The organism is Pirellulales bacterium (genome assembly GCA_035546535.1).
GTDB lineage: Bacteria > Planctomycetota > Planctomycetia > Pirellulales > JACPPG01 > JACPPG01.
In genome coordinates this window covers 1-53,815 of the sequence record DASZWQ010000010.1, presented here as the reverse complement: position 1 = coordinate 53,815, position 53,815 = coordinate 1, and the positions used below count along the sequence as shown (strand labels likewise).

The following is a 53,815-nucleotide window of genomic DNA, read 5'->3' as shown; positions in this document are numbered from 1 at the left end:
CACACCTTGTTCTGGCCGGTGATGCTCGAGGCGTCGGGCTTCAACCTGCCGCGGATGATCCACATTCACGGCTTCTTGACCGTCAACGGCGAGAAGATGTCGAAGCGGCGCGGGACGTTTGTCCGTGCGGCGACGTATCTGGAATATCTCGATCCGGCGTACTTGCGCTATTACTACGCCTCGAAGCTGACGCCGAAGCTCGATGACCTGGACATGAACCTCGACGAGTTCGTGACCAAGATCAACAGCGACCTGGTCGGCAAGGTGGTGAACCTCGCCAGTCGCACCGCGCGCTTCGTCGAAGCGACGGGCCTGGCCGCCAAATACCCGGACGATGGTGGCCGCTTTGCCGCGGCCGCGGCGGCCGGCGAAGAAATTGCCGCAGCCTACGACGCGTGCGATTACAACCGGGCGATGCGCGCGATCATGGCCCTGGCCGATCAGGCCAACAAATACGTCGAAGAGCGCGAGCCGTGGAACCTGCGCAAAGACCCCGCGCGCGCGGCCGAATTGCAAGAAGTCTGCACGGTGGCGCTGAATTTGTTCCGCCAACTGGTCGTGTACCTGGCGCCGGTGCTACCGAGCCTGGCGCGTCAGACCGGTGCGCTACTGAACAAGCCCATCGAGCGCTGGGAAGAAACACAAACGCCGCTGGTCGGCGCGAAAGTCAGCCGTTTTGAACATTTGATGAAACGAGTCGAGCCCGCACAGGTGGAAGCCATGATTAATGCAAGTCGTGAGGAAGCGCCCGGTGGAAAAGATGCAGCGAGTGCGGCGGAAGCAGCCGGCACGCCCGCCGCAACAGAGAACACTTTGCCCGTCGACGGGCCCGAGCCGTTGGCCGCCGAACCGTTAGCGCCGACGATCACGTTCGACGAATTCAGCAAGGTCGACCTGCGCGTTGCGCGTGTCGTCGCCGCGCAGGAAGTGACCAAGAGCAAGAAGCTCTTGCAGCTCACCGTGAGCCTGGGGGGCGAGGAACGTCGCAATATCTTCGCCGGCATCAAAGAGGCGTACACGCCCGAGCAATTGGTCGGCCGGCTGGTGATCATCGCGGCGAACCTGGAACCGCGCAAGATGACCTTTGGCGTCAGCGAAGGCATGGTCGTCGCCTCGGGCCCCGGGGGCAGGGAGGTGTTTGTGTTGAGCCCGGATGCGGGGGCGTTGCCGGGGCAGAGGATACATTGAGCAGTAGTCGGTAGTCAGTAACCAGTAGTCAGTAGGGGGACATTGATGGCTGGGCGGGATTTTCGTGACCTGACTGCTTGGCAGCGCGCGATGGATCTGGCCGAAGCCATTTACGTGCAGACGTCTGGATTCCCGCATCACGAGACGTTTGGGCTACGAAGTCAACTACGTCGTGCGGCGACGTCGCTACCCTCGAACATCGCTGAGGGGCAAGGACGTCGTTCGCGCCGCGAGTTTCGTCGATTCTTGGCAATCGCGTGCGGCTCCCTGAGTGAAGTCGAGACGCAAATCCTGCTGGCCGAAAGATTAAAATACTTGACGCCGGAGGCGACGGCGGACCTGACTGACAAGTGCGCGGAAGTCGGCAGGCTATTGAATGGCCTCTTGCGCTCCCTCGAAACGCCTGAATAACCCGTCTCTACTGTTTTTACTGACTACTGTCTACCGACTACTGACTACTTCTCTCCCCATGCCCTCCACGCCGCACACCGAACGCCACTTCACCGCCACCGAGACGGTGCGCGATGTCGTGATCGGCATGTCGGACGGGCTGACGGTGCCGTTTGCGTTGGCGGCGGGTTTGTCAGGGGCCGTGGATTCCAACGCGATCATTGTCACTGCCGGCCTGGCCGAGATTGCCGCCGGTTCGATCGCCATGGGGCTGGGCGGATACCTGGCGGCCCGGACTGATGCCGAGCATTACCAGGCCGAACGGGCGCGGGAAGAGCGCGAGTGCGATACGGTGCCGGCCGTCGAGGAAGAAGAAGTGGCCGAGATTTTTCGCGGCTATGGACTCACTCAAGCCCAGACCGAACCGATCGTCAAAGCGCTTAGCGCCAACCGCGAGCGGTGGGTCGACTTCATGATGCGTTTCGAACTGGGGCTGGAAGAGCCTGACCCGCGCCGGGCGCGGACCAGCGCCCTGACGATCGCCGGCTCGTATATCGTCGGCGGGTTTATTCCGCTCGCACCTTACTTCTTCATTTCGTCAACGCACGCGGCGCTGTTGGCCTCTGTCGTCGTGACACTCGCGGCGTTAGCCGTCTTTGGTTTCGTCAAAGCCAGACTCACCGGCATCAGCCCCTTCCGCGGCGGGCTGCAAACCGTGGTCACCGGCGGGCTGGCTGCCGCGGCGGCCTTCGCGATCGCCCGAGCCATTGGTTAAATCACCACGGGAATAAAAAAAGACCCTCGGCGCGACTTGCGTCACGCCGAGGGCTCTTTGAAAAACCGGTGGGAGGGTCGACGGTTCTCCGTTCTCTTCCCTGTCCGCCCCGCCACTGACTTGCCGAGTCGCTCCTTCGACTCGTTTCGTTTGTCGGGCCTGCGCCTCCGCAGAGTCGCCGGCCATTCCGGTCTGGGGACCTCGCCCACGATTCGGGAGAAGGTCCCCCCTTGGTCCCAACTAATGGGCCAAGCTGCTTACCGAACCGCCTCGGCGAGCATCTTGGTGTTCGGCACGCTATGCCGGTTCAGCAGGCCGTCTTCCTCGGTCTCGATGACCGTGGCGACGGGGCCGACTTCGCGGACCGTGCCTTCCATGCCGCACACATGCACGTGGTCGCCGGCGTGCAGCCGTTGCCGGGTGTAGTAGCCGGCCAGGATGCCCCCCATCACTTCCTTGCCACCGAGGCCCAGGGCCAGGGCAAACCCGGCCGAGACGGCGCCGAAGGCGATCAGGATCATGTTCTGCAACAGCTCGAACTGGAAGCCAAGCTGATCGAAGGCCGCGATGAAGGTCATCAGGGCCAGGACGTAGTACACGCCGTTGGCCAGGTGTTCGGCATACGAGACGCCCACGCGATCCGCACTCGTGGCAACCACGCCGCGGAGGAACGTAGCAATCAACAGGCCGACCACCACGACGACCGTGGCCACCAGCAGCTTGGGAATGTAGCCGACCAGGGTTTCCATGGCCGTGGTCAACGTCGGCAGATCGAGGATGTTGAACGCGGCGGTCAGGAACACGCACATGGTGAGCCAGAACGTGATCCGGCCGATGATCCACGACACGCTGCGGTTGATACCGACCTGACGCATCGAGTCCAACAGGCCGCTGCGCTCGGCCGCGGTCTGCAGACCCAACGAATCGCTGAGGGCCGAAGCCACGCGATCCAAAACGCGAGCCGCGATATAGCCCACGACCAGCACGATCACCATGCCGACGACGTTGGGGGCCTTGTCCAGGATTTGACCAAAAGCGTGATTGAAGCTGTTCACCAGCGCGTCACGCCACGATTCGACGGTTTGCGGGAAGTCCATGATATTTCTCCTTGTTCCGAGATTTCGGTTGAGATTGAGATTCGTAAGCGAACACAAAAAAGCGCCCGACGTTTCGTTGTCTTCCCGTCGCGGAACCGCGGTATTGTGCGGCGGGTTAACGGCGAATTGTCGAGAGCGTTAAATCCTCTTTTCGATCAAATGCAACCTGCTTAGCCTTCACCAAACGCCCCTCCCTTTCAGGCAGGGGCCGGGGGAGGGTCAAACGTCTCACAACGCACGACCCCTCACCTAACCTCTCCCCTGGCGGGGGAGAGGGATTGATTCAGTTAGCGATGCTTTGTCCGGTCGCCACGGTCTTGGGGAAAAACTCCGGAAAGTGTCAAAGCTGCCAGACCGATCACGGCCTGGCCAAAGTGCAAAATCGCGTAGGGAACCACTTGGAACAAAAACTCGGTGATGTGTACGCCGAACAAGCTGTTGTTCACGCGATCGTGAACCTGCCGATCGAAGTTGCTCGGCACCGGCGGCACGTCTTTTTCCGCAAGCTGTTCGAAGATGTCGAATGTCATGGCGAAAGCGTCCGTTTTTCGTCGTTTCCCTGTGCTTCTTGTTCGACTACTAATTGTTCGACGGTGGGCCGTCATCTCACGTCGCCGACTAACGCATGGCGTCGCCGTGCTTCTGGTTGATCTTGTCGCGGGCGCGGCTGACTCGCATCTTGCACGCGCTCACCGAGAGATCGAAGATTTCGGCCAACTCCTCGTAGCTGTAACTTTCCGCGTATTTCAAAATCAAAAGTGCGCGGTCCGTTTCGTCCAGCCCTTCCAGGAGCGTCATGACGTCCATGCTCAGGTGTTCGCTCTCCGGGCGTGTGCCTGGCGTGTCCAGTTGGTTACCTACGGCCGTGGTTTCGTGCTTTTGCCGGCGCCCGCGCCCGCGGCGAATGGCCAGGCAGGTGCGGACGGCGATGGCGTGAACCCAGGTGGCGTATTTCGAGCGGCCGTCGAAGCGTGCGCGGTGGAGAAACAATCGGACGAAGACTTCCTGCGCGGCGTCGTGAGCGTCGGCCTCGTTGCCCAACAGGCGGTAGCAGATCCGCCACACACGCTGGCGAAATCGCTCGACCAAGGCAACGAACGCCGGCCCATCGGAGCCCTCGCGGGCAGCCTCTGCGGCCAAGGCCTCGTCGGTCTGCTGCAAAACGTCCAAGACTGCTTCCACACGTGCGCGCCCTGTTACTGGCTCTCGCTCGGGGTGACTCCTGTCCACACAGCGTTAGTAGCCGGCCGGGCAGGGCGCAGTCACAAGAAAGGAATCGAAGCGAACCCGCGGAAGGCAACCCTAAGCCGCCCAAGAAGATGTAGCTCACCAGGGCCTTTTCCGCCCCCAATCGAATCATAGGGGGGGTGAACGGGTCAAGGCGAGTTCCTCGAGCCCGTGCGACTCTCGTGGCCGCCAGGATCGCATGAATCGAGCGACATGGACTGTCACGCGAAGTGAAAATGCCGGATTTGACGGCAGGTTGCGAATCGCGGGCGGCAGGAAAGTTCCACGCCAGCGCTGAGCGAGCTCAGCGGCTAACTAAAATCCGCGCTGGATGCCGCATTACGTAGCCGCCGAGCTTGCTCGGCGGTCGCATGACGTTACCGCTACCACTTCAATCCAAACTGGTCGCCGCCGGAGCTTTTGCCGAGGCCCCCTTTGAGGGGCCCCTTGCGCTTGCTGACGATGGGCGGCAGTGGCGTATCGTCTGCTTCCGGCTCTTCCTTCTTCACCGGCACGGGGCGCGCGGCGAGCGCCTTCATCGATAGGCCGATGCGCTGTTGATCCTGGTCGATCGATTGCACCTTCACATCAACGACGTCCCCTTCCTTGACGACGTCGCTGACGCGCCACACGCGCTGGTGCGCGAGCTCCGAAATGTGTACCAAGCCTTCGACGCCCGGCTCCAATTCGACGAACGCGCCGAACTCCATGATCTTCGACACCGTGCCGCGCTGCGTCGTGCCGACCGGATAGTTGAGGGCGACCTTGGTCCATGGATTCTCGGAAAGATCGCGCAGCGCCAGGCTGATCTTGTGCGTGTCGGGATCGATCTTACGCACCAGCACCTTCACCGTCTGGCCGAGTTGCAGCACATCGCCAGGATGCTTCACCCGCTGCCAGGAAAGTTGGCTGACGTGCAGCAAACCGTCGACGCCGCCCAGATCGACAAAGGCACCAAAGGGTTGCAGGCTGCGGACCACGCCCTCGCGAACTTGCCCTTCGGCCAGCTCATTGAGCAACCGTTCTTTGCTGGCGGCCTTTTCGCGTTCGATCACGGCGCGCCGGCTGAGCACCAGGTTGCCGCGCTCCGGTCGCGCCTCGGTCACCACGGCCGGGAATTTCTGCCCGACGAATTGTTCCAGATCTTCGACACGGTAGACGTCGATCTGGCTGGCTGGAATGAAAGCGCGAATGTTGTTCACTTCACATTCCAGACCGCCTTTGTTGTGTCCTGTGACGCGGGCTTCGACGACCACGCCCTCGGCGATATCGCCCCAATTGGCCGCTACGATTGTGGAGTTTGGCAGCGTCAGCTGATAGAGCCCTTCCTCGCCGTCAAAGCGCGTGACGACGACCTCGACGACTTGCCCGACCTTGGGTTCGTCGGGAAACTGCCGCAGCGACAACACGCCTTGATTGCGCCCGCCTAATTCGACGAACACGTCGTCATTGTGAATCGCGAGAATCTTCGCCTGGTGGCGCGACTCGGGCTCGAGGTCTGCTTGCGCGGCCTGCTTCTGTCCTGGATCGAGCACCTCATCGAGTGAGAAGTCACCAAGCGCCTCGTCGACTTCCTTTTGCAACTCAGGCGGCAGCTCGCCGCGAATGCTGGGCACCGGCGTTTTCGTCACCCAACCGCTCGATGGAGATGCCGACGGTCGCGGCGCGGAGGGCGGTGCAGGTGTCGGGGCGGTGACCGTCGCGGGCGCGCTGTCGATCGCCGCCGGGGGCGCGGCCTGCGCGGAAGCCGTCGACGCTTTGGCAACCTGTGCCTCGGCAACCGGCGATTGCGGTGCCGCTTGCGTGGCGGCCACGTCCGAGGCTGTCGCGGTGTTCGGCGCTACTTCTGGGGACGCCACTTCGGGTTTCACGACAGGCTTCGGCTTCGGCCGGGGCGCGAGCGCGGGCGGAATGCGCGGGCGCTGGATGCGGCTGCCGGCACGTTGGGAACCGATGGCGATGCGCTGCGGCGGCGAAGCAGGGGTTTCAGCCGGAGCGGGAGCCGGTCGCGTCGAAGCTGCTTGTGCTTCGGTCGGAGGTGCGGATGCGGCGGGGGTGTCTTGGGGCGCGGGTGCGGATTGATCGCTACTCATCACTCTGTCATCTTGGCAAAAGAATCGACCCTAGGCCACCATCGAATAGGGGCCTACGACGGCCGGTTGCGAGGCGACATTCTACCAACCCTAAACAGCCCAAGGTAGCCAATTGCAGCGAGATCCGCGGTGCTCGTAAGGGTGCGTCTGGGTATCCCCACGGTGCGTCCCGGGGTTGGCCAAACCGGCCCTTTCGACGCGGCTCTCGCCCCCCTTCACCGAACTGCTTTCCCCCCTGCCGAAAAAGCAATACCGAGGCATTTCGCCGATGACTCCCTTCAGCGCACCAGTGTACAACGCCGCGATCGCATCGTTGATCGCTTCCGCAGACTTAAATGAGCTGGGGCCTGGCAAGCCGGATCAATCGCGGCGCGCGGCGCTCGCGGCCCTTTCGCCGGAGCAGATCCTCGCGCCGCACGCGGTACGCGACGAGTCGATGGCCGAGGGCTGCCTGGCGGGACTGTGGCTCTTGTACGACTTTCTCGACGAGTCGCACACGATCAGCCAATCGCTCGACACGCTCGAAGGGAGCTACTGGCACGGCATCATGCACCGTCGCGAGCCCGACTACGAGAATGCCAAGTATTGGTTTCGCCGCGTGCCGGCCCATGCGATCCATGGTGAGCTAATGGCCGGAGCGCGCGAGCTGGCCGTTGCGGCGGATCTCGATCATGCGGCGCAGTTCTTAAGCACCGGGGAGAACTGGGACGCGTTCCGGTTCGTCGACTTGTGCCGGGCCGCGGCGGCGGGTCGATCGTCGAGCGCGTCCTTGTGCAGGCAAGTGCAGCGCCTGGAGTGGCAGTTGCTTTTCGCTTATTGCTGGCGGCAGGCGGGGGGCGCAAGCGCGTGAAATCGACGCCGACGGGGCCCGACAGATGTGGTCGTTCTGGTCGCAAAACCCCACTTGTTGGCTGTCCGGCACGATTTGCTTGTATGACAATTTCGCACCGCTTAAACTAATGATCTCCAGGAAGAGGCACTTCTTACCCCACCGCAGGAACGGCCAATGCTCGATTACGACTTCGAAACTAGTGTTGGATATTGGGTGTTTGCCACGGCGCACGCGCTGAGCTGTGCCATGAACGAGGAACTGGCGGCCCACGGCATCACTTCGCGGCAATGGGAAGTACTGGCCTGCATTTCGCACGATGGCGAGCTGTCGCAATCGGAACTTGCCGAGCGGATGCACATCGAAGCGCCGACTTTGGTGGGCGTGCTCGATCGCATGGAGCGCGACGGTTGGATCGTCCGAGTGACCGACGATAACGATCGCCGCCGCAAGTTGATTCGTCCCACCCCGCGCGCCGAGGAAGAGTGGGCTCGCATGGTGGCCTGTGGCCTGGCCGTGCGTGCTCGTGCCACTCACGGCTTGAGCGAAGACGAATTGCGCGTGCTGCGCGAAACCCTGAAGACGATGTGCGAGAACATGCACGCCTTGGTGAGTGGTCGCGTCGCTCCGCTGCACGCTCAGCCTCAGCCCGTGAACGGCGCGTCGAACTGAGGCCGACGGTATCTCGGGTAATTGATCGAGTGACACGGTGGCGGTGTATCCCTGCGCGCAGGTACCGCACGGCGAGCATGTCGGACTGCCCGTCCGCCGGTGCTTGCCGGGATGCCCCATCGGCCGCCACACGGGGCCCTCATGGTGGATGCATCGGAAGGCGGCTCGCGGCGACTCTCCGGCAAAGCGCTGGGACGTACCTGCGTCGTTCTGGCGGCGCTTCTGTGGAGCACCAACGGCCTGTTCGTGAAGTCGCACGTCTTCGACGATTGGCCGCAGGACGTTCGTGGCACGCTGTTGGCCTTCTGGCGGGCCCTGTTCGCGGGCGTACTCGTACTGCCGGCCGTGCGAAAGCCGCGCTGGGAATGGCGGCTGGTGCCGATGGCGCTGGCCTTCACGGCCATGAACGTCACCTTCCTGCAGTCGATGACACTGACCACGGCCGCCAATGCCATCTGGCTGCAAAGCACCGCGCCTTTATGGGTGTTTCTGTTCGGGCTGACCTTGTACCGCGACGTACACGATCCGCGTGACCTGGTGCCACTGGTTTGTGGCTTGGCCGGCGCGGCCGTGATCCTGTCGTTCGAGCTGCGCACCAACAGCCTGGAATCGCGGGCCGGTGTGGGCGTGCTCTTGGGCCTGCTGTCGGGCATTTCCTACGCGACCGTCGTCGTGTCGATGCGCCGGCTGCGCGGCCATTCGGGCGCGTTTATCGTGGCGCTTAATCATCTGGCGGCCGCCGCGTTGATCGCGCCTTATCTGCTGTACCGCGGCGAAGCGGTGAGCGGCTATCAACTGCTGGTGCTGGCGGCGTTCGGCTTCTTTCAAATGGGCTTGCCGTATCTGCTCTTTGCGCGCGGGCTGCGGGAGATATCGGGTCAGGAAGGAGCGGCGCTGGCTCTGCTGGAACCGGTACTGGTGCCGATCTGGGTCATGCTCACGCCCGCCGGCGAACGCCCGGCCTGGTGGACCGTGGCGGGCGGAGCGTTGATTCTCGCGGGACTGGTAATCCGCTACGTGCAGGCCGAGCGGGCCGCGGAGAATCACGAATGACGAAAATCAAACGTCGAAAGAAATCAATGGCCGAAAATCAGAGGGCCGAGCACCTCATGACCATTCGGCATTGGTCACTTAGTTTTCTTTCGACGTTCGCTCTTCGTCAGTTCCCGATCGCGCTGATCGGATTCGGCGCCAGACACAGCACCGGGATGGCGAGCGAGGCCAGCCCAAGCAGGCGCCGGCCCCACCCCAATTCGACCCTGTCGTTGGCCGTGGGCGGATGTTGCACGCCGATCATCGTGACCAAAAGCAGCATCACCATCCAGCCATAGACACCGCTAATGAGCATGAATGCCACGGCGGCTACCACCACGGCGCGTGCCAGCCAGAATGAGCCTTTGCCGAACAGGGCATAAGATACGTGTCCGCCATCGAGCTGGCTGATCGGCAGCATATTCAGACCGGTGATCAACATTCCAACCCAGCCGGCCATCAACAGCGGGTTCATGGTCAATTCCTGGCCGGGCAGCAGCTCAGGGTGCAGTTTCTGCATCAGAACTCGGAAGAGCAGCGGATCTTGAAAATGGATGCCGGAGGGCGCATTCATCGGGAAGGGTTGCGCCTGTTGAATGCCGATCCAGGCAATCGGCAGCGCCACGACCAGCCCGGCGAGCGGCCCAGACAGCCCGATATCGAACAGCTCCTTGCGGTCGGCTTCGGAGCCTTGCATACCGATCACCGCGCCCATGGTTCCCAAAGGGGTAAAGGGCATGGGAATGAAGAAGGGCAAGCTGGCGGGCACGCCGTAGCGCACGGCCTGAATGAAGTGCCCCATCTCGTGCGCGAGCAAGATACCCATCACGGCCATCATGTAGACCAGCCCATCGTGCCAGCGGCCGATGAGCATGATGCCATCGGCGCCACCCCCAAATCCCGGGAACACCTGGTTCACGAAGTCGTGCCGCATGATCTGGATGCTGGGATTGCTACCGGCCCAGAATGTGGCCACGCATGTCGCCACAAATAGCAGTGCGGGCAAAAGCACGCGCCGCGGCCGCGTGCGATAGCGGCGCGGGGGCAACGGCGGAATCTGGCTCTCGGGGACCGGGCCCGAGGCTACGGTAATCGTGCTGGAAGCCGGATAAGGCGGTTGGTCCGAGAACGGCTCGTACGGCGTGCTCATGAGGCGAGGCAGTTGGGTGGGACAAGGTTCGCCTCGCAGGGTGCGAAGCGCGCGTAGCTTACCAGTAATCTTACGTCGCGCCGACCGCCCTGGGTCGTTCGGAACCCGGCCGATCTACGAGAAACCCGCGGAAAACCGTTAAAAGCTCGGAAGCGTGATCAACGGACTTACCGCCGCGCCGTCATGACACTTCGTGCTGTCATTCCCGCGCGACGGCTACCGCATGCCGTCGACGGCCAGTTTTTTGTACTGGCCGGAGCACCAGCGGGGGATGTCGTTCTTGTACCAGCGCGAGAACCAACTCTCGCTGGGGCCGCCCGGAAGGTTCGTCCAGGCCTCGGGTCGGCTCGCATCGGCGACGAAATGATACGACGGAGCGAACGTCGTCTCGCGCGTGGCCGAGCGCAGCAAATGCCCTTGAAAGGGAGTCGCATGGCAGCCTGGCATGGGCAACTCGGAGGTGTGCAAGCCGAGCGTGCGTCCGACGAGCTGCCCTTCGAAGAACCGGTTCGTAAAGCTGAAGGCGTTCGTCCGGCTCCAGGGCTGGTCGGGCTCGCTGGCTAGCGCGGCGGCCGCTTTGCGAATCAACTGTCCCTTGTCGCGGCCAGCCCACCACAAACTGTCTTGTTTCTTGAGCAGCCGATCGAGACTCGTCACGACCGGCATGGCGAATCCCACGCGCGAGCAGAGATACAGCATGCGCCGCCAGCCGAGGCCGCCATGCTCTGCATCCTGTCCGAAGATTTCCAAAAGAACGTTGCGATAGAGGCGAGAAAAGAGCGTTGCCTCGACGCTCGCCGGATCGTAGCTGCAATTCCAGGCCGACAGCCGATCCTTGATCGCGCCCTCTGGCAGCTCGGGCAGGAATACCTCCAAGAGATCGCGCGCTTGCAAGCTGATGACGTCGTACTGCAAGGCTTGCATGTCTTCGAGGGTGGCGTGATCGAGTGCGGCCAGCCGCTCGTCGATGCGGCGCTTGCGATAACTAGGGACCGGCAAGGTCACAAGTGCCGAGCCATCGTCCCCCAGGATGCTTTCGTTCGCGCTCGACACGTACCCTTCGGGCGGATCGTAGACGCGCGGCAGGAGGTCGGTCGACATCCAGCCCTGCCAGTGATTGCTTTCATCCCAGGCAGGAATGGGCAACAGCCCGCTGTGGCCGTTACCGCGAATGGGGAACTGGCCGTTTGCCTGCCGGCCGATGTGCCCCTCGCTATCGGCAAAGATCCAGCACAAAGTTGGCTGCGGGCATTCGCGCACCAGGTCCATGGCATCAAGCGTGCTGGTGCAACCGACCAGTTCGAGCCAGGTTTGCATACTGCGCTCGCCGCCGCCGGTGTCGCCGGTCCAGGCCGTGAGCAGTTGATAGCCGTCGCCGAGTTGATTGGGGTCGCCGTCGAGCGTGCCTTGCGGGTTGTAATAGACGTTCAGCCGTTCGGGCTCGGCCCCCTTGCGCAAGATTTTTTCTTCGCGCACCTGAAAGTCGACCCATGTCTCGCCGCGACGATACTGCCAGCGCCCCTGGGGGCCCTTGCGGCAGTCTTCGATGAAATAGTCGCTCGTATCCCCCTTGAGATACGTGACGCCCCAGGCGAGCCGGCTCGTGCGAGCCACGGCAAAGAAGGGGCAGCCCGGCAGCGTGGCCCCCATCAGCCAGTCTTCATCCCATTCCAGCGCCGCCTCGTACCACAGGGCCGGCAGCCGGTTCACTTCCAAGTGGGGATCCGAAGCCAAGAGCGCCCCGCCCGAGGCGCTGCGCGCCGGCGCGACCGCCCAGGCGTTGCTGCCGGCCAGGCGCGGCAGATCGGTCAGTAGTTCGAGCGCTTCGTTCGACAGCCGGTTCGAGATTTTGATCTTTTCCAGCAGGTCGAAATCGGCGTTGTCCAAGAGCGGCTCGAACAGCTCGCGCAGCATGTCGCGATCGACGCCGGTTTGAATCAGTTCCAGCAAGATGCGCTCGTTCTGCTGTTGCCCGACGGCCAGCCCGCCGAAATTCAGCAGGTTGCCGATCAACAGCACCGACTGTTGATTCCAGGGGTGCATTTGAAACCCTGTGGCCCACATCGGCAGCGAGCGGCCGTATTGCTTCATGCCGTCGTTGACTCCTTCGCAATACGCCGTGACATTGCTGAAGGTGACGTCGTCGAGCTGCTGTACACCGGTTTCGAGGGTGAGGAACAATCCGGCGCGGCGGAAGAAGCGGTCGGCCTCCAAGAGCTCGGGCTTGTCGGCGATCAGTTCGGTCGAACGACCGCTGGCCACGGCGTGGCCGAAGAGCATTTGCGTCGGCCGATCGACGGCGTGCAGGAAGCCCAGCCCGTACAGGGCGCTGGGAAAAGATCCGGCGTGAATATGAGGTACGCCGTTTTCATCACGAGCCGCGGAGAACCGCCGTCGAGGATTCTTGATCCGTAGGGGCTTCATGGTTGCGGACAATAGCGGGTGCGGTCCGGGACCATCAAGTCTAGCACGCGCCTCCGCGCGAGCAACGCGGCGCGTCGTCGTTCGATGCCCCAAGCGGATGCCTGCGCGTGGTCTCACCGCGTCATGGCGTCGCTACGAAGCAAGACCGCGCAGCCACGAGCGTACGGCTGCCGCGCGTTCACACTCGAGAGCGCGAAGAGGCGTCGAGAACTCGAAGAACTCGGGTTCAGTCTAACCCTTGCGGTGGCGGATTCGCGACCGCATGCGGCGCTTCTTCCGACCCACCTTGCGTCGCCCTTTTCCCGTTTTCTTCGTTCCCACGCGCGTCTCCGCTTTTAGAAGTGATCAACTGGCCTTATTAGCGGGCCACTACACGCTCTCCCGCCGTTGTTTCTGGGAAGGAATCATAACCTATCGGCGCGGGCGCTCTCAAGGGCGATACGACGCGGGGCACAGGCCGTCCGGGCAGTGACGGGAAGTGACTGTTTCACCAGCTTACAGGGGGGCGCTCCATCGCCGCGATTCTTCCAGCGAATGATGAATCAGCACCAACAGCGCACCCGGGTCGTAGGGCTTGCGGACGAAGTACTGGCAGCCCACGGCGCGCGAGCGGCGAATGATATCCGGGCGCACCATGGCGCTGAGCAGGATCACCGGCGTGCCGCAGGTGTTCGGATCGTCGGCCAGTTCCTGGCAGAGCGTGAATCCGTCGATGTCGGGCAGCCGCAGATCGAGGATGATCAGCTGGGGCCGCTCCCGATGCGCCGCCGCACGACCTTGGCTGCCGGTGGCTGCCAGGCTGACAACGAAGCCCTGCTGCTGCAATTGCGCCGACAGGGCCGAGACGATCGAAGGCTCGTCGTCGATAATCAGGATCCGATCGCCCTCGCCCGTGGTCACCGGGCCGGTTTGGGGCTGCAACAGAACGGGGGGAGACTGCTGCTCGACTGGCATGGTCCGATTTGCTCGTGGGGTGCGGTCCGCGGCGGGGTCGGGGGCGAACCAAGGTGGGCTTCGAACGTTTCGTACGCTCGCTCTCTGGCAGCGACCGCTACCAACGCCGCGCTGCAAGAGACGGATTGGGCCAACGTCCGGCGAAGCCGTGCAAACGTAGGTTGCACGCACTGCGCGTCAAATGCGGTAAGAAGCGGCCGAGAAACGGCACGGGGTACCCGGCAAGGGCGCCGGGTTTAACGATTGTAGGGGCCCGCGAACTTAGCGCTTCTTCCAATCGATGCCTGACATCGAGGCGAGCGCCAGCTCGAGGGCGTGCGTGCCGTCGCGCGAGTGCCCTTGCGCCGCGAGCGCCACGTATAACTGGTGCGCCAGAGCCAGGCCCGGCATGCACAAGTTCATCCGTTTCGACTCGGCCAGGGCGATACCCATGTCCTTGATGAAATGTTCGACGAAGAAACCGGGGTCGAAATTGTTGGCGATGATCCGCGGACCGAGGTTCGATAGCGACCAACTGCCGGCAGCGCCCGGGGCGACCGACTGCATGACGGTTTCCAGGTTCAGTCCGGCGCGATATCCGTACAACAGCGCCTCGCAGACGCCGATCATGTTCGTGGCGATCAGCGTCTGGTTGACCATTTTGGTGTGCTGCCCGGCGCCGGCTCCGCCTTGATGAATGATCGTCTTGCCCATCGCCTCCCAGCAGGGGCGCAAGGCTTCGACCACCTGGGCGTTGCCGCCGATCATGATCGACAGCCGGGCCTCGCGGGCGCCGATGTCGCCGCCGGAAACGGGGGCATCGATGCTATGCACGCCGCGCTTCTGAGCGGCCGCGGCGATCTCCTCGGCCAGCGACGGCTCGCTCGTGGTCATATCGACGAGAATGTTGCCCGCTTTGCTGCCGGCGAGCGCCCCTTGCGCGCCGAGCATGACTTCGCGCACATCTTTCGGATAGCCGACGATCGCGAAGATCACATCCGAGTTTTCCGCCACGGCCTGCGGCGAGTCGCCCCACTTGGCCCCCTTGGCCAAGAGCGGCTCGGCGCGCTTGCGCGTGCGGTTGTAAACCGTCATGGCAAAGCCGCGGTCGAGCAGATGGCCGCACATGCTTGCGCCCATGACACCGGTGCCGATCCAGCCCAGGCGGGTCTTTCCGGGTGCGATTTCAGGAATAGCCATCGTGAACCATCCTCGCGGGGGGCCGATAATTGCTGGAATAAAGCTCGTGCTGGCCGCGAGTATAGCGGTGCGGCAGGGTCGTGTCATCGAGCCGCGGGCCGAAAGGCGGCTCGCGGCGCATGGAAAAACGAGCGGTCGGCGGCACCCGCTGCGGCGACGCAGCTCTGATGCCGCACGCGTTGCTAGCATTATCGGCAACGCGGAAGATGCATCGTTTGCGAAGAGTAATCGGGACCGAGCGCTTGTGCGAGATTTTCCGCTTCGCCCGGCACGAATGATTGTGAAGGGAGACGCCGTTTCAAGGTCGGGCCCAAGGAGGTCCTCGAATGCCACGACAGCTATCCGCCGCCCTCACCCTACTGATCACGGCTGCCGTGGCCTCGCGGGTCATGGCCGAGGATCCGGCAGAGCCGGTAGAAGCAGCGCCGGCCGAGGCCGTGCCCGCTGCGCCCTCGTCGCCGACGTTCCTGCCCAGCTTCCCCTGGCCGCGATTCAATCCGCAATTGCTGGTGCCGACGCCGATCTTGCGGCGCCGCGCGTGCGCCGCGGATTACAAAGTTCCTTGCCAGCGCGGCGTTGCCATTCTTTCGCCGCTGGAGAGTCCGGATCACTGCGACTATCCGGTCGGCGGGAAGTGCGTCCTCACGCCGTACTACCCTGATTACTGCGCGCATCGCAAGAAAGGCCCGCGCATCTTCATCCCCGGCAATGGCGTCGGATATTTCTCGCGCCGTGGAAAGCGTGTCGCCGGCTACGGTGAGGAATTCGTGGACGAGAATGGGCAGGCAATCACCGAGACCGGCTACGGCGCGTATCAAGGCGCCCGCCAGGACGAGGAGAACCTGTTGCGCCTGGGCGGATTCTCGGGTGAAGACGCCGAGCAAATCGATGCCGACGGCGCGGCATGCGACGTCGACGCTATCGAGATGGTGCCGGCCGCGCCGTAGGCGGAATTCCCCAGTCGAGCCAAGCGCCGACGGTCGACGGGCGGTTTACGACTCGCCTTGCAGCGGATGCGGCTTTTGGTCCTCCCGACTCGACGATACCTCGAAGTCTTTCGGCCGACCGACGCGGAACGCGGCATGGCAACCAGGTTGACCGGGCAAATGACAGCCGTAACGCAAAGGGCACGCGTCGCTAACGCGTCGCCGGCGGCGGCCCCACGCCCACCGGCGGCAAGTACGCCGGACGACTGGTATCGACGGGCTGAACATCTCCCGGCGGACGCAGCGCGGCAACTTCCTGCGCCGGGTACCCGAGCGCGTGGAATAGCTCGAACTCTGCGCGGTTGTATTCCGCTACCGTGCTGAAATATTGCTTGTAGCCGTCCCACAGGTGTTCAAGAGCAATCACGGCTTCTTGCGGGCGGTAGACTTGCACCAGCACGTTTCCGAAGCGCGTGGTCTGTGCCAGTCCTTCATAGTTTCCCTCGTAAGTGATCAGTGCCTCGCGCATTGCGCGTTCGGCCTGCACCACGCGCACCGCGGCCGCTTGCAGCCGTGCCTGGGCCCGCGTGACGTCACCGGCGACCGCGTCTTGAATGCGAAACTGCTCGATAATCGACCGCGATTGCTCGCCGCGCTGCTCCTTGATGCGCGCCATGTTGCCGAAGCCCAGCCCTTCGTACTGCCAGAGGGCCTGCGGGCTGAGGTCGTCGCGCAGGCTCCACAAGTTCATCTGCCGATCGAAGCCGATACCTTGCGCGCCGAATTCAATGTATTCGTTGGGCGTCTGGAAGCCGTTCAACATCAGGCTGGGCATCAGGAGCCGACCTTTCTCGCGTCGAATCATTTGCGCCACGGAGCGCACCAGCGCTTGTTGCGAAGCCAGTTCCGGACGGTTGATCAGCCCGATGGGGATCAACTCGTCGAGGCCGCGGCTCGGCTCGATCAACGTGATTTGCAGATGATCGTGTTCCATGGGGACGACCACCACGCGCGGATCGAGTCGCAACAACTGGGTTAGATCGGCGCTTGCGACGCGCCACATTTGCCGGGCCGAGGCGGCCTCTTGTTGCAGATCGGCGAGCATTCTCTTGGCACGATCGACCTCGACCTTGGGGACCAGATCCTGGCTGAGAAAGGCGATCCGCTCGACCAGTTTGTGGCCGCGCTGGACCGTATCGACGATGCCCGCATAACGACCGCGGAACTCGTGTACGCTGAAATATGCCTTGGCGGTGTCGAACAGCGCGTCGTTCTTGGCGGACTGAATGTCCCAACGTTTGGAGTTCAGGGTCTGCCGCGCGGCGAGAGGTTGAAAGATGGCGTCGGTCATGGCGACGTTTTGCGTCAGGCCGATGCCGCTGTACATGAAGTTGATGTTCTGATTCAGCGGGCGCGCATCGGTATTGAGGCCGCGATTGAAATCCGGCCCAAAGCCGTCGTGGCGGATGTAATCGGTGCCGGCGTTGAATTGGGGCACCCACAGCACCTTGGCGCGCTGCAACTGGGCCTCGGCGACCCAGGCGCTCGCCTGCGCAGCGGTGACCAGCAGCGGCCGCGCGTCGGCCAACCTCAAGGCCGTCGCCAGGTTGATCGGCAGCGCCAGGTCGGTCTCTTCCAGCTGCGCAGGTTTCAGCGTCATGATTCCCCGCAGCGCGGGATCTTCCTTGGGATCCGCGGCGGGCAAGCTCGGAATCGGACCGGGGGTTGACTCCTGATACCCCGGATTCGGCAATGACTCAGGCGGCGTGACGCGCTCGGACTCGTCGGCGCGGCGCTGTGACGAAACCTGCATCACGCGCAGCGCCGAGGCGGAGGCCGACGCCGAGCTTTGCGCCTTCGGGGGTGCGATGGCGTTCTGTTCGTCGGTGGCCGTCGCACGGCCCGTCTGTCGCGGCCCCGAATAGCCTGAGTAGTAACCAACACCTTGCCCTGGAGCGGCGTAGTCGCCCTTTTTCGAAGAGGCGGCGCCGGTCATTCGCGGCGCGTCCGCCCGACACATCTTTGGCCCCGTCAGCAGGAGGAGCAGCAGTGCCAGGAGGGCGCACTGCATCGAACGGGAGCTTCTACCTTTGCGCGTCTGCGAATTTGGCATGGCGAATGACCTTTGAATGTCATCGAGTGGCCGGCGGCGGGCCGATGCCCACCGGCGGCAAGTAATCGGGACGCACGACGTCGACGGGAAGCGCCTCGCCGGGCGGCCTGAGGAAAGCGATTTCTCGGGCCGGGTATCCCAGGGCGTGAAACAGCTCGAATTGTGCCCGGTTGTAGTCGGCCACCGTGGCGAAGTACTGATCGTAGGACACCGACAGATTCTCGAGCGAGGCGTCGGCTTCCTGGGGACGATACACCTGAACGAGGATGTTTTCGAAGCGCTTCGTTTGCTTGAGACCCTCGTAGTTTCCATCGAAGGTAATGACCGCTTCGCGGAGAGAGCGCTCCGCCTCGACGACGCGCACGGCCGCCGCTTGCAGCCTGGCCTGACTTTTCGTGATCTCGGCCACGATCTCGTCCTGCAGCTTGAAGAGATCGACGATGGCTTGCGATTCCATGCCGCGCTGTTTCTTGATTCGGGCAAGGTTGCCGAACCCTAAGGCATCGAGCTGCCAGATCGCCTGCAGGCTGACATCTTCGCGCAGGCTCCAATTGTTCATGTTGCGGCCATAGCCCAGGCCGTAGACCACGCCTTGCATGCGCATGTCGCCCGGCGTCTGAAAGCCCGTGAGCAAGAAGATTGGCAGCAGCGGCCGATTCTTCTCCTGTCGCACGCCGATTTGTGCGGCCTGGATAAGGGCCCGCTGCGAGGCAATCTCCGGCCGGCTGCCGACGCCGATGGGCATGAGCTGGTCGAGCGGCGTGTCGGGTTCGATCAACGTGATCTGCAGATGGTCGGGCTCGAGTGGCGCCACGATGACACGGGGATCGAGCCGCAACAATTGCGTCAGATTCGCGCTCGCGACGCGCCATTGCTGCCGCGCGTAAGCCGCGCGTAGCTCCATCATGGCCAGCATATTTGCGGCTCGGTCGACTTCCACGCGCGGCACGAGGTCCTTGCTCAACAGTTGAATGCGCTCCAGCAGCAAGCGACCCCGCGCGACGACATCGACGGCACCCGCATACTGGCCGCGATACTGGTGGACCGCGAAGTAGGAATTCGCCGTGGCCAGCAACGCATCGTTCTTGGCCGTCTGAATGTCATAGCGCCGCGAATTCAAGATTTGCCGGGCGGCGAGCGGCTGGAAAATCGCCTCGGTGACCGGGAAGGTCGCGAAGAAGCTGCCGCCGATCCACATGGCGTTCAGATTCTGATTGAGCGGTCCGCCACCGCCGGGGAATCCGAAAGAGGGATGGTTCACGCCGCGATTGAAGTCCGGACCAAACCCGTCGTGACGGTAATAGAGGACGCCGAAATCGAGTTCCGGGACCGCGACCAGCTTGGCGCGCTGGAGCCGCGCCTCGGCCACCCACGCGGCGGCCTGCGCTGCGGTTACGATCAAGGGCCGAGCATCAGCGAGTCGCAAGGCGCTCGCCAGGTTGATGGGAAAGGCGCGATCCGTTGCTTCGAGAGGCGCCGCTTTCAAAGTCGGTGCTATCCGCGCGGTCGATAGGGTGCGGCGGCCGTAGGCATCGGCCGGTGCCGCCTGCGGCGCCGGAGGCGCTTCCGTGACGGTTCCCGGGGGCGATGATCGCACGCCGTCCGCGGTCGACTGGCCGGAGGACAACTTCGGGCTGGCTGCGAGCGCAGCCGAAGCGGCGACGGCGAACCAAAGGTGTTGCCGTCGCAATCGAGCGAGACTTGCCAGCTTGACCAGGCACTGGAACATAGCGCTCCGCCGCCTTGATTCGAAACGAGCGAGCAGGACTGAAATCGTCCGGCAGCGGCCCGCAAAATCAGTAAAAGCGCCAAATTCAGCGCAATCGGCAAGGTTGGTGCTAGCGTCGAAAAGTCGCGATCCAAGCGGAACTTAGTGGCGTCGCTGATCGCGGCGAATGCCCACGACAAGCCGCCACGGCGTATAAGGGTGACAAATAGTCACATCTGCGATTGCAGTCCGATGGCACTTGCCCGGCAGTCGCGCGAACGGCGGCATGGCAAGCGTCAATCGGTCTTGCCCTTCGACGCGGTCGAAGTCGGGTCGTTTTTGGCAGGCTGGCCGGAGTCGGTCCGCACTTTTTCGCCGTCGATGAGTTGCGACAAATCGCCCAGAATGACACGCTCGCTTCCATCGAAGGCGACCCAGGCTGCCTGCTTCTCGCTGTCGCTATCGCTGCTGGCGGTGCGGTGCCTGAGGACCTCGATGTTGTCGCCGTCACTGATGCCGGTGGCGATTTCCGTCCGCACGGCCCGCTCCTGCTGGTACAGCCAGCAGAACGTTTGATCGCCGCTGTATTCGATAGCTTCCAGTGGCAAGCTGCGAACTCCCTGCCGCTCGAGCTTCAGCTTTCCGTAGGCGTACATGCCAGGGCGGATCTTGGCATCAGGATTGTGCAAGTCGATTTCCGCGCGCAGCGTGCGGCTCGTGGTGTTGAGGCTCCAACTGACACGCGTGACGCTGGCCGGAATCTCTTCATCACGATAGGCGCGGATGAGCACGTTGGCGGATGTCCCCTGGTCGACGTAATCCGCATCCGATTCGGGGACGTCGACGAACACGCGCACCACGTCCAGCCGATCGACGACGTAGATCGGCGCGGCCGATCCGCTGGGCGACAAGTGAGGTGACTCGCGCATGGCGGTAGGATCGCCCGTCGCCGGCAGCACGAAATCGCCGGTGTTGGCGTTGCGCGACACGATCACGCCGTCGAAGGGCGCATAGAGCTTAAGGTATCCGACCCAGGCCTCGAGCCGCTTGACCTCGCTCGTGGCGACGGCCAGATCCGCGCGGGCCACGCCGACGTCGACGTTCGCTTTGCCGAGATTGGCCTGCTCGGAAAGTAACTCCGCCTTGGCCTTGGCGATCGTTGCCTGGGCCTTGTCGCGGGCCGCGGCGCTCGACTTGAGTTGATTCCGCGATTCCAACAAGACTTGCGGATCGACCACACCGCGGTCCGTCTCGCGCTGTAGTCTTGCGACTTGCACGTTCCAGCGATCGACCTGGGCCTGGTAATCGGCCAGGATGGCCTCGGCCTCTTCGAGGCGCGCCTTGGCGGCCTCGACGTCGGCCGCGGCGACCTCGACGAGCTTCAGCGCCAAGTCCACGCGCTGTTTGTCCAATTCGACCGTGGCTTTCTTGGTACCCAGATCTTCGACCAACTCAGGCACGAAGAGGTTGGCAAGCACGTCTCCCTTCTTGACGGTGTCGCCGATGTCGACGATCCAATTCTCGATGTAAGCCGTCATCTTCGGATAGATGCTCGTGCGTTCGTAGCTTTGAACGAAGCTCGGCTGCCCGACGATGCGCGTGATGTCGCGCAGCTCAGGATGCACGACACGAACTGCCGGGGCCCCGCTGCTGGTCTTGAATTGGATTTCGGGCTCGCGGCATCCGAAGGCCACCGCGGCCAGCGCGAGCAACGGCGCAAGCCACGCCGGCACGAGCGACCGCTGGGCGATCCTGCCAAGGGACGGGCACGACATTCAATCACCTCCCGACTCCGGTGTCTTCTCGGAGAGTTGCTTGTCGAAATACTTGCTGTCCTGGTCGCCGGAAAAGATGGACGGCGAGCGCGCGGCGCTTTGGCCGATAAGGGTGGCGAAGATAGCGGGGATCACGAGCAGCGTGGCGACGGTCGACATGACGAGCCCACCGATCACGGCGATCCCCAGCGGCGCTTGCATCTCGCTGCCGCGTTCCAGCGCAAGCGCCATCGGCACCATGCCGACCGTCATCGCGCAGGCCGTCATCAAGATCGGGCGCAGCCGCTCGTCAGCTCCCACGACGGCCGCTTCGGCAGAAGATTTCCCACCCCGCCAATGCTCGGCCATGAAAGCGACCAGTAGCACGGAGTTCGAGACGGACACCCCCAGGCTCATGATCGAGCCCATGAACGATTCGATATTCAGCGTGGTATTGGTGGCGTACAAGGCGACGGCGACGCCCGCGAGAACGCTCGGCACGGCGCCGATCGAGATCAGGCCCAGGCGCGGCGATTGGAAATAGCCAGTGAGGAGGACCAGGATGACGAACACGGCGACCGCCAGGCCGATGCCCAGCGACTGAAACATTTCAATCATCTGAGGAAACTGGCCGAGCGGTTCGACGCGGACGCCTTCGGGCGGCTCGCCCGCCGCGGCGATGGCCCGCGACACCTGGCGCGAGGCCCTGCCCATGTCTTCGCCTTCGACATTCGCGGTAACGGTCAAGTATCGCTGCGACATGACCCGGTCGTACTCGCCTGGCCGCTTGCCGCGGCGCACCGTGGCCACGTCGCGAATCATCAAGTTGACGAGCGGATTGACGCCAGCCAGCGGCAGGATTTCGACGTCCTCGGGCGTGGCCATGCGTTCCGGCGGCAGCAACACTTCGACCAGGTAATCGAAGCCGGTATCGACGTCGATCCAATAGTTCAAATCCGTGAAGCGCGTCGAGGAAGTGGCCATGACCAGAGCACGCCGCAGGTCCTCGACGGTCACTTCGCTGAGGCCGGCTTTCTCGCGATCGATATCAACCTCGACGGTCGGATAATCGAGAGTCTGCTCGAACTGAATGTCGCGGAGGCCGGGAATCTGTTTCATTTTTGCCACCACCAGCTCGGCGTGCGCGCGGACGTCGTCGAGGTCGGTACCCACCAGCCGGATGGCGATGGGCGTCGTTGCACCAAAGCTCATGACTTGCGTGATGATGTCGCCGGGTTCGAAGCCGAAGGTCGCCTTGTCTGCCTCTTGTTGGGCCACCTTCTTGGACAAGCCTCCCTTTTCGAGCCGCTCGGCGAGCCAGGGCGTGACTTTCTCCGGTAAGAGCTTGCGCAGATGCTCGCGCAGAGCGGCGAGCTCGATGCCACTATCTTCGCGCAGTTTCACGCGCAATTGGCCGTCATCCGGGCCCCGCATGAACAGCACCATGTTGTCGATGCCAAAATTCGGCGCGACTTGCCCCACAAAGCCCATCGTGATGGCGACATTGTCGGGACCGACTTCGTCTTCGATCGTTTGCAGGCACTTGACGCCCATTTGTCGGGTCAGTTCGAAATTCGAGCCTGGGGGCGGCCGGAACCGCAGCACGAATTCACCCGCGTCGATTTGCGGAAACAGTTCCGTTCCCACGCGCAGCCCGATGAGCCATAGGATCAAGGCGCAAGCCACGAGGTACGCTGCCGTGATCACCCAGCAATGGCCCACGAAGCGCTCGACCATGCCACGATAGGCATCCGTGAACCGTGCGAAGAGCCCTTTCTTCCCCCCGTGGTGCTCGTGCCCCTTCACCAGGTACACCGACAGTATGGGCGCGAACGTGACCGATAGCACATAGGACGTGATCATGGCGAAACCGACTGCCAGCGTCAGCGGCATGAAGAGCGACCGCAGCGGATCCTCCATGATGAATGCCGGCACGAATACCGACAGAATACAGACCAAAGCAAGCAGAATCGGCACGGCCGTCGCTTGTGCGGCACGATAAATCGCGGTGGAAATGTTGTCCGTGTTCTGCATCTGGACGTGCAAGTTCTCGATGATCACGGTCGACATGTCGACGAGAATGCCGATCGACAGCGCCAGGCCGCCCAGCGACATGATGTTGATCGTATTTCCCGTTACCCACAGGCCGAACATCGAGCCCAGCAGGGCTAGCGGTATATTCGCCACGACGACGACGACGCTGCGCAGGTCGTGGAGAAACAACAGGATCATCAAGCCGGTCATGCAGGCGCCGATCGCTCCCTCGGTCGCGACGCTTTCGATGGCGTGTACCACGGTGGGCGATTCGTCGAATTCGAAGCTGATCTTGACCTTATCTCGATACTGTTTTGGAAGGACGCTGTGAAACAATGACATCGACTTGCGCGTATCGGCGACGACTTCCAGCGTCGACCCGGTGTCCTTCTTGATGATGGGCAGATAAACCGACTTGCTGCCGTTTACCAGGGCGTAGCCGTACGTGATGTCGGTGCTGTCCTGCACGACGGCCACGTCGCGCAAATAAACGTTCTTCCCGATCTTCAGCGGAATGTCGCCGATGCGCTGGATATCGACGACCGTCGCATTGTTGTGCACGATGGGCATCGAATCCTTGACGTAGATGTTGCCCGACGGAATGATCGTGTTGCCTTCGGCCAAGGCATCGACGACGTCTTGCGGCGACAAGTTATAGTCGCGGAGCTTTTGCGGATTCACCCGAACGATGATCGATCGCATGTTCGGTCCAAACGGCGAGATGGCCACGGTGCCGGGTACGTTCTTCTGCACCTGCGGTCGAATCAGATTCTGGGCCCAGTCGCCCAAAAGGCCGAGCGACACTTCCTTGCTTTCCAGCATCAGGTAACCGACCGGTATGCTGCCGGCGTCCATGCGCATGATCATGGGCGGCAGCGTTCCCTTGGGCATCCACGACATGGCTCGGTCGGACATGGCCACGACCTGGGCCATGGCCTGCCCCATCTCGGTGCCGGGAAAGAACGACAGCTCGCACAACGCGACCTGCTGAATGTTCCGCGACTTGATGTCTTGGATGCCGTCGACGTATTGGAAATACAGTTCCAATTGATTGACGATGAACCCTTCCATCTGGTCGGGGCTCATGCCCATGTAGTCGAGGAAGACATAAATCTTGGGCACGTTGAGCGCGGGAAAGATGTCCACGCGCATGCTGCTGTAAGCCAGCAGGCCGCCACTAATGATTGCCACGACAAGCATCAGCGTCGTGACGGGGCGGCGCAAAGCGAGCGAGGTGAGATTCATCGTTCGCTCCGAAGAATCAATCGCGAGTCGCGGTCCCCCCTGCGGCCACCTTTGGCTCAGGCCGCGCCACCCTTAGAGGGCGGCAATTGGCATGCCAAAAGGACTTATGTAATCACCCACGACAAACTGACGAACGGCCCCTAATATGCTGTAGTCGGATTCAGCGGCTGATCAGGCGATCGGTGGTCGGCCGGACATCGCTACAACCAGTCGATATGCTCCAGAAACCCCTCTCCAGAGTTGTGGTGTTCGCCGCGCTCGTGATCGGTGGCGCTGCGGCGGCGGGTGTGGCGGTGTGGGCGAATCGCGAGCGCCTGGCTGCTGAAACGACAGCGCAACAGGAGACGACGAAGCGCGCACAGGCCGAGCAGCAGTTGGCCTCTCTGAAGCACGAGCTCGCGCAGATGCGCGAAGAGCACGCGGCCGACGAAGGACGTCTCGAGCAGGGTGCGAAGCGCGAGCAGCAAGCCCACCAGTCGGCTGAGGAACTGCGGCGCGCGCTTGAGTTTTTGGAACAAAAGGTCCTCTCCGCCGGGACGCCGGCCGAATGGACGGGACCGCCGCGCAGCAAAATCACGTTGCGCGAGGCGCTCGATGCGGCCGAACCAGAGATTGCGCACCAGTGTGCCGACCAGCCGCTCGTCGAAGCATTCGTGCGCAGCACGTTCGGCCGGGCTTATTTGGATTTGCGCGAGCCGGCGAAAGCAGTCGAACAGTTGAGAAAGGCACTCGCGTTGCGCGAAAAGGCGCTCGGGCCGCATGACCCAGCGACCGTCGCCTGCCGTAATGACCTGGCGCGCGCCTACCGTTTGGCAGACCGCCCGAGCGAAGCAGCAAGTCTATTCGACCAGTGACTTGGGACCCTGCGCCGTCTCCTCTGTAAGAGGCTCGGCGGCCACCGCCTCGCCTGGCGCCGCCTGAATGATTCCGGCCGCATTGCCAAGTCTCACCGGCGCGCCGTCGGTGAGCACGGACAAGTCACCCAGGATGACTTCTTCCGATCCGTCGAACGGGACCCAGCTTTCATTCTCAGCAAGCGCTTGCGGCGGGGCATTTTGCCCGTCGGGCTCTTGCTTGAAGATCACGTTTTGAATCGTTCCTCCGTTGGCAATGGCAGGCCTCCGCAGGCGATTCGTGACTTCGATCCACTGCCCATCGCTGACCCCGGTCTGCACTTCGACGCGCATCGCCTTGCCGTTGACGTGGCTCCAATAGTAGGTCCGATCGCCGCTATAGGTCAGTGCCGAGACGGGCAAAGCGCGCACGTTCGGCCGATCGATGATGACCTTTCCGTAGGCATACATGCCGGGCAAAATCTGACTATTCGTGTTGGGCAGTTTGACGTGCCTCAGCGCTTCGCGCGTCGCCGCCGGCAGATCATCGGGAATCTTGCTGTCGGTGTTGGGCAAATCGATTTCCGCCCGTAAAGTCCGGCTCTTGACGTTCAAGGCCCAGGAGGTCCGTGTCACGGTGCCGATGACGGGTTGGTCGCGGAAAGCCTTGGCGAGGACGGTTGCCTGGGTCCCGACGTGTACGAAATTCGCGTCGTGTTCCGGAATGTCGACGAAAATGCGTACCACGTCCGTACGATCGATCACGTAAATCGGCGCGGCCTCGCCGCTGGGCGACAAGTTCGGAGAGTGCGCTTCGGCCGTCGGATCGCCCTTGGCCGGCAGCACGAAGTCTCCCGTATTGGCGTTACGGGCAACGACCACGCCATCGAAGGGAGCGTACAGCTTCAGGTAACCGACCCAGGCTTCCATCCGCTTCCAATCGCTGGTGGCCACGTCGACGTCGGCCTCGGCGACGGCGACGGCGACCTCATCCTCACGCAGACTGGCCGTCTTCGATTCCAGGTCGGCTTGGGCCTTGGCGATGTCGGCGTCCGCCGCCTCGCGCGCGGCGGTGCTCGCGCGCAGTTGATTTTCCGACTCCAGCAACACTTGCGGGTCCACCACGCCGCGACCTACTTCGCGCTTCAAGCGTTTGACCTCGGAATCCCAGCGAACGACCTGCGCATCGTACTGCGCGCGGATGGCAATTGCCGCTTTCAATCGCGCCTCGGCCGACCGGACGTCGGCATCCGCGACCAGCACGATTTTCTTCGCAAGCTCGACGCGCTGCTTGTCGAGTTCCACCTGGGCTTTCTTCGTTTCGCAGTCTTCCTTGACCTCGGGAACGAACAGGTCGCAGAGGACCTGGCCCTTGGTCACTTTATCGCCGATATCGACATACCACTTCTCGATATAACCGCTGAGTTTCGGATAGATCGACGTGCGTTCGTAGGCCTCGACAAAGCTTGGCTGGCCTACGACGCGCGTGATGTTGCGTAGTTCGGGCTTGAGGACCTGCACCGTCGGAGGATCCGAGACGTGCGTCACTTCGGTCTTGTGCTCGTGGCTGCAACCAGCGGTGACCAGCGCGATCGGCAACGACAGACAGCAAGACATTGCCAGGAGTGCTATTTTCGACGGCAAGCGAAGAACGGGTGATGGAATTCCGGGGATACGAATGCACGTCATTGATCGACCTCCTGACTATCTCCTCATCGTAGAGCATACCTCAGCTATCCTTGCCCCCCGGAGATGTTGCTGAGCGCCTGAGCATGGCGATGATCGGCAGCGACCGGCCCATTAGTGCTACGCGAGCACGGCGCCTCGGTTCGCTCGCCAGAGTGCATTATCTCGCTGCACGGCCTGCGTGCCAAATCAGGACGTAAGAAAAATGATATTCGCGTCCTGAGGAAGTGCAGTTTCCTTGCGAGACGGTGATCTTCGCGTCGCACCACGACATTGTGTCGGTTACCGAAATGCAATCTTTCCATTGCAGCCGTCGAGTTATCGCGACAGCTTCTGCATTGGCGACGTGAGTTCGTTGCCAAACGCGTGGAAGAAGTCAGGACGGCGCGCTCGCTGGCCTGTCGATCAGGGAGTCGCCGGTGGCGGTGCGGCGACCGAAAACTCCTGGCCGTCGAAGTACGAATCGGGATCGAGCGGGCGCATGGCATCCGCCGTGTCAGGCGGCGCTACGATCGGCACGGGCGTTTCGCCGCCGAACGGATTGGCGAAGGACTCGCTCGGGGTCGCTTCCATTTCCATCGCGGCCGATCGGCGCGATGAGTAAGCGCCAACAGGGCGCTCTGCCTGAGCGCGTGATTGCTCCTGATAATAGCGGTGCAGGCTTCCCTGAGGACGGCCTGCCACGAGATGCCGGTTGTTCGTTTCCACCGGTCGCTGAGCGCGCGCGTCAGAGCGAACCGTTGTTGCCAACCTCGCGCGCGAATTGGCGGTGGCAATCTTGCCGGCCGTTTGAGCCTGGCATTCGGCAATAGCGCCGCCGCCAACCGCTACGGCCACCACGAAGTAAGCGCATCGCGAAGCAAAGCGCGCGATCGTCGAGACCATTGGACACCCTCTCCAAACCCCGCTCGCCACGATTGCATTGCCTGGCGAGACGGCCACGACAAGTTTAGCACGCGCTAAGGCGCACTTTTTGACGGGTTTTCCGACCGTGCAAGTCGATGCAAGCCGTTGTGGGACCTGCTCATCGGCTAACGGCTCGCAAATCGACGCATGTCGCTCGCCGGACGAGGGAACAAATCAAGCGGCGAGAATCGTTGCGGGCTGATCCGATCCTCTTCGCCGTAAAACGAGCTCGCCTCGCTGGTAAAGCGAGGTCCGTGAGTCGACGCGGCGGCGATGAGATCGCTTGTAGGAGCGACGGTCGTAACTACTGACGATAGCGCGCGGACCGATGTCGCAGCTTGAGGGGCGACCGCCGCGAAGCGCGTGGCCCCGACGGTTGCGCTTGCTTGCGCTCCGGCGCTCATGGCGTTACCGGTCACCGCCAGCCAGTTTGACGAGATCAGGGCGATGTCCTGCGAGTTGACGATGCCGTCAAAGTTCACGTCCCCTGCCGGGCCCGCTGTCAGCCAATTAGAAGAAACCAGCGCAATGTCCTGACTGTTAACGATGCCATCACCGTTGGCATCGCCAGCCAGGCTTGCCGCCGCGAACGTGAATCGATCGGCCGAGGTGGTGGCCGACGTGCCGTAACCGAAAATCGGAGCGGTGACGTTGGCATTCGGGTTGTCGCTGATCGTGTCGGCTTCGGTCTTGCCCGACCGCACGGTGATGTTCACGGTGCCCGATCCCGCGGGCACGACCGCGCGAATTTGTGAGTCGCTGAGGACGGTCACCGACGGAGATGGCGTCGTTCCAAAGAACACGGACAAGTTTCCGGCGGCTCCGGAAAAGTTTTGACCCGTGATCGTGACGGTTGAACCCGCCGGGCCGCTCGTGGCACTGAGCCCCGCGACGCGTGGCGTCAGATCGACGACTTGAAAATCGCCGGCGGTGAGCACCTCCAGGCCGTTGCTGGCGAAGATGTCGTCGTCAGTGTTCCACACCAGGTGGATCTGGTTGTTGGCGTTGACCGACGCCGAGGTGCCGGTCACGTACATGGCGCTACCGATATCGGCCAGGATCAAACCGTATTGCTGCATCGCACGAGCAACGATCTGCGACTCGGGCGGCATGTTCGCGATCAAGGTGTCGATGGCCGGCGTGTCGGCCAGCCGCAATCGTGCTCCCAGCGGCAGCTTGTTGGCCGATTGCGATTCATCGACCATGTGCGACGCCGGATAGATGTACTGCGGGTTCACGTCGCTGCCGGGGAGTGTGAATCGCAGGGCGTGCGTGATTGCGCCTTGGCCCCCCTGCGAAATGGGCAAGCCCTCGTCGGGCCGCACCAGGCCGGCCAGGATCGACAATCCTGCTGCGTCGGCCGAGGTGGCGCCCAGTGTGCGAAACGTATTGGTGTTCATGTCCCAAACCGTCTCCTGCGCGGCATGCCACAGTTGATCGGTCTTGGCGACCTCGACATTGTTATTGTTGGGAAACAGCGTCGGGTCGTTCGGGCGCGACACGCCGTACAGCTCGTAAGCGATGTTGTTATCCTCGTCCCAGATGATCAGGTGCGAGTCGCCGCGCTGGTTCGTCTTGTAGCCGCCGCCACTTAAGTTCGGGCCGTTTTGAAAATCACCTTCCAGGACGGCGTTGGCCGGAATCGGCACCGGCACGATATCGCTTTCGTCGGGATAGTTGTCGATCGAGACGTTGACTTTCGCCGTCGAGTTCCCATGCACGACATTTACGGGAATACCGTAGAGCGGGTCGCTGCCGTTCGCCGCGCTATCGGCGCCCCAATCGGGGTGCAGGTGGATCGAGCTGCCGATATGCGAGATGATCGCGGCCGAATTTGCCGCGACCGGCGCGCCAGCGATGTTCTGGTTCCAAGCGTTATCGGCCGGAAAGAGTTGCGAGCCCAAGAGCGTCAGCAAGCGGCGATCTTCCAGGTTCTCGACAGTCAGCGTCCGGCGACCGCCTGCAGGTCGGCTTGAACGTGCTGCAGGCAAGAATCTTCGTCGTTCGGCACGTCGCGTGCTCACCCCACGCAGGCCGAACCAGCAGGACCCTCGATGCATCGTGCATTTCCTTCATCGCGAGCCCCTGCAGAAGCGTTACTCGGGTGGCCTGGCCAATGCGATTGGAACCGAATTCTGCGTTTGCGTCGATGATCTTGCGAAAACCGCCCCAGAGGCCGGGGAATGGTGGGACCATGTGCCGCTATCGCGCACGTTTCAAAGCGGTTCGTTGTTGTGCTGGCCACAAGCGCGTCACGAACGGCCAATTTTTCGCCAGCACTTGGTAGGGGTATGACGAGAAAGGGTTCGCGTCAGAGTTGAGTTTTTGAACCACATTGGGGTCTGGAAACGATTTTGCGCGGAGTTGCCCAGCGACGATCGCGAGCCTCTCCCTGGGCTGCGGCGTATGATTAATGAACGATCTGCTACCACCCGGCGCTGAAACAAGAAACGCTCGAACATGAAGTCAGAGGATCCTGCCATGACTGCTATCCCACCTTTGCGTCGCCGTGTTGCCTTCGTGCTTTATTTCAGCGTGACGATGCTTGTCGTGGCGCGTCCTGCGATGGCGGCGGATGATGCCGCGGCATCCCGCGCCAAGGCGTACGAAGCGGCCGTGCAAAAGGGCGTCGAATACCTGCGCAGCAAAGGGCAAGCCGACGACGGGTCGTTCAGCGCGGCCGCCGGGCCGGGGATCACGGCGATCGTCGCCACGGCGGTCATGGCCAACGGTCGCACGGCCGACGACCCGCTCGTGGCTAAGAGCCTGAAGTATCTCGAAGGTTACGTGCAGCCGGACGGCGGCATCTACGCCCCCAAATCGCGATTGCGAAACTACGAAACTTGCCTGGGCGTGATGTGCTTCGCCGCGGCCAATCGCGACGGCCGCTATGACAAGACGCTGAAAAACGCCGACGCTTTCTTGAAGGGCCTGCAGTTCGGCGATAAGGACGATCGCACGCCGTCGGACATTGCCTATGGGGGCGTTGGCTACGGCGGGTCCGAGCGGCCCGACCTCTCGAACACGCACTTCTTGATGGAAGCGCTGGAAGCAGCTGGCGATGGCGCCGACGACGAAGCCGTGAAGCGCGCGCTGGTGTTCGTGTCGCGCTGCCAGAATCTCGAATCGGCGAACAACACCACGCAATTTGCCGCGAAGGTTCAGGACGGCGGTTTCTATTACACGCCGATCGGCGAGGGGAGCAGCCCGGCCGGCAAAACCGCCAACGGCGGTTTGCGCAGCTACGGCTCGATGAGCTATGCGGGATTGAAGAGTATGATCTTCGCGGGCCTGGAGCCCGACGATCCGCGCGTCCGCGCGGCCGTCAAGTGGGCCCAGGATCACTACAGCGTGACCGAAAACCCGGGCCTCGGCGACGAGGGGTTGTACTACTACTATCATCTGTTCGGCAAAGCCCTGCAGGCGCTAGGGCAGGAGAAACTGGTCGACGCCCAGGGACTCGCTCACGATTGGCGCGAAGACCTGGTCATGGAGCTGGCACGCCGCCAGCGCGACGACGGCTCGTGGACGAACTCCAACACGCGCTGGCTCGAAGGTGACCCGAACCTGGTGACGGGCTACGCCCTGCTGACGCTCTCGTATTGCAAACCGTGAAAACCTTCTTCGATAACCTTCGCGGATTAAACCTGCTTCCAACGATGGCAGTGCGGTCTGGCGGAAAGACAGCGAAACGATTCGAGCTTGCCGCCACGACCGCGGCGCTGGTCGCTGTCGTCTTTTTGCTCTCGCTCACAGGATGCTCCAACCAGGACGCCCGTCGCGCGACCAACAGATCGGCGACGGCTTCCGACACCGCGTTTCTGGTCCAAGCCCTCGCCAGCGACAGCGACGCCGTCGACGAGGAATCGACCCGGGCCGCGGTTTCCTTCGTCCGGCGCTGCGAGGCGACAACAGCTGCGCGCGTCGCCGATTCGAGCGACGATCAGGCCGCCGATCGGCGCCTGACGTGGAAGCCGCAGTAAGGTTCTCACACGTTCCGGATTCGGTTGAGCGGCTCGAGGGTAGAGACTCCTCTATAATCTGCCCGACGAAGGTATTCGCTCCGTCCAAGGCAAGTTGCTCGACATGAGGAAACCACGATCGCCAGCTTCGCCCTTCAGCTTGCAAGCCGCGACCGTGGGAGACGCGAAAGAGCTTGCGGCGTTGCATACGGCCGTCGCCGAGCGTCTCACCGAAAGCTATGGCCGCGGGCCCTGGTCGACAAAAACATCAGAAAAGGGTGCCTTGCTGGCGATGCGAACGTCGCGAGTATTCGTGGTGCGGCAGAGCGGCGAAATTGTCGCCACACTGCGATTGACAACCAAGAAGCCGTGGTCGATCGACACGAGCTATTTTGCCGAGACCGAGCGGCCACTGTATTTGCTGGCGATGGCTGTTGCGCCGGCCCGGCAGCGACGCGGGCTGGGAAGAAAGTGCCTGAGCGCGGTGAAGAAGATTGCCCGCGGGTGGCCGGCCGACGCGATTCGTCTCGATGCTTACGACGCACCCGCCGGAGCCGGCAACTTCTACGCGCGTTGCGGTTACGAGGAGGTGGGCAGAGCTTCGTACCGGAAGACGCCGCTTGTCTATTACGAGTTGCGGCTCGGCTGAGGGACATGGCCTGCGAAATTTTTCGCGCAGAGAAAGCTGGCAATGCACTTCCCAGGCACGCTATAAAGGTCGCAGGAGCCAGGGTCGACACGTCGCTCCGTTGAATCATCGCACACGCGAAGGGGGGATTAACCCATGCGCCCTCATGTCGTGACATTGTTGGTCACTCTGGCGACCTTGATGCCTTGGCACCTTGTGTCGTCGCCACGCGCAAAGGAAAACGCTGCGCGGGCCGCCGAACCCGACCGCACGGTGCTGCCGATCACGGATCGCGGCTTTCAAGGCGTGGCCGACCGCACGCTGGGCGGCTCGAAGCCCGATTACCCGACACCCGTGAAGGCGCCGGAGGGCGCGCCGAACGTGGTGCTGATCTTGTTGGACGATGCCGGCTTCGGCAATCCGTCGACGTTCGGCGGGCCCGTCCAAACGCCGACGTTCGAAAAGCTTGCCTCCAATGGCTTGCGCTACAACCGCTTTCACGTCACGGGGCTTTGCTCGCCAACGCGCGCGGCGCTACTTTCCGGGCGCAATCATCACACCATGGGTTTCGGCTCCGTGGCCGAGCTGGTGGGTGGCTATCCTGGCTATTCGGGGCGCTGGCCAAAGAGCGCGGCGTCGATCGCGCGCGTGCTGCGCGACAATGGTTATGCGACCAGTGCGTTCGGCAAATGGCATCTCACGCCCGATCACAGCACCGGTCCGGCCGGTCCCTTCGATCGTTGGCCGAACGCCTTGGGCTTCGAATACTTCTGGGGCTTTCTGGGAGCGGAATCGAGCCAGTACGACACGCTGCTGACGGAGAACAACACGATCCTCGGCGTGCCGAACGACGAGGACTTTTATTTTCCGGATGCTATGGCCGAGCGGGCTGTGCATTGGCTCGAGGCGCAGCGCTCGCAATCGCCTGAGAAGCCGTTTTTTTTGTACTTCGCGCCGGGCGCCACGCACGCCCCGCATCACGTGCCGAAAGCGTGGGCCGATCGGTACGCCGGAAAATTTGATCAGGGCTGGGACAAGCTGCGCGAAGAAACCTTTGCGCGACAAAAGCAACGGGGCGTGATCCCGGCCGATGCGCGACTGACGCCGCGCGACCCGGCTTTTCCGGCCTGGGATTCTTTGCCGCCCGAGCAGCGGAAGATCTATGCTCGGCAGATGGAGGTCTTCGCCGGCTTTTTGGAGAACGCCGATTACCAGATCGGCCGCGTTATGAATGCGATCGAGGAGCTGGGGCAACTCGATAACACGCTGGTCTTGTACATCTTCGGCGATAACGGCGCCAGCATGGAAGGAACGCCGACCGGCACGTTCAACGAAATCGTTTCGTTGCTTGGTGTGCCGTTGACGCCCGAGCAACAATTGAGGCTCATCTCGCTGCACGGCGGCATCAAGGAGATGGGTGGGCCGAAGACCGATCCGCATTACGCCTCGGCCTGGGCCTGGGCCGGCAACACGCCGTTTCCGTGGGGGAAGCAACTGGCTTCGCATCTTGGCGGCATCCGCTCGCCGATGGTCGTTTCCTGGCCGAAACAGATCAAGGACAAGGGAAGCGTCCGTAGCCAGTTCACGCACGTGATCGACGTGGCGCCAACGATCCTGGAAGTCGCCGGCTTGCCTGCGGCCAGGCAAGTCGACGGCGTGCAGCAGATTCCGCTACAGGGCGTGAGCTTTGCTAATTCGTTTCTCGACGGTGACGCCAAGTCGCGGCACACGTCGCAATACTTTGCCATCCTGGGCAATCGCTCGATGTACAAGGATGGCTGGCTCTTGAGCGCGCGGCTGCCCAAGCTGCCCTGGGATATGACGCCGCCGACGATGGCGCGCTTCGCGCCCGGCGCGTGGGATCCCGACAAGGATCCGGTCGAGCTTTTCAACCTGGACGCCGATTTCTCGCAGTCCGAGGACGTCGCCGCCAAATATCCGGAGAAGGTTAAGGAGCTGCGCGAGCTCTTCTGGGAAGAAGCGGCGAAGAACAACGTGCTGCCGCTATTGGCCGAGTACTCGTACTACTACGGCATGTTGCCTCCCGAGACGGGCCAGTCGCGCTATGTTTATCGTGCCGGCATGGACAACCTGCCGCCGGGCTCCATTCCACACATGAACGGCCGCTCGTACACATTGAGCGCCAAGTTCGACATGCCCGAGTCGGGGGCCGACGGCGTGATCATCGCCAACGGCAGCTTCCTGGGCGGCTACGCGATGTACGTCGAAGGAGGCAAGCTCAAGCACACGTACAACTTTTACGGCTTGCGGGCCGATACACTCACCGCCGCCGACAAGCTGCCTGCGGGAAAGATCAATGCCCGTTTCGAATTCATCGCCGATGAGCCAGGCAAGCGCGCGACCGGCGGCAAGACCGCGCTCTACGTCAACGACGCGAAGGTTGCCGAAGGACGGCTGGAACACACCGTGGTCTTTCGCTTCTCGTTGTACGAGGGAATGGACATCGGCCGCGACAACGGACTGCCGGTGACTTCCAGCTATGCCAAGCAGTCTCCGTTTGCATTCCCCGCTGAGATCGAGCAGGTGGAACTCGAGCTGAAGTGAAAGCGCCCGCAGAGGCGCAACTAACGCTTGACGATCTTTCGTCCCAGCTTGCGAAACATCATCTTGGCCGCTGGGTCGAGGCCGCGGGGGGCGACGTCGGCATTGGCAGGTTGCGGATTTGCGTTGCCGACGGCCACTACTTCGACGCCGTCAGCCGCTTCGTCGCGCGGCGTCTGCTCGGCAAGTGTTTCGCCCGCCGCGACGTCCGCGCCGGCTTCGCTCTCGGTCGCAGATTCGGCTCCCGCCCTATCGATGCTTGGGGCCGCTGCCCGCTTGGCTTCCTTTTCTTCGTCCGTCAGCGGGCGATACATATCGCCGATGACTTCCATGATCTGGCTTTGCACGACCGCGCACTGTTGAAAGTTCTGATACTGCAGCCAGAAGCGGATTTCGAACGTCAGCCAGTAGTTGTCGATCTCCTTGACGAGCACCAAGGGCTGTAAAGACTTGACAATCACCGGGTGGCCGAAGACCACCTTTAACATGTTCTCCTTGGCTTCGGCGATTTTCGTTTCGCGGTCGAGCGTGATCACGACCGAGACCTGTACCATGTTGTCGGATAATGTGAAATTGGTTACCTGCTCATCGAGCAGGGCCTTGTTGGGTACGGTGACCTCGTAGTTCGATTCGGTTCGCAAGCGCGTGCTGCGCATGCCGATGTGCATGACCACGCCCGTCACCCCATTGATGCGCGCAACGTCACCGACGCGGATTGGTTGTTCAGCCAGCAGGATCACGCCACTCATGAAATTATTCATGATGTCCTGGCTGCCGAAACCGACGGCGATCGCCGCCGCTCCGCCCAGAAACGCGAAGGCGGCGAGCGGCACGTTCAGCACGCGAAACGCCGTGAAACCGAAGACGAAACAGAGCGCATAGAAGAGGATCGAATTGACCGCGTCGACTTTCCCTCGATGCAAACCAAAGCGCTTGAGCACCAGGTCGCGCATGGCCCGACTGAAAGCCCACGAGAACAGAACGCCTGCCAGCACGCAGGCTAAAAGCACGAGCAGCGTGCCTAGGGTGACGGTATGGTCATCTTCACCGGCGATTGGGTAATGGAACAACCGAGATATCGTCTGGCCGGCCGATCCCCAGGTGCTCTCCTCAGGCAGTTTGTCCGTCAATTCGGCATGAAAGCGGTCCAGAATTCGTTCCGTGGCTTGGGCGTCGAGCAACGTCGCCGCGCATGTCTCGGCCAACTCGCCCAGGCGCGCATCGCGCAGCTCGCGCTGCGCCTTGCTTTGGGCGTCTTCATGGGCAGGCGGAGGATTCTCAGGACGTTCGACGACCAGATTCGTCGACCCTCGTTGCGTGCGCGCCGTATCGCGGCGATTCTCCAGCGCGCGAATCGCGTCGTTCAGGTCCTCGCGGAATTCGGTTTCGTCGTCCAACCATTGCTGCAGGCGGGCCGCGTTAAGCTTCTCATTGGCGAGATCGTAGCGTTGCCGCCACACGCGCCGTAACCGATTGAGCCATTCCAGGCGCTCGTCCAACAGCACGAGCTGGCTTTGGCAAGCGTCGACCGCCTCGCGTACCGGCCGGCCGCCGGCGGCCTTCGCGTCGCGAGGATGCTGCGGGGGGTTACTCTGCTCGTTGCTCGCCTGTTCATTGTCAGTCTGCAGTTCGTTCGACGCATCGGCCGGGCGCGCCAAGGCAGCGTTTCCCCCTTCGATCCGCTGCAGTTCCCGTTCGACCTGGCGGCGTTGCCCTTTGAGCAATGCTTCCGATTCAGATAATGTTGCCAGTTGCTTGTCACGGTCGGCCGCGGAGAATCTTACGTCCTTGTGGACAATTGCGATCTTGGCCTGCAACTCCTTTTGCTTGGCTTCGCACACCGCCTGGCGCAACTTGTTGAGATCCACGTCCAACGCGCGCAACTGGACTTGCGCACGCTGGCGTGCAATCGCCAGATCGTCGGACGGTCGAGCCGGCGGCGCAGTCTCTTTTCCTGCGTTGTTTTCCGCGCCGCTTTCCTGGTCGAGCGCCTCGTGCGCGGCTGCCAATAGCTTGGCGATCGATTTGCTCTCTGCGGTCAAAGCTTTGGCGCGATCCTTTTCGATCGCCAACTGATCCTGAAGCGAGTCGTAGAGCAGAAACGAATAGGGCTTCGGCTCGTCGAGTTGGGGTTTTTCGTGAGACTCCGCGGCGCGCTCGAGAGCTTTTTGTTGATCCTCCAGGCGCTGCCGCTCGGCACGTCGCGTTTGAATCTGCACGTAGAGGGCATCAAGCGACTGCAATTGAGCCAATCGCTCGTCGTTCTTGTCCTTATCACCGGATGTCGCGGCATCTGACGATAGATCGTGTATTTCGGCGGCGATTGTGCGGCGCTCGGCAAGATCAGCCCGCAACGTCGCTGCCAGGACGGCCAAGAGTGCAAGCGCGCCCAGGGCGCGCCCCGCGAAATGCGCGGAGCCCCCCGGTTGCCGGTGCCGAAGAATGAGCGTTGCTGAAGGGGTAGCCATCGCGCCAAGGGCATTGCAAACGTCGTGCCGCTGGCTCGGGCGATCGGGTCGAACACAGGCCGCCGACAACCCTCGATGAAGATGGACGCCCGCCGACCGGTCGCTGGCACATGGGCCGCCACCCATCGCCGTGGCATCCGCGCTTAAATCGTTTTCACAGTCCAAAAACGAAACCGATCGCCTTGACGGCCAGAGCGACGAACAAGGCGCCGCCAGCCACGACGCAGGCAAACAACGTGGCGAGCAGGATCATCGCTGCCCAGTCGGCACGTTTGGCGCGGCGCCGCTCGACCGTCGAAGCGGAGAACTGACTGCGGAGGATGGCGACATTCCGCTGATTGGCTTTCCAGTAAACGTCGAAAAGATCGCCGAACAACGGAACGATTCCCAGCAGCCAATCGATGCCCACGTTCGCGATCATGCGAAGCAACGTCACACGGGGCACTCCCATCCGGCTGGCCGCCCCCACAACGTACAGCGCAACTAGCGACGTGATCGTATCGCCCAGGCCAGGTACGAGACCGATCAAGGCGTCCCATCCAAAACGGATGCCCGTGCCAGGCACCTCGAAGGCGGTGTCCATCAGGTCGGCCAGCCGCTGCAGCTGGGAAATCTGAGCATCCATCGACGGGCTGGCTTTGCCGCGGAACCGGAGGACCTCGGGACGTATTGCGACGTTGCTGATCTCTCTGGTAGTCATATCCGGTTATTCGCTGTACGTGGGACGATATTGGAGTCGCGTGTTCGCCTTGCGTTGCAAACCACATGCCGGGGAAATCGCCCCCTGTTGTCTCAGGGTTGCCAACTGACGCGCTTTACGCCCGGCAGCGCGGCGAGGCGATCGACGAGCGGCGGCGTTCGGGAATCGCTTGGCGATGCGTGCCAAATCAGCTCGCAACGTATCCTTCGGGCGCCGGAGCTCGGCAAGCGCGTGACGGCCAGCGATACGATCTTGAATTGCGCGGCCAGTAATTTTTCGCGGATCTGGTCCTCGGTTGGTCCATTCTCGCCCATGGCGACTGCGAGCGTGGCCCGCCGATCGCGATGGATGCGGTCTTCGATCCACCTCAAGCACAGCAAGACGACTAATCCGGTCCCAAGCATGGCCACGCCCAGCAGCAATTGCCCGCCGCCGAAGCACAAGCCCATGACGGTGGTGAACCACAAGGTGGCGGCGGTGGTAACACCGGTCACCATTTTGTCCCGTCGCAGAATCGCGCCGCCGCCGATGAACCCCATGCCCGACAGAATGCCCAGCGGCAAGCGCATCAGGTCCATGACAATGAACGAGTCATGGGGCTTGCCGGCGACCCCCAGCAGCAAGTTGACCTGAATCATGGAGGCGGCGGCCGCCAACCCGACGAGAATTGTCGTTCTCAAGCCCGCGGGCCGGCCATGTTCGCCACGATCGAGCCCGATCAGTGCGCTGGCAACAATGGTTAAAATCAGGCGGACAGCAATCTCGTCCCAACCGACGACGGTCGACATGATGCACCTCGTGCTTTCCTGCGTCGTGCGGTTCCGTCGCGTTTGCCGCTTGTGCTTTTGGTCGCTGAATTGCGGGCGTAGCTTTAGGCGGCGCCCTCAGGCTTACCAAGCGTTCCCACGCAGCTCAAAAGCTCGCAGATGGCGTCCAAGCTGTCGAAGTAGCCGGGATCGTCAGGCACGCCACGTCGCGATTCCATGTCAGCGCTGACGGGCGGCTTGCCCGCGGTTTCGGCCATGTCGAAATAGAGGGCGAACGCATACTTCGCGGCGATATCCGCGATTTTCTTGCGCTGTTCGTCGGATCGCGACTCATCCCTGGCCTTGCTCAGCAGGTCACGCACGATGCTGGCGGCCTGGTGTTGCCGTACGTTGGTTTCCATGGCGAGGATCCCTTAAGATGGAATGATCTCGATTTGACCGGTGCGATTTCGATGCCAAACCATGGGAACTTTCTCGCTTGCCAGGCGGCTTCTCAACATTTTGGTAGCACCGAACGATGATTGAGCGATTTCTCATTCTCGATCATGAACCTCCTCCGGCGGACGCCGAGCGGATTATTTATTGCGACGGTGCGGGCGGCACAAGTTTCCGAGAGGGTCGCGACCTCGATCTGAGCCATTGGCGCCCCAATCGCACCCCGCGTCGATACCAGGCCGACACATCGACCGAGATTTGCTTTCGCTTTCTCGACCGTCCGCCCGAAGAAGTCCCATGGACGCTGGCGGTGAATAACCATCTGGACGTCGATGGCATGCTGTCGGTTTACACGCTGGTTCATAGCGGCCACGCGCTCGCGAATCGGCGCACGATTGTTCAAGCGGCCGAAATGGGGGATTTTTGGAGCTGGGGTGATCCCCCCGCCCAGCGATTGTTTCAAGGCCTGACGCGCTTGATGAACATCCGCCGTGGCGAGGGTCAGCCTCTCCATGCCACTTACGAAGAAGCTTTTCGCCGCATCCCGGGCCTCATCGCTCAAACCGATCCAGACAGCGCGGAAATCGAGGCGTCCCTCGCGCCGCTGCGGCGAGGCGTGGAACTCGTCGCCGCCGGAACCATTTTGCGCGTCCCACGTGACCGCTACTTCGCGCACTATGTGATTCCACGCTCGGTTGTTGGTGATCGGGTCGAGGAAGCGACCTATGTCCCCAAATTCAACGAGCGAATCTCGGCCCGGGCGATTCTGTGGCCGCACGCGCGCGCCCACTGGGATGAACAGCGCATGTGCCTGGTCTCGGCCGAAGCGGCCGATGGCTGGCATCACGACCTTTGGTACCCAGGTTATCTGTGGGCCGACATTGTGAATCGCTGGATGGTTTGGGGCTTGAACTACGGCGACGGCATGGAAAGCTATGAGCTCGACCTGCCGGCTTTCGATTCCGCGATCGAGCGGCTCAACGCCGCGGAGACCGGCGCCGGAAAATGGATGACAGGCAGCCGCGCCTGTCCCTTCAGCGACGCGATTCAGGGACAATTTCCTTTGGCGGCCAGGACTCTCGATTCGCGCGGCGCGGCGACGCCCAGCACGTTAGAGCCGGAAACGGTCGCTGAAGTTCTCGGGCCCGTCTTTGCCGACCGCGACATCCTTTAGAGCGCGAGAAATAAGGTCGCGCACTGGCAGAGTTCCACGCGAACGTTCGGCGCGGCGCCAGCGGAGAAAACCACTGCCGGCATGATATTTGCGCGTGACGTATCCTTTTGTGCCCGCCTATGACCGTTTCGCCAAACAGAGATCGCGACCCATGAGATGCCTTCTCGCTATTACCGTTTGTGCCGTGCTCGGCGCCGCGGCGATGGCTCAAGACGCGAAGAATCCTTCCGCGCCAGCGTCTGGCAACGGGGCGACGCTCTTGTTTGCCTCGGAATTCGACTCGGCCAACGACTTTTTACAAGGAATGAAATGGAAGACAAGCTGGCCGCTCGGCGCCGGCGTCACGAGCAACGCAACTCCCGGCGAAATGCAAATCTACGTCGACGTGCGCAAGGGGGACAAAATCGCTCCCTCGCCTTTCAGCGTCACGGATTCCATTCTCACGATCACCGCGCGCCCTACGCCCGGCCTGCCCAGCCCCTTTACGTACACGTCGGGCTGTCTGTCGACGGCGGGATTGTTTTCGTTTCAATACGGGTACGCGGAAATTCGCTGTCAGGCGCCGGGCGGCAAGGGTTTCTGGCCGACGTTTTGGATGATGAAGTGGACGCGCAACTGGGACGATGTCGTGTGGCCGCCCGAAGTCGATATTTTCCAGGCCAGCAGCCGCATCAACAATCAGTATTACCCGGCCGTGATGTCGGGCACGAAGAACAAGCCGATCGAGGCCGGCCAGTTCGTTGATACCGGGGTCGATATTTCTGAAGCGATGCACGTTTATGGCTTCGAATGGACCCAGGACCGGATGACCTGGTACTTCGACGGCAAGCCGGTGATGCAAAAGCCGTCTCCGGCCGGCACCGGCGTCCGGATGTACCTGATGCTGAGTCTGGCTGCGGGCGACGATGGGGAGTGGATCGGCAAGCCGGACGGCAGCACGCAAGCGTGGCGCATCGACTACGTGCGGGTTTGGGACCGAAAGCCGCGGTGATGGCAACCGATTGCCGGCAGTCGGGCTATTTCGTCAAGCGCAGGCTTGTGCCAGAATCATGCAGAGCGGACCCAGGGCGCGCTTCTCAACGACGCATGTTCCCTTCGCGCAATCGCGATGAGTCGATCTCGAATTGTCTTACGTGACCTGCTGGTCGCAGCGCTGGCCACGGCCGCGATGCTGCTGTTGCGGCGGTACGTGGTTGTCCCATGGCTCGACTTGCGCAGCCCCTATCTGCCCCTTATGGCTGCGGTTGCGCTCAGCGCCTGGAATGCCGGCATGCGAGCCGGCTTGATGGCCACGACGCTCGGGGCCATATCCGTGGCAGTGATGCTTAGCAGGCGTTTTGAAGCCGCGGATGTTTCGCCTCAATTCTTCTTGGTGCTGGCGATCTTTGTCGGCGTCGGCACTTTCCTAAGCTGGCTGATCGAAAACGCGCGTGCCGCCCGTGCGCGCATGGCCACCCGGCAACTGCAACTGGAAACCGAGATCGCCGTGCGCGAACGGGCCGAGGCGGCCGCACGGGCGCAGCGCGAACAACTTGCCGTCGAGATCGAACGCCGCGCCGCGGCCGAAATCGCCCTGCGCGAGCGGGAAGAGCGAATTCGCATGGCCGTCGAATCGGCGGCGATCGGCACCTGGGACTTTAATCCGATCACGGGCGAGCGCACCTGGTCCGAGCGCACCAAGACGATGTTCGGACTGGCGCCCGACACAGATGTCACGCACATCAATTTTCTGGATCGCATTCACCCGGAAGATCGTGAGCGGGCGCAAGTTGCCGTCGAAAAAGCGCTCGATCCCCGCGGCGACGGCCGCTACGAGATCGATTGCCGGCTGCTGCGGCCCGACGATTCGGTGGGCTGGTTCATCGTCAAGGGCCAGGCGTTCTTCCAGGGAGACGGAGAGCAGCGCAGGCCCGCGCGTTTCATCGGCACGGTGATCGAGATCACCGAGCGCAAGAAAACGGAGCAGGCCCTGCGTCAGGCCGAGGAACGCTTTCGCAAGCTGACCACTTACGCGCCGGTTGGTATCTTCTTTTCCGATGCCGAGGGACGTTGCCAGTTCGTCAATGACGCCTGGTGTGAAATCGCCGGCGGAAGCGCCGACGAGGCCATGGGGGATGGCTGGACGAAATTCCTGCATCCGCATGACCGAGAGCGCGTCGTTGCCGAATGGGCTGACGCGGCCCGCAATCACAGGAACGCGACGTCCGAATTCCGCTTTCTCAACAAAACGACCGGCGTGCGTTGGGTGGCCGCCTCGGTGCTTGCGTTGTTTGACGACGCCGAGAGCGTGACTGGTTTTGTGGGTACGATCGTCGACATGACCGATCGCAAGGTCATCGAAGATGTGATCCGCGCCGACGAAGCTCGTCTGCGGTCGATTCTCGATAACTCCCCCGACATCATCTCTCTGAAGGACCTCGAAGGGCGATACGTGCAAGTGAATCGGCGCTGGGAGGAACTCTACGGGGTCAGCAACGAGCAGATCCTTGGCAAGACGAACTACGATCTGCTCAACATGACGCGCTCGAGTCACATGACGCCCACGATCGCCGACCAATTCGCGGAAATCGATCGGCAAGTCATTGCCTCGCGCGGTCCGGTCGCGTTCGAAGACCCGATCCCGGACGGTCAAGATCAACGCGTCTTCGCCACCGTGAAGTTTCCCATTACCGATCCAAACGGGCTGGTGACCGGGGTGGGCGGAGCCACGACCGATATCACCGAGCGCCGTCGCGCGCTCGATTCGCTCAAAGCCGAGCAGGAATTACTGCGCCGCACCTTGGAAGAGCAGGATCGCGAGCGGCAACTGATCGTGTACGCGGTGCACGATGGATTGATCCAATACGCCGCCGGCGCGCTCATGCAATTGCAATCGCTCGAGTTGCCCGCCCAAAATCAGGCGGGGCGGGAACTCGTCGATAGCGTGGCCGCCGACCTGCGACGCGCCGTCAACGAGGGCCGCCAACTGATCAACGGCATTCGCACGCCGGTGCTCGACGATCTGGGAGTCGTGGCCGCTCTGGAGCAACTCATCGAGGAAGAAGACCGGGCCCACGTGCAGGTGGAATTCGTCAAGGACGATTTCCTGGAACGCATCGACCCCAAGGCCGAGGAGGCGCTCTTCCGCATCGCGCAAGAAGCCCTGACCAATATTCGCAAGCACAGCCAGGCGAAGAGGGTTCGCGTCGAGGTCACGCGGCGCGGCGATCTCGTACACCTGGAAGTGCGCGATTGGGGCGTGGGCTTCACGACGAACAACAACGCCCACGGGACGCACGGCCTGCAAAGCATGGCCGAGCGCGCTCGTTTCGCCGGCGGTCACTTCCAATTGAAAAGCGCCCCCGGAGAAGGGACGCAGGTGATGGTCGACTTGCCCTTCGTGCCTCGCTTTTGAGGAGTCGCTGTGATGCAGTACGTGCGGTTGGGATCGACGGGCTTGAAAGTCTCGCGCTTGTGCCTGGGCACGATGACCTACGGCAGCAAACGATGGCGCGAGTGGGTGCTCGAGGAAGAAGAATCCCGGCCCTTTCTGCGCCGCGCGCTGGAGCTGGGTATCAACTTCTTCGACACGGCCGACATGTACTCCCTGGGCGTGAGCGAAGAAATCCTGGGGCGGGCCTTGCGCGATTTCGGCCCACCGCGCGACAAAGTCGTCATCGGCACCAAAGTCTTCAATGCCATGGGCGATGCGCCGAATGATCGCGGCCTGTCGCGGAAGCACATCATGCATTCGATCGACGACAGCCTGCGACGGCTCGGCACCGATTACGTCGACCTGTACCAGATTCACCGCTTCGACTATGAAACGCCGATCGAGGAAACGCTCGCGGCGCTCGACGCCGTGGTCAAGTCGGGCAAGGCGCTGTACATCGGCGCGTCATCGATGTTCGCCTGGCAATTCGCCAAGATGTTGTACACGTCCGACCGCTTGCGACTCGCCCGTTTCGTCACGATGCAGAACCATTACAACCTGGTTTATCGCGAAGAGGAGCGCGAGATGCTCCCGTTGTGCGTCGAGGAAGGAATCGGCGTGATTCCCTGGAGCCCGCTCGCGCGCGGGTTCCTGACGGGCAATCGGCGGAAAGAGGATTTTGGCGACACGGTCCGCGCAAAAACCGACGACTACGGTCACAAGCTCTATTACCGGCCTTCCGATTTTCAAGTCGTCGACCGAGTCAGCCAGATCGCGGCCCGGCGCGGCGTATCGAATGCACAAGTGGCACTGTCGTGGCTGCTCGCCCAGCCGGTCGTCACCGCGCCGATCATCGGCGCGAGCAAGATGCACCATCTCGAAGACGCGGTGGCCGCTCTCGACGTCAAGCTAGACGCCGACGAGCTGAAGGCATTGGCCGAGCCGTACGAGGTTCACCCAATTCTTGGGCATTCTTAGGCGCGACCTCTCTCGGCAGCATTAGCTCACTCCTCGGCGATGGCGATCCGTTCGCCGATCGGAGGATGGCTGTGAAAAAGCGCGACAGCCAGGCGCGGCGGCGCAGGATCGTCCTTATTCAATTTTGACAGCTTGCGAAATGCCGAGATGTACGCATCCCGCAGCCCCGTTTTCACGAGAGCAAAGCGATCGCATTGCCGCTCGAAACGCCGGCTCGTCACGTTCTGCAGCGGTCCCAGCACCAAGGAAAAGATACTCAGGGCGAACATCAACATCGGCAAGGCGTAGACAGGCATCGTCCGCGGATCGTATTCGCTCGTGCCGATCCACAAGGCCAGCACCCGATCACAGAACCAGAATCCCGCCAGGCTGAAGACAAATCCCAGGGCCATCAATTTCGGAATGTGTCGAAACACGTGGTGGCCGATCTCGTGGGCGAAAACGACCTGGATCTCGTCGAGCGAAAAGCCCTCAAGCAGCGTGTCGCCCAAGAGCACGCGGCGCGTGCGCCCCAGCCCGGCGAGCATGGCGTTCGCCTTGGCGGTTTCGTCGCTGAGGATCATGCGGTATACGCCTTCGATCGACAGTCCTGATTCCGCGGCCAAGGGAGCAAAACGATTGGCAAGCTCCGGATTGTCGAGCCGCTCGATCTTGTAAAAGAGCGGCAGAATCAATACCGGCGCGAGTTGCCCGAGCACGACGCTCACCAGGAAGAACCCGATCGCCGCGGCCGCCCACCACCAGGCGCCGACGAACCAGAACAGCGAGTACAGCGCGACCACCATCACGGCGCCAAAGCCAGCCGCCAGCGAAAAACGCTTGGCATGCCGGGCGAACCATTGGCCAAACGTTTGCCGGCTGAGGCCAAAGCGATGCTCGACCACATAGCCCGAGTACCAGGCCAGCGGAAACGAAACGCATTCGTGCAGCCCCATCATGATCGCGTACAGCGCGATCAGTCGGGGAAACGGCGCGGGAATTCGCTCAGCCAGCCAGGCATCGAGCGGCACGGCCGCCAAAAAAGCAAATAGTCCTAAGAACAGGAGATCCGCCACGGAATCCGCCAGATCGAGCGCCAGTTGCCAGCGGCCGTACTGCTGCGCCTCGGCCAACTGCTCGGCGGTCATTTCCGACGGCGCTTCGACCACCATGCCATCGGTCGGCAGGGTAACACCCGCGGCCGCCGTCGGCGTTACCGTGGGTCCTTCCGCTGGGTGCGAATCACCGGGCGTTCTAGAAACCGACATGCGACCCCTTCTTTATGCGTAGCCTGGAACCAAGGTTCCCCGGGCGGACGTGGAGCAAAACTGATTCCCAAAACGCCTGACGGGCGGCCACAGCGAAAATCGGCAGCCACTGGTGACCCCGGTCCGGCACGTCCGCGAACGCACAACCGGACCGGAATTGGCCGTTCGGGCCCGAATCCATTATTACCCGGCCCGGGATGCTTGACCCTGCTACGGAACGCTAATTAAGCTAAAAACTTACCTCTTCTTGATCGTTGGGAGGAGGGCGACGTCCGGCCCCTTCCGCAGCAGCCGTTTCCCCCGACAACCGACAGACCGGCTATGCCCCGATCTTGCGCTTTACATGTGATTTCGACGATCGTGGGCGTGCTTTTCGTCGGCGCGTTTGGCGACGGCGAAGCAACGGCGCAAGCGCCGCGGCCAGCCGCCGCCCGGCCCCCCGCTCCGGCGAGCGTGGCGCGGAGCGCGACCCCGGCGCGCCCTAAGTTCCGCAAGCTCGCGCCCAATGCCATGCGCACGGTCGATCCGCAGTCGCAACTGGACGAGGCGTACGAGCGGCACGACGTCGTCGAAGTGCTCGCCGCCGATCCAGGTTATGCCGAACGCGCGTGGGCCCGGGGCAACTCCAAAGGCAAATCCCCGGCGCGCGACACCGTCTTTCGCCGCGAGGTCTGGTCGCTCGAATTCTCGTTCAAACCGGTGCGCTTCGTTCACGTCGACGAGCCGATGCCCGACGGCCGCATGCAGGACAAACTCGTCTGGTACCTGGTCTACAGTGTCAAGAATACCAGCGACAAGCCGGTCACCTTCGTCCCCTACTTTGTGCTCGTCAATGACGCCGGCAAGGTTTATCCCAGCCGTGTCATTCCGTTGGCCACGCCACTGATCCGCAAGCGCGAAGACGCAAATCGACCGCTGTTGAACACGAGCGAAATGATCGGCCGCATCAACCCCACGCCCAAGGGCCAGGACACGACCGTCTGGGGCGTGGCCACCTGGGAAGATATCGACCCGGCCACCGATCGCTTCTCGATTTACGTCCAAGGACTAACCAACGCCTACCGCTGGATCGACCCGCCGGGAGTTTTCCAGAAGGGGGACCCGCCGGGCAAGGGTCGAGAATTCTTCGCCAAGACCCTGATCCTTAACTTCTGGCGTCCGGGGGACAAGGAATTGGAACACGAGGAGGAAATCCGCTTCGTGGACTATGCCTGGGCCTATGGGGAATTGACGGCGAAGGGATTTATCGCTAAAAAACCCGATCCGGCCCCTCCCGCGGAAGTCGAACCGCCTGCGGAAGCAGCCGCCGGTGCCGACGAAGCGGTGCCGTAGCACGCCGGCGCCCCTGGACAATCAAGCTCGGACCGATCAGTTATGCTTCCGTCTTGCCTGGGCTCTTCGTAGCTCGCAGCCGGCACCGCCCGATACAAGGAGATACAGTCATGGCACATAAAAAGGGTCAAGGCTCGAGCCGTAACGGTCGCGATTCGAACGGTCAGCGCCGCGGCATCAAACGCTACGGCGGCGAGCAAGTCACGGCCGGCAACATCCTGGTGCGCCAGGTGGGCACTCGTTACCAGGCCGGACGTGGCGTCGGCCAAGGGAAAGACTTCACGCTCTTCGCTTTGGTCGACGGCGTCGTCTCGTTCGATCGCAGTGGGCGCCGGGTCAACGTCCTAGCCGCCGGCTAACTCGCTCGTTGCTGCACTGCATTCACGCGGGGACGGTCCATGTCGGGTCGTTCCCGTTTTTTTTGGTCCTCGCGCATCGCAGGGCGACATGTTCGTCGATCGGGTGAAAATTCAGGTCGACGCCGGCAAAGGCGGTGACGGCTGCCTCAGCTTCCGCCGCGAGAAATTCGTCCCGCATGGCGGGCCCGACGGCGGCGACGGTGGCAACGGCGGCAGCGTCATCATCGAGGCGCGCGATGGCGTCAACAACCTGGCCGCGCTCACGCACCGCTACCACTGGCGCGCGGAAAGCGGTCAGGCCGGCAGCGGCTCGAATCGCTATGGTCGGGGCGCCGAAGATATGCTCCTGCTCGTTCCGCCCGGCACGGTCGTGATCGATGCCGCTGGCGGATTTGTCATCAAGGACCTGGCGCGTTCGGGCGATTCCGTCGTCGCGGCCCAGGGAGGGCGTGGCGGCAAGGGGAACCTGCACTTCAAGTCGGCGACGAACCGCGCGCCGCGGCAATGGACCAAAGGGCAAGAGGGGGAATCGCGCGAGCTGGTACTCGAGTTGAAAGTCATCGCCGACGTGGGCTTGATCGGGAAACCGAACGCCGGCAAGAGCACGCTGTTGAGCCGCCTGTCGCATGCGCGGCCGCAGATCGCGGCTTATCCGTTCACCACGAAGTATCCGAATCTCGGACAGGTACAGCTTGACGCCGAACGTTCGTTCGTGCTGGCCGATCTTCCTGGCTTGATCGAAGGCGCGCATGAGGGCGCGGGGCTCGGCCACGAGTTTCTTCGGCATATCGAACGCGCCGGCATCCTGGTCCACCTGGTCGAGCCGATGCCGCTCGACGGAAGCGATCCTTTGACGAATTACCAGACGATTCGCAACGAGCTGGCCATGCACGATCCGCGCTTGGGCGAACGACCCGAGATCGTGGTGGTGTCGAAGGCCGAGTTGCCCGACGCCGCCGAAGTACAGCGGCAGCTCAGCGAATTCGTGGGGCGCGACGTCCTCAGCATGTCGGCCGTGACGGGCCAGGGGCTGGACAAATTGCTGACCGCGATCGCGAGCGAATTGGCGGCGCAGCGCTCTTCAGGGGCCGAGGCATGAATACGACAACTGCTGTGCCGCTCGTGGCTGTCGATATCGGCAACAGCCGCGTCAAGCTGGGACTGTTCGAAAGCGCCGGCCAACGGCCGCTGCCCGAGCCTGCGAAGATTCTCGACATTGGGCCCGGCCCCGAAGAATTACCGCGCATCGCGGCATGGCTGCCCGAGCACGATGTCACGCGCCTTGCCTGGTGGATTGGCAGCGTACAGCGCGAAGTGTCGGGCCGGCTGGTGGCTTGGCTGCAGAGCCAGAGCGCCACACGGATTACGATGATCGCTTCGTCCGATCTGCCTCTTACGATCTCGATGCCCAAGCCCGACCGCGTGGGTATCGACCGCTTGCTCGATGCGGTGGCAGTGAATCAATTGCGCGCTGCGGGTCAACCGGCGATCATCGTCAACCTTGGCACTGCCATTAAGGTCGACGTGGTCGACGAGCAAGGCGCTTTTGTCGGCGGCGCGATCATGCCGGGCATCGCCACCAGCGCCCGGGCGATGCACGAGTTCACGGATCTTTTGCCACTGATCGAGATGGGGCGATTGGACGAGCCCCCCGCTCCGTTGGGTAAAGACACGGTGGGTGCCATGAAGGCCGGGCTCTATTGGGGCGCCGTCGGCGGTGTGCGCGAGCTGGTCGAACGCTTGAGCCGCGGCTTCAAGGCGTCCCCGCGCATGTTTCTCAGCGGCGGCGCGGCCCCCTCGGTCGCGCCCCTGTTGGGCGATAACGTGCAGTACGTACCGCATCTCACATTGGCCGGCATCGCGCTGACCGCAGCACGATAGTTCAACTCTGCAGGCGGCGCCGTCATGGCCACTAGCGCCGAATTCGAATTCTGCACCCTCACCGCGCCGGGACGCGGCGCAGTGGCCGTGATCGCGATTGCCGGGCCTGGGGCGGCGCATGCGTTGGCGGAGTACTTCATTTCTTCGTCCGCGCGGTTGCCCACCGACTTGCAAACCCAACGGATTTATCACGGGCGGTGGGCCGCGGCTCAAGGCGAAGAAATCGTCGTCTGCCGCAGTGCTGCCGAAGAATTCGAGATTCATTGCCACGGCGGCCTGGCGGCGGTAAGCCGTATTGCCCACGATCTCGAATCCATCGGCGGCGCGCGTGTCGAAGAGCGTGCCTGGCTTGCGCGACGTATGGCGAACTCCATCGAGCAGGACGCCTGGCTAGCGCTAGCCGCGGCGCGCACCGAGCGGACCGCGAACGTCTTGCTCGATCAGTGTCACGGCGCCCTGACGCGCGAAATCGAGCAAGTTCTTACGGATTGCCGCCAACGACATTTCGATGCGGCCTGTGAGCGCTTGCAGCTTCTGGCCGAGCGTGCGGCGCTCGGCCGGCATCTTGTCGCGCCCTTCGACGTTGTGTTGGCCGGACCACCCAACGTGGGCAAAAGCAGCCTGATCAATGCGCTGGTCGGCTACAAGCGCGCGATCGTCTATGACGCGCCAGGAACGACCCGCGACGTGATCACGGCCGATACGGCGATCGACGGCTGGCCGGTCACTCTGTCGGACACGGCCGGTCTGCGCGACAGCGACGACCCGCTGGAATCAGCCGGCGTGCAAAGGGCGCTCGCGCGGCTGCAGAGCGCCGACCTGATCGTACTGCTTTTCGACGCCTGCCAACCGATGACGGCGCCGCAGCGGCGGCTCGTCGAGGACTTTCCCGCAGCGCTAACGGCACTGACGAAATGCGATCTGCAGCCCGGAGCATTGCAACCAGGCTCGCCAGACGGCATGCTGCGGACGAGTGCTGTCACGGGCGCAGGCCTCGGGGAATTGCTGGCTGCTATCAGCGATCGCCTGGTGCCCGATCCTCCACGCACGGGCGTCGGGGTTGCTTTCACGACCGCGCAATGTCGATCGATCGAGGATGCGCTCGCTGCTGTCAGGCACAGCGACAGCGCGCTGGCAATCGAGTTGCTGTCAGGCCTGGTCGCGCGGCCGCCAGCTTGAGGCGGTTGCTGCAATGCGAACCGACTTCAAACGTAGATCTCTCTAGGCGCATATCGCCGTAACGCTATACTCACGCGGCTTTTCGCGGGATTCAAGGAGGGTGTCGTTAGCGATCGGAGCGGCGCGCGACGTTCGCCACAGTTAACGGACCACGCCACCCGAGCGAATGGTATTCGCGCGATTTGCTCGTCACGAGTTATCGTGGCGCACCGAGGAGCTCTGCTCTGGCGAATGATTTGCGGGGCTTCGACAGAAGGAGACGTTAGCATGTCCCGGCTGCTTGTTCGATCGTTGTCGATGGCACTCATCTGGTTTGTCGTGGGGCCACACCATGGTGCGGCTGTAGCTGCGCCCACTGAGCCGTCACGGCCGCGTGCCTCCGGTCTTGCTGATGCGGAAGTAGAGGCCGAAAGCGATTTGCCGCCGGCGCCTCTACCGGAAGAAGAACCAGCAGCGGCGTCCGACGAGACAACCTCGGCTGATGAATCCAGCGGCGAAAAAGACAGCGGCCCAAGCGACGATGCGCCGGACGCTCCCGCGCCGGAAGCAAGCGGAGCGCAGTCGTCGGAGACGAAGACCGAAGGCGCCGACAATGGTGAATCGCCTGCCGAAGAAACGGACGACACCGGCGCGCCGCCTCCGCCTGGCGGAACGTTGCTCGACAAGATCAAGAAGGCCAAGAAACCCGTCGAACGGCCACAACCGGCGGAGTTCCATGGACTGCGGGTCGGGCAATCAACCAGCAAAGACGCCGATCGGGCCTTGAAAAAGCCGCTTTCCGTAACCAATCAAAAGGACGTCGTGCGGCGTATCTATCGGCTCGACAGCGGACAGCGCGTCGAGGTCCGCTGCCTGCAGGACAAAGTGCAAGCGATCGTGGTCTCGTTCGAATTGCATCCACCCTACCGTGAATTGGCGTCGGAAATGGGCCTGGATAAGTTCGAGCCCGCCGAGGTCGTGGATGAATTCGGCGAGACGGTTGGCATGGCACTGCCCGAGGCGGGCGCGCTCGTCGTACTCGCCAAGGGGAGCAGGCAGCGCGTTGCGGAACTTGTGTACGAGAAGATCGACGCTCAAGCCTTCACGCTCCGCGCCGAGCAGCGCATGGACAAAGACGTCGACGCTTGCCAACGCGACTTGGACCAAGCTCTGGTGGTCGATCCCCAATGTGCCCGGGCGCACTGGCTCCGCGCACGTCTGCTGCGCGACGCGGGGCAGATCGACGCGGCTACCAAGGCAAGTGAGCTGGCGGTCAAGCTCGACCCGCGCAACCCGCGCTACCGGCTTACGGCGGGCGCCCTGTTGGCCGACAACGGGCAGTTCGCCAAGGCGATCGATCAAACCAAGCAAGGCTTGGCGCTGGCGGCGGCGCGGCCGGACCTGAAAGCGTGCGCGCTGAACCAATTAGGCGACCAGATCGCGGCCGGCCCGGGACGTGATTTCAAAACGGCGCTTCCTCTGCACGTGCAAGCCATCAAGTTGGCCGAGCCCCTTGCGCAAGACCGCAATCCGACAGTGCGGCGGCTGGCGCAGGAATCGATCATCGTGGCGCATCTGGCCGCGGCGCGGAACATCGCCTGGGGGAATTGGAAAAAGAAGAAAACCATGGTCCCTTCGTGGTTGAATCGCGCCGAGGAACTGGCCAGGGAAGCCGCCGCGAGCGAAAACGCTTCGTTCGATATGCGATTGCGCGTTTGCCGCGAGGCTCTCGCGGCCTGCGTCGGCATGGAAGGAGACCTGGATCCGACGCCGTGGGCCGAAAAGGCCCTGGCCATCGCTGGGCCGGCGCTCGAAGCGACGACCGATGCGGCGCGTCGTCGTCAACTGGAATGGGACCTGGGCACGGCGCTCTACGACGCCCTGCAGGTCTTTCACACCGCCGGCGATGCCGAACAGGCGCTTAAATACGGCGCCCTGGCAGTCGAACATCTTGAAGCCGGGTCGGTGGATCGGCAGCTTGAGCCGGTCGAAACCTACCTGCTTGGCAGGTTATACTTCCGCATGGGTTCGGTTTGTGCATTGCACATGAAGGATCCCCAGCAGGCGGTCGGCTGGTTCGAAAGGGCCATCCCGATGCTGGAGCGCCCCGTGCCTGCCGCCGCGCTCGTCGAAGGAGGGCGGCACGGCGAAAGCTTCGTCAGCATGGCCGTGTCCTACTGGGCCACGGGCAATCACGAAGAGGCTGTGCGGCTGACGCGGAGCGGTTTGAAGTTGATGGAAAAGGCCGTCGAGGAAGGCGTGCTCGAGCAGGATGCATTGCGTGTTCCGTGCGCCAACCTGGCCACCATGCATCGATTCCTGGGCGATGACGAACAAGCAGACGCCTTTGATGCAATGGCCGCCAAACCTACGGAGGTGCAGCGGAAATAAATGAATCAGTAGTGCCAAGTCACGTGTTAAGGTCCGGTTTCAACGCAAGGTGTTGAGCCGTCGTGGAGTACGGCGACGATTTGGTGGACGATCCAATCCAGCATGCGTTTGAAGCGTAGTCGTTCGAGGTGCAACGTCGGGTGGTC

General features: G+C 62.5%; 42 protein-coding genes. 21 read left to right on the top strand and 21 right to left on the bottom strand.

From position 1 onward, the window contains the following. The 3 genes from metG to VHD36_01025 all read left to right on the top strand — a co-directional run. A partial coding sequence (gene metG, locus VHD36_01035; GenBank protein HVU85874.1) for a methionine--tRNA ligase subunit beta occupies positions 1 to 1,188 on the top strand: 1,188 nt, incomplete at its 5' end. A gap of 45 nt (positions 1,189 to 1,233) precedes the next feature. Further along, a complete protein-coding gene (locus tag VHD36_01030) occupies positions 1,234 to 1,599 on the top strand; it encodes a four helix bundle protein (protein ID HVU85873.1) in 366 nt (121 codons plus the stop codon). A gap of 58 nt (positions 1,600 to 1,657) precedes the next feature. Further along, complete coding sequence (locus VHD36_01025) at positions 1,658 to 2,353, top strand: VIT1/CCC1 transporter family protein (GenBank protein HVU85872.1); 696 nt, start codon at positions 1,658 to 1,660, stop codon at positions 2,351 to 2,353. A gap of 257 nt (positions 2,354 to 2,610) precedes the next feature. On the opposite strand, the gene VHD36_01020 is transcribed toward VHD36_01025, so the two are convergent. The 4 genes from VHD36_01020 to VHD36_01005 all read right to left on the bottom strand — a co-directional run bounded on the left by VHD36_01020 (position 2,611) and on the right by VHD36_01005 (position 6,548). Then, complete coding sequence (locus VHD36_01020) at positions 2,611 to 3,450, bottom strand: mechanosensitive ion channel domain-containing protein (GenBank protein HVU85871.1); 840 nt, start codon at positions 3,448 to 3,450, stop codon at positions 2,611 to 2,613. A gap of 287 nt (positions 3,451 to 3,737) precedes the next feature. After that, a complete protein-coding gene (locus VHD36_01015) occupies positions 3,738 to 3,980 on the bottom strand; it encodes a hypothetical protein (GenBank protein HVU85870.1) in 243 nt (80 codons plus the stop codon). 88 nt (positions 3,981 to 4,068) lie between these two features. Beyond that, a complete protein-coding gene (locus VHD36_01010; GenBank protein HVU85869.1) occupies positions 4,069 to 4,632 on the bottom strand; it encodes an RNA polymerase sigma factor in 564 nt (187 codons plus the stop codon). Positions 4,633 to 5,060: 428 nt separating this feature from the next. Continuing rightward, positions 5,061 to 6,548 carry a S1 RNA-binding domain-containing protein gene (locus VHD36_01005; protein ID HVU85868.1) on the bottom strand — a complete coding sequence of 496 codons (1,488 nt, stop codon included), beginning with the start codon at positions 6,546 to 6,548 and terminating at the stop codon, positions 5,061 to 5,063. A gap of 490 nt (positions 6,549 to 7,038) precedes the next feature. Here VHD36_01005 and VHD36_01000 point away from each other — a divergent pair, with 490 nt between their 5' ends. From VHD36_01000 to VHD36_00990, 3 genes are all read left to right on the top strand, one after another. Then, entirely contained in the window at positions 7,039 to 7,620 is a 582-nt protein-coding gene (locus VHD36_01000) for a hypothetical protein (protein ID HVU85867.1), read from the top strand. Positions 7,621 to 7,776: 156 nt separating this feature from the next. After that, positions 7,777 to 8,271, top strand: a complete 495-nt coding sequence (locus tag VHD36_00995; GenBank protein HVU85866.1) for a MarR family transcriptional regulator — start codon at positions 7,777 to 7,779, stop codon at positions 8,269 to 8,271. Between the two features lie 141 nt (positions 8,272 to 8,412). Continuing rightward, positions 8,413 to 9,324 (top strand): DMT family transporter, encoded by a 912-nt coding sequence (locus VHD36_00990; protein ID HVU85865.1) that lies wholly within the window; start codon positions 8,413 to 8,415, stop codon positions 9,322 to 9,324. A gap of 106 nt (positions 9,325 to 9,430) precedes the next feature. On the opposite strand, the gene VHD36_00985 is transcribed toward VHD36_00990, so the two are convergent. From VHD36_00985 to VHD36_00970, 4 genes are all read right to left on the bottom strand, one after another. Continuing rightward, positions 9,431 to 10,453: a site-2 protease family protein gene (locus VHD36_00985; GenBank protein ID HVU85864.1), complete on the bottom strand. Its 1,023-nt coding sequence runs from the start codon at positions 10,451 to 10,453 to the stop codon at positions 9,431 to 9,433. A gap of 216 nt (positions 10,454 to 10,669) precedes the next feature. Then, positions 10,670 to 12,877: a penicillin acylase family protein gene (locus VHD36_00980; GenBank protein ID HVU85863.1), complete on the bottom strand. Its 2,208-nt coding sequence runs from the start codon at positions 12,875 to 12,877 to the stop codon at positions 10,670 to 10,672. A gap of 495 nt (positions 12,878 to 13,372) precedes the next feature. Beyond that, positions 13,373 to 13,831, bottom strand: coding sequence for a response regulator (locus tag VHD36_00975; protein ID HVU85862.1), 459 nt, complete (start codon positions 13,829 to 13,831; stop codon positions 13,373 to 13,375). Between the two features lie 261 nt (positions 13,832 to 14,092). Next, on the bottom strand, positions 14,093 to 14,995 hold the full coding sequence (locus VHD36_00970; GenBank protein HVU85861.1) for an NAD(P)-dependent oxidoreductase: 903 nt from the start codon (positions 14,993 to 14,995) through the stop codon (positions 14,093 to 14,095). A gap of 341 nt (positions 14,996 to 15,336) precedes the next feature. Here VHD36_00970 and VHD36_00965 point away from each other — a divergent pair, with 341 nt between their 5' ends. After that, positions 15,337 to 15,957, top strand: coding sequence for a hypothetical protein (locus VHD36_00965; GenBank protein HVU85860.1), 621 nt, complete (start codon positions 15,337 to 15,339; stop codon positions 15,955 to 15,957). A gap of 190 nt (positions 15,958 to 16,147) precedes the next feature. On the opposite strand, the gene VHD36_00960 is transcribed toward VHD36_00965, so the two are convergent. From VHD36_00960 to VHD36_00925, 8 genes are all read right to left on the bottom strand, one after another. Then, positions 16,148 to 18,007, bottom strand: a complete 1,860-nt coding sequence (locus VHD36_00960) for a TolC family protein (protein ID HVU85859.1) — start codon at positions 18,005 to 18,007, stop codon at positions 16,148 to 16,150. 61 nt (positions 18,008 to 18,068) lie between these two features. Beyond that, on the bottom strand, positions 18,069 to 19,646 hold the full coding sequence (locus VHD36_00955; GenBank protein HVU85858.1) for a hypothetical protein: 1,578 nt from the start codon (positions 19,644 to 19,646) through the stop codon (positions 18,069 to 18,071). Between the two features lie 407 nt (positions 19,647 to 20,053). Next, positions 20,054 to 21,532, bottom strand: a complete 1,479-nt coding sequence (locus tag VHD36_00950) for an efflux RND transporter periplasmic adaptor subunit (protein HVU85857.1) — start codon at positions 21,530 to 21,532, stop codon at positions 20,054 to 20,056. Next, positions 21,533 to 24,790, bottom strand: coding sequence for an efflux RND transporter permease subunit (locus VHD36_00945; GenBank protein HVU85856.1), 3,258 nt, complete (start codon positions 24,788 to 24,790; stop codon positions 21,533 to 21,535). Positions 24,791 to 24,990: 200 nt separating this feature from the next. Next, on the bottom strand, positions 24,991 to 25,551 hold the full coding sequence (locus VHD36_00940) for a hypothetical protein (GenBank protein ID HVU85855.1): 561 nt from the start codon (positions 25,549 to 25,551) through the stop codon (positions 24,991 to 24,993). A 78-nt stretch (positions 25,552 to 25,629) separates the two neighbouring features. Beyond that, positions 25,630 to 27,240: an efflux RND transporter periplasmic adaptor subunit gene (locus VHD36_00935; GenBank protein ID HVU85854.1), complete on the bottom strand. Its 1,611-nt coding sequence runs from the start codon at positions 27,238 to 27,240 to the stop codon at positions 25,630 to 25,632. A 474-nt stretch (positions 27,241 to 27,714) separates the two neighbouring features. Continuing rightward, positions 27,715 to 28,194, bottom strand: coding sequence for a hypothetical protein (locus tag VHD36_00930; protein HVU85853.1), 480 nt, complete (start codon positions 28,192 to 28,194; stop codon positions 27,715 to 27,717). A gap of 146 nt (positions 28,195 to 28,340) precedes the next feature. After that, a complete protein-coding gene (locus VHD36_00925; GenBank protein HVU85852.1) occupies positions 28,341 to 30,206 on the bottom strand; it encodes an IPT/TIG domain-containing protein in 1,866 nt (621 codons plus the stop codon). A gap of 490 nt (positions 30,207 to 30,696) precedes the next feature. Here VHD36_00925 and VHD36_00920 point away from each other — a divergent pair, with 490 nt between their 5' ends. The 4 genes from VHD36_00920 (at position 30,697) to VHD36_00905 (ending at position 35,370) form a co-directional block, all read left to right on the top strand. Next, positions 30,697 to 31,830, top strand: a complete 1,134-nt coding sequence (locus tag VHD36_00920) for a prenyltransferase/squalene oxidase repeat-containing protein (protein ID HVU85851.1) — start codon at positions 30,697 to 30,699, stop codon at positions 31,828 to 31,830. Positions 31,831 to 31,874: 44 nt separating this feature from the next. After that, positions 31,875 to 32,198 (top strand): hypothetical protein, encoded by a 324-nt coding sequence (locus VHD36_00915; GenBank protein HVU85850.1) that lies wholly within the window; start codon positions 31,875 to 31,877, stop codon positions 32,196 to 32,198. 103 nt (positions 32,199 to 32,301) lie between these two features. Then, a complete protein-coding gene (locus VHD36_00910) occupies positions 32,302 to 32,826 on the top strand; it encodes a GNAT family N-acetyltransferase (protein HVU85849.1) in 525 nt (174 codons plus the stop codon). Positions 32,827 to 32,961: 135 nt separating this feature from the next. Beyond that, positions 32,962 to 35,370: an arylsulfatase gene (locus tag VHD36_00905; protein HVU85848.1), complete on the top strand. Its 2,409-nt coding sequence runs from the start codon at positions 32,962 to 32,964 to the stop codon at positions 35,368 to 35,370. Between the two features lie 20 nt (positions 35,371 to 35,390). Here VHD36_00905 and VHD36_00900 read toward each other — a convergent pair whose 3' ends face one another. The 4 genes from VHD36_00900 to VHD36_00885 all read right to left on the bottom strand — a co-directional run bounded on the left by VHD36_00900 (position 35,391) and on the right by VHD36_00885 (position 39,703). Continuing rightward, a complete protein-coding gene (locus VHD36_00900) occupies positions 35,391 to 37,835 on the bottom strand; it encodes a mechanosensitive ion channel domain-containing protein (protein ID HVU85847.1) in 2,445 nt (814 codons plus the stop codon). A gap of 154 nt (positions 37,836 to 37,989) precedes the next feature. Next, positions 37,990 to 38,535 (bottom strand): DUF4112 domain-containing protein, encoded by a 546-nt coding sequence (locus tag VHD36_00895; protein HVU85846.1) that lies wholly within the window; start codon positions 38,533 to 38,535, stop codon positions 37,990 to 37,992. Between the two features lie 92 nt (positions 38,536 to 38,627). Beyond that, positions 38,628 to 39,323 (bottom strand): MgtC/SapB family protein, encoded by a 696-nt coding sequence (locus VHD36_00890; GenBank protein HVU85845.1) that lies wholly within the window; start codon positions 39,321 to 39,323, stop codon positions 38,628 to 38,630. A gap of 83 nt (positions 39,324 to 39,406) precedes the next feature. Then, complete coding sequence (locus VHD36_00885) at positions 39,407 to 39,703, bottom strand: hypothetical protein (GenBank protein HVU85844.1); 297 nt, start codon at positions 39,701 to 39,703, stop codon at positions 39,407 to 39,409. A 116-nt stretch (positions 39,704 to 39,819) separates the two neighbouring features. On the opposite strand from VHD36_00885, the gene VHD36_00880 reads away from it, so the two are divergent. The 4 genes from VHD36_00880 to VHD36_00865 all read left to right on the top strand — a co-directional run bounded on the left by VHD36_00880 (position 39,820) and on the right by VHD36_00865 (position 45,301). Continuing rightward, positions 39,820 to 40,911 (top strand): DUF6687 family protein, encoded by a 1,092-nt coding sequence (locus VHD36_00880; protein ID HVU85843.1) that lies wholly within the window; start codon positions 39,820 to 39,822, stop codon positions 40,909 to 40,911. Between the two features lie 151 nt (positions 40,912 to 41,062). Further along, complete coding sequence (locus VHD36_00875) at positions 41,063 to 41,902, top strand: glycoside hydrolase family 16 protein (GenBank protein HVU85842.1); 840 nt, start codon at positions 41,063 to 41,065, stop codon at positions 41,900 to 41,902. A 117-nt stretch (positions 41,903 to 42,019) separates the two neighbouring features. Continuing rightward, a complete protein-coding gene (locus VHD36_00870; GenBank protein ID HVU85841.1) occupies positions 42,020 to 44,305 on the top strand; it encodes a PAS domain S-box protein in 2,286 nt (761 codons plus the stop codon). 12 nt (positions 44,306 to 44,317) lie between these two features. Beyond that, entirely contained in the window at positions 44,318 to 45,301 is a 984-nt protein-coding gene (locus VHD36_00865; GenBank protein ID HVU85840.1) for an aldo/keto reductase, read from the top strand. Positions 45,302 to 45,327: 26 nt separating this feature from the next. Here the strand turns inward: VHD36_00865 and VHD36_00860 are convergent, their stop codons facing one another. Beyond that, positions 45,328 to 46,548: a M48 family metallopeptidase gene (locus VHD36_00860; protein HVU85839.1), complete on the bottom strand. Its 1,221-nt coding sequence runs from the start codon at positions 46,546 to 46,548 to the stop codon at positions 45,328 to 45,330. Positions 46,549 to 46,869: 321 nt separating this feature from the next. Here VHD36_00860 and VHD36_00855 point away from each other — a divergent pair, with 321 nt between their 5' ends. From VHD36_00855 to VHD36_00830, 6 genes are all read left to right on the top strand, one after another. Continuing rightward, entirely contained in the window at positions 46,870 to 47,880 is a 1,011-nt protein-coding gene (locus VHD36_00855) for a hypothetical protein (protein HVU85838.1), read from the top strand. 110 nt (positions 47,881 to 47,990) lie between these two features. Then, positions 47,991 to 48,239 (top strand): 50S ribosomal protein L27, encoded by a 249-nt coding sequence (gene rpmA, locus VHD36_00850; GenBank protein ID HVU85837.1) that lies wholly within the window; start codon positions 47,991 to 47,993, stop codon positions 48,237 to 48,239. A gap of 88 nt (positions 48,240 to 48,327) precedes the next feature. Next, a complete protein-coding gene (gene obgE / locus VHD36_00845) occupies positions 48,328 to 49,338 on the top strand; it encodes a GTPase ObgE (GenBank protein ID HVU85836.1) in 1,011 nt (336 codons plus the stop codon). Then, on the top strand, positions 49,335 to 50,120 hold the full coding sequence (locus VHD36_00840; protein ID HVU85835.1) for a type III pantothenate kinase: 786 nt from the start codon (positions 49,335 to 49,337) through the stop codon (positions 50,118 to 50,120). The genes obgE and VHD36_00840 overlap by 4 nt, the downstream gene beginning before the upstream one ends. Before the next feature lie 24 nt (positions 50,121 to 50,144). Continuing rightward, positions 50,145 to 51,299 (top strand): GTPase, encoded by a 1,155-nt coding sequence (locus VHD36_00835; GenBank protein ID HVU85834.1) that lies wholly within the window; start codon positions 50,145 to 50,147, stop codon positions 51,297 to 51,299. 267 nt (positions 51,300 to 51,566) lie between these two features. Further along, complete coding sequence (locus VHD36_00830) at positions 51,567 to 53,669, top strand: hypothetical protein (GenBank protein HVU85833.1); 2,103 nt, start codon at positions 51,567 to 51,569, stop codon at positions 53,667 to 53,669. The last annotated feature ends 146 nt before the right edge of the window (positions 53,670 to 53,815 follow it).

Coding starts and splice junctions, on each gene's coding strand:
- VHD36_00935 (HVU85854.1), bottom strand. CDS start 27,240: ATGTCTTGCTGTCTGTCGTTGCCGATCGCGCTGGTCACCGCTGGTTGC.
- VHD36_00840 (HVU85835.1), top strand. CDS start 49,335: ATGAATACGACAACTGCTGTGCCGCTCGTGGCTGTCGATATCGGCAAC.
- VHD36_00930 (HVU85853.1), bottom strand. CDS start 28,194: ATGGTCTCGACGATCGCGCGCTTTGCTTCGCGATGCGCTTACTTCGTG.
- VHD36_00860 (HVU85839.1), bottom strand. CDS start 46,548: ATGTCGGTTTCTAGAACGCCCGGTGATTCGCACCCAGCGGAAGGACCC.
- VHD36_00905 (HVU85848.1), top strand. CDS start 32,962: ATGCGCCCTCATGTCGTGACATTGTTGGTCACTCTGGCGACCTTGATG.
- VHD36_00885 (HVU85844.1), bottom strand. CDS start 39,703: ATGGAAACCAACGTACGGCAACACCAGGCCGCCAGCATCGTGCGTGAC.
- VHD36_00920 (HVU85851.1), top strand. CDS start 30,697: ATGACTGCTATCCCACCTTTGCGTCGCCGTGTTGCCTTCGTGCTTTAT.
- VHD36_00985 (HVU85864.1), bottom strand. CDS start 10,453: ATGAGCACGCCGTACGAGCCGTTCTCGGACCAACCGCCTTATCCGGCT.
- VHD36_00900 (HVU85847.1), bottom strand. CDS start 37,835: ATGGCTACCCCTTCAGCAACGCTCATTCTTCGGCACCGGCAACCGGGG.
- VHD36_00995 (HVU85866.1), top strand. CDS start 7,777: ATGCTCGATTACGACTTCGAAACTAGTGTTGGATATTGGGTGTTTGCC.
- VHD36_00910 (HVU85849.1), top strand. CDS start 32,302: ATGAGGAAACCACGATCGCCAGCTTCGCCCTTCAGCTTGCAAGCCGCG.
- VHD36_00960 (HVU85859.1), bottom strand. CDS start 18,007: ATGCAGTGCGCCCTCCTGGCACTGCTGCTCCTCCTGCTGACGGGGCCA.
- VHD36_00975 (HVU85862.1), bottom strand. CDS start 13,831: ATGCCAGTCGAGCAGCAGTCTCCCCCCGTTCTGTTGCAGCCCCAAACC.
- obgE (HVU85836.1), top strand. CDS start 48,328: ATGTTCGTCGATCGGGTGAAAATTCAGGTCGACGCCGGCAAAGGCGGT.
- VHD36_00870 (HVU85841.1), top strand. CDS start 42,020: ATGAGTCGATCTCGAATTGTCTTACGTGACCTGCTGGTCGCAGCGCTG.
- VHD36_00835 (HVU85834.1), top strand. CDS start 50,145: ATGGCCACTAGCGCCGAATTCGAATTCTGCACCCTCACCGCGCCGGGA.
- VHD36_00875 (HVU85842.1), top strand. CDS start 41,063: ATGAGATGCCTTCTCGCTATTACCGTTTGTGCCGTGCTCGGCGCCGCG.
- VHD36_00965 (HVU85860.1), top strand. CDS start 15,337: ATGCCACGACAGCTATCCGCCGCCCTCACCCTACTGATCACGGCTGCC.
- VHD36_01000 (HVU85867.1), top strand. CDS start 7,039: ATGACTCCCTTCAGCGCACCAGTGTACAACGCCGCGATCGCATCGTTG.
- VHD36_00990 (HVU85865.1), top strand. CDS start 8,413: ATGGTGGATGCATCGGAAGGCGGCTCGCGGCGACTCTCCGGCAAAGCG.
- VHD36_00950 (HVU85857.1), bottom strand. CDS start 21,532: ATGTCGTGCCCGTCCCTTGGCAGGATCGCCCAGCGGTCGCTCGTGCCG.
- VHD36_00940 (HVU85855.1), bottom strand. CDS start 25,551: ATGCGGCCCGAGCGCCTTTTCGCGCAACGCGAGTGCCTTTCTCAACTG.
- VHD36_01025 (HVU85872.1), top strand. CDS start 1,658: ATGCCCTCCACGCCGCACACCGAACGCCACTTCACCGCCACCGAGACG.
- rpmA (HVU85837.1), top strand. CDS start 47,991: ATGGCACATAAAAAGGGTCAAGGCTCGAGCCGTAACGGTCGCGATTCG.
- VHD36_00890 (HVU85845.1), bottom strand. CDS start 39,323: ATGTCGACCGTCGTCGGTTGGGACGAGATTGCTGTCCGCCTGATTTTA.
- VHD36_00945 (HVU85856.1), bottom strand. CDS start 24,790: ATGAATCTCACCTCGCTCGCTTTGCGCCGCCCCGTCACGACGCTGATG.
- VHD36_00855 (HVU85838.1), top strand. CDS start 46,870: ATGCCCCGATCTTGCGCTTTACATGTGATTTCGACGATCGTGGGCGTG.
- VHD36_00830 (HVU85833.1), top strand. CDS start 51,567: ATGTCCCGGCTGCTTGTTCGATCGTTGTCGATGGCACTCATCTGGTTT.
- VHD36_00980 (HVU85863.1), bottom strand. CDS start 12,877: ATGAAGCCCCTACGGATCAAGAATCCTCGACGGCGGTTCTCCGCGGCT.
- VHD36_00880 (HVU85843.1), top strand. CDS start 39,820: ATGATTGAGCGATTTCTCATTCTCGATCATGAACCTCCTCCGGCGGAC.
- VHD36_01030 (HVU85873.1), top strand. CDS start 1,234: ATGGCTGGGCGGGATTTTCGTGACCTGACTGCTTGGCAGCGCGCGATG.
- VHD36_00915 (HVU85850.1), top strand. CDS start 31,875: ATGGCAGTGCGGTCTGGCGGAAAGACAGCGAAACGATTCGAGCTTGCC.
- VHD36_01015 (HVU85870.1), bottom strand. CDS start 3,980: ATGACATTCGACATCTTCGAACAGCTTGCGGAAAAAGACGTGCCGCCG.
- VHD36_01020 (HVU85871.1), bottom strand. CDS start 3,450: ATGGACTTCCCGCAAACCGTCGAATCGTGGCGTGACGCGCTGGTGAAC.
- VHD36_00865 (HVU85840.1), top strand. CDS start 44,318: ATGCAGTACGTGCGGTTGGGATCGACGGGCTTGAAAGTCTCGCGCTTG.
- VHD36_00895 (HVU85846.1), bottom strand. CDS start 38,535: ATGACTACCAGAGAGATCAGCAACGTCGCAATACGTCCCGAGGTCCTC.